The organism is Komagataeibacter nataicola (assembly GCF_003207795.1).
Classification (GTDB): Bacteria; Pseudomonadota; Alphaproteobacteria; order Acetobacterales; family Acetobacteraceae; genus Komagataeibacter; species Komagataeibacter nataicola.
The window spans coordinates 115,041-164,199 of sequence record NZ_NIRT01000005.1; the positions used below are offsets into that span (position 1 = coordinate 115,041).

Consider the following 49,159-nt stretch of genomic DNA (forward strand, 5'->3'; position numbering starts at 1 on the left):
GGGAGAGATCCTGTGAAAAAGTGGAACATAATGTGATTGGCGTTGTGTTGTTCATGCAACGCTTCTGTGGCATTATTGGTACTGACGACACTGGTCCTTGAAGGAATGCCTTTTACGGCCAGATATTGGTTTCATGACGCCGAATTCTGCCGCGCCGATACGCAATGAACATAATCTGTTCATGGTCGGTCGCTAGGGTTGGCCTATTATATGATGTGGCCGGAAGGCGGGGATTTTGAATGGAGATAGCGGGTCTGGCAGCAATCTTGATGGCGATTGCCGTGCTGCTTGTCGTGGTCAGCGCGGTCCAGCCGCTTGCCCGCCGCCTCGAGCTGTCCGAAACCGTGCTGCTTGCCATCGTGGGCATCGTGATCGGTGGCGCGGCCGATCTGGTGCTGCGCAACAGCCATCTGGAAATATTCAATGGCGCGGCGGAAACGCTGCTGGATTTTCCGCTTAACAGCGAAGCGTTCCTGCTCATCTTCCTGCCCATACTGGTGTTTCAGGGCGCACTGGGCATTGACGTGCGCAGGCTCGCGCATGAAACCGCCACCGTGCTGCTGCTGGCCGTGGTGGCCGTTGCCGTTTCCACCGCCGCCATCGGTTTCGCGCTCTATCCGCTGTCGGGCATGCCGCTTGCGGTGTGTCTGCTGCTTGGCTCCATCGTGGCCACGACCGACCCGTCGGCGGTGGCGGGCATCTTCAAGGAAATCGGAGCGGCAAGCCGCCTGACCCGCCTTGTGGAAGGCGAGGCGCTGCTCAATGACGCGGCAGCCATTTCCATCTTCACCATCCTGCTCGGCTCCATCACCTCGCACCACAAGATCATGCTGGGCGGGGCGGTGCTGGAGTTTCTGGTCTCGTTCATCGGCGCGCTCATCATTGGCGTGCTGTTCGGGCGGCTGGTGCTCATGATGATCCCGGCACTTGGCGCAGCCCCCGCGGCCGAGGTGACGCTGACGGTCGCGCTGCCCTACCTGTCCTATATCGTCTGCGATGAATTCCTTGGTTTTTCCGGCGTGGTGGCCACGGCGGCCTCGGGGCTGACCATTTCCATCTATGGCCCGTCCACCTTCCGGCCCCAGACCTGGCGGTTTCTCAACGAGTTGTGGCAGCAGCTTGTGTTCTGGGCGGGGTCGCTGGTGTTCGTGCTGGCCTCGATGCTGGTGCCGCGCCTGCTTGTGGGCATGACGAAGTGGGACTGCGTGCTGATCCTTGTCGCGGCGGGCGCGGGGCTGCTCGCGCGCGGGGCGGTGGTGTTTGGCATGCTGCCCGTCCTTGCCGCCACCAGGCTGTCGCCGCCTGTGCCCACGCCCTTCAAGGTGACGATGGTGTGGGGCGGCCTGCGCGGGGCCATCACGCTGGCGCTGGCGCTGGCAGTGACGGAAAACGAGCATGTCTCGAGCAGTATCGCGCACTTCATCGGCATTATCGCCACGGGGTTCGTGCTGATCACGCTATTCGTCAACGGGCTGTCGCTGCGCTACCTCGTGCTGTTCCTCAAGCTTGACCAGCTGCCGCTGATCGACCAGGCGCTGCGCCACCAGATCCTGGCCATCGGCCTCGGCGAAGTGCGTGACCAGACGCGCGACGTGGCGGGCGAACTCGGCTTTTCTCCCAACGTGACCAGCACCGTGGTCGATGTGCTCGACCGGCGCGTCCATTCCGAGGAGCAGGCCAACACATTCGATACCGCACTTGGCGACCGCCAGCGCGTGACACTTGCCCTGATCGTGATCGCCAACCGCGAGCGCTCCATCCTGCTTGACCTGTTCCGCATTCAGGGCCTGTCGCGCCGGGTGATGGAAACGCTGCTGCGCTCGGCCGAGGCCATGGTGGATGGCGCGCGCCTTGAGGGCCGCTTTGGCTATGTGCGCGCGCTGCGGCGCAGGCTGCGGCCCTCGCTGCGCTTTCGCGTGGCGCAGTTCATCCATCACCGCTTCAATTTTGATACGCCTCTCATGTACTGCATGATGGAGCGTTTCGAGATGCTGATGATCGGCTATTTCGTCTCGCTGTCGCTCACGCGCTTCATGCGCCAGCGCATGGAGCCTACGCTCGGTGTCCGTATCAGCGAGATTGTGGGCGAGGTGCTGGGCCGGCAGTGCAAGCTGCTTGATGAGGCGCTACAGACCCTGCGGCTGCATTATCACGGGTATTCCGAGGCGCTGGAAAACCGGATGCTGCGCCAGATTGCGCTCAGGCTGGAAGAGGAAAAATACGACACCCTGATGTCGGAATCGCTGCTGAGCGAGGAACTGCACCGCGAACTGCACCGCGATGTGGAACACAGGCGCGAGCAGCTTGATTTCCGGCTCAAGTTCAACATCCGCGCGGGTATTGAAAGCCGTATCCACAATTTCCCCCTCTTTGAGGGCGTGGCCGATGGCGTGCTGCATGACATTGCCATGAAGATGTCGATCCATTTCTCCACGCCGGGCGAGCGGCTGTACCGCAAGGGGCAGAAGGTGCGCACGGTCTATTTCATCAGCGCGGGCCTGGCCGAGACGCATTACCCCAAGCATGATGTGCGCTTCGGGGCTGGTGCTGTGCTCGGCGGCGAGGAGGCGCTGAAGGACGAGCGCGTGGCCGCGACCAGCCGGTCGTTGCAGTTCGGGCATTTCATGACCATGAGCGCGCGTGACTTCCGCAAGCTGGTCGAGGATTATCCCCATATCGGTGAAAACCTCCAGCGCCTGATACAGGCCCGCGCCAGGGGCGAACTGCCCGATGCGCAGCTTCTGCCCGGTGATGGCGCGGAAATGGCGGGTCGCACGCCCTCCTATGATGCGATCGACCTCGCCACGGCCCCGGTGACACAGGCCATACCGGTGCGCAAGAGCGGCTCAGGCAATGCCTGAAGCCGCCGGGAAACATCCCTGAAACAGAAGAAATTTTCTGGTGAAGCCTGTTTCAAAAAAGCTTCGTCAACCGCCACTATTTCTTAAAAAATAGCCGCTTCCTGTCCCCTCCCGCCTGAACGTCGTGTTCAGAACGGGCGGAGCAGGCGGTCGAGATATTCGAGTTCTTCTGGCGGGCGGGTGCGGTCGGCATCGCGGCGGCGCAGTTCCTGCTCGATCTCGCGCGCGCGTTCACGGCTGGCATTGTCAGGCAGGTGGGTGTCGTTATCCATCCCGCTATGGGTGCCGCCGCTCTTGCGGCCAAGCGGGTCACGATCGCCCTTGTCACCGGCCTGCTGCTGTTCGTCATCCTCATCATCCGGGTCGCCGGACTGGTTGCCGCCACTGCCTCGGGAGCCCTTGCCCTTGCCGTCGTCAGACACCATGGGCAGCAGCACGCTTACGGTTCCCTTGCCACTCTGGCTGTGCATGGACTGGCGCATCTGCTGGTTGCCCTGCTGCAGGTCGGCCAGCACTTTTTTCTCCGCTGCCGCAGCCTCCGGGTCCTTGCCCGCGGCAAGGGCGGCGCGCACCGCTTTCATGTCGGTCTGGGCCTTGTCGAGGGCGGGCATGTCCTTGCCCATCGCCTGCCTGAACTCGCGCTGGAGCTCATGCAGGGCGCGCGCGAGGGCGTGCTGCACGGCGCGGTCGGCATGCTGCTGGGCGGCGCGGGCCTCGGGTGTCATGCCTGGTGGCGGGGGCGGGCCTGCCTGCGGCGCGGCCGGGGCGCTGCCCTGGGGCGTGATGCCAAGCTGGCGCAGCAGGTCGGCGGTGGACATGGAGGACAGCTCGCCTTCATCCTCATCCATGTCGGTCTGGCGGCTGGCGGCATCACGTTCACGCTGGCGCTGGTCCCGGTCAAGGCGCGACTGGGCGTGATCGAGCAGCTGCGACTGGCGGGTGACCAGATCGCGCAGGTCGCGGCGCAGTTCGCGCGCCTGCTGGCGGGCCTGCATCTGCTGGGCGAGCTGCATCATGTCCTGCGGGGTTGCGTTGCGGATGCCCTCGGCCATGTCCTCCATCTGCTGGAGTTTCTGCATGGCGTCGGCATCACGGCCCGATGCGGCGTCGTCCTGCAGCTGCTGCATCATCTGGCTCAGATTCTGCTCGCCCTGCATGGTCATTTCCGGCATGGCGGGAATGGCGGAATGCTGGCCCAGCGCCTGCATCTTGCGTGCGATCGCATCCTTGAGGGCCTGCATGCGGTGCTGGAGTTCGGCCTGCTGGTCGGCATCCTGCCCCTTTGGCCCCATCTCGCGCATGTGCTCAAGCTGCTGGCGCACTGCCTCCTGCGCGGCCTTTACGCCAAAATCCGCCTGTTCGTTATCAATATCGCGGCGGTTATGCTCCACATCGAGGGCCAGAAACCACAGCCGCGCGGTGGCCTGGGCAATGGCGGCCTCATCGCTCACATCCTCGCTGCCCAGCAGGGCGGCGGTGCTGGTCAGGCCCAGCAACAGGCCGACATGGTGCGTTAGTACGGTATCGGCCTGGCCCAGCCCCACCAGCTCGCGCGCGGCCTGGGCCCGGTTTTCGTGGTGCAGGGCGACGCGCCTGCGAATGTCCAGAATGGCCTTGGCAACGGGATTATGGAACACGCGCGCGCCAAGGCGCAGCTTTATGGGGGCGGAGGTTGCGGTCGTGCCGCTGTGGCTGGTTGCCACCAGGCGGGCGGTCACGTCCTCGCCTGCCCATGGATTGTCTGACAGGTCGGGCGTCGCCACGCCATCAGCCGTGCGGGGCTGGCCGTTGAGCGGCAGGGGTACGCGCAGGATGATGTTCGGGCTGCCGGGCATGACCATCTCGGCATGCAGGCTGGCAATGCCGTAGGGCTGGGCCACATGGTAGGGCAGGCGCGTGCGCCATTCTCCCTCGCTGCTGCCCGGGTTTGGTCCCCAGGCAACATCGGGTGGCGGATTGGGGGTTACGTGCAGGTTCCATTGCGCCAGCGTGCGCCCGCGGCCACGCAGGCGTAGCGTGCCGCTGGCCAGAAGCATGGTCTGCGCGCTCCAGCTTGCCCTGCCCAGCGCGTGAAAGGCATGGGGGCCAATGGCGGGGCCGGACTGGCCGGGCTGCATGCGCAGGGCGGGTGTGCCATCCAGCCCGTTCAGCGTAACACTCAGCACGGCCCCTGCGGGAATGGTGGCGGTGGCATGGGTGGCATCAAGAAAGACCGGGGCGCCGGGCGCGTAGTCGGGCAGGGTGATTCAGGCATTGACCTGCGGGGCAGGGGCATCGGCATCATCCATGCCAGGCAGGAAAGCGGCCGTGATGCGGCTGGCTGCGTGGGGGCCGGTCCAGGCGATCCCTCCGGCCAGCAGCACCGCGAGCACGGGGGCCGCGCGCATCCATTGCGAGGCAGGCAGGCGCAGATGCGGCCAGCCGCCACGCAGGTGCTCGAGTGCCGCCATCGTGCGGTGCAGATGCAGCTGCCACAGTTCATGCAGGGCAGGCGTGCCGGTATTGGCGGGCTGGTCATGCAGGGTGCGCAGCGGCTGCCCCGTCAGGCCGGAGGCCTGTTCCACGCGGCGGTCGGTTTCGGTGGCGGTGGGGGGGCTTACGGCCTGCCACAGCCGCCAGGTGCGCCACGCGACGGCTCCGGCCAGCCCGAGCAGCGCCAGTGCATGCACGCTGTCGGGCAGGCGCTGCGGCACGCGCGCCAGCCCCAGCAGGGCCACCCCCATGGCCGTGCTGGCGGCGGGCAGCATGAGCGGCCACAGGCGCTCCGTCCAAAGGGCGCGGCGGGCCTGCCCGCGCGCGCGGGCAAGGCGTTGCGGCAGGTCGCCGCCAGTCCGGGTGATGTCCTGCCCGACGGTCATAGGCCTCCGCCAGCGGGGGTAAGGGCTTTGTCCACCCACTGTGGAACATGGTCGGCGGCCCAGAGTTCCTCAACGGGCTGGCGCGGGCGGATGACGGCCCAGCGATTGCCATCGACCATCACCTGCGCGGCCAGCGGGCGGTCGTTATAGGTGGAGCTCATCACCATGCCATAGGCCCCGCAATCCAGCAGGGCCACGCGCGCGCCTGCTTCCATGTGGGGCAGGGTGCGGTCGTGGCCGAAGGTATCGCCGCTTTCGCACACGGGGCCGACCACATGCACCGTCTCGACCGGAGCCGCCGCAGTCTGGGCCGCAAGCGGGAGGATGCCGTGCCAGGCATCATACAGGCTGGGGCGCATGAGGTCGTTCATGGCCGCATCGAGCACCAGGAAGGGGGGCATGCCGTCATAGCCGCGCTTGCGCAGGATGACGGTGCTCAGCAGCACGCCCGCAGGCCCGGCCAGCCAGCGGCCCGGCTCGATGGCCAGGCGCGTGCCCAGTCCGCCAAGTTCGGCATGAATGGCGGCGGCAAGCGCCTCGGGCGCGCCTTCGGTCTCGTCACGGTAGGAAATGCCAAGCCCGCCGCCGCAGTCCAGCGCCTCCACCACCAGCCCGCGCGCGCGGATGGCGTGCACGAGTTCGGCCAGCCGGGCATAGGCGGTGCGGTAGGGCTGCATGCGCACGATCTGGCTGCCGATATGCATGGCCAGCCCCACGGGGCGGATGCCGGGGAGTTCGGCCGCGCGGGCATAGAGTTCGACCGCGCGGTTATAGGGAATGCCGAATTTGTTGTTGGCAAGCCCGGTGGTGATCTTGGCGTGTGTTCCCGCATCGACATCGGGATTGATGCGCAGGGCAACCGCCGCCTCAAGCCCCTCGGCCTGCGCCGTGGCGGAGAGGAGTTCGAGTTCCTCCGCGCTTTCCACATTGATCTGCAAGATGCCAGCACGCAGCGCCAGCCGCATCTCCTCAGCGGTCTTGCCCACGCCCGAGAACACGATCTTGGCCGCTGGGATGCCTGCCGCCATGGCGCGGCGCAGTTCGCCCCCGCTCACCACGTCAGCGCCAGCACCTTCAGCCGCCAGCACGCGCAGCACGGCCAGGTGGTCGTTGGCCTTGACCGCGAAATGGATGGAAACCGGGCGGCCTGTTACCTTGAATGCATTGGCCAGCCTGCGGTAGCGCGCGCGCAGCGTGCCGGCGCTCATGACCCAGGTGGGCGTGCCAAGCGCGTCGGCTATGGCGTTGAGCGGCACATCCTCCAGCACGAGCCCGTCCATGGCGTGCATTGACAACGCGGGACGGACGGCCAGAAGGTCGGCGACGGAAGGGTCCTGTCCGGGACAGGGGAGGGGAGTATCAGCCATGATGCCCGCACGATACCGCCTTGCCGCATCCCTTCCAAGGTGGTTGACGCAGGAAAGAACAGGAAGGACAGGCCCATCATGAATCACGACCCCGTGGCGCGGGCGGCAATGGCCGTGCGGGCCCATGCCTATGCGCCCTATTCCCGCTTTCAGGTAGGGGCTGCGGTCGAGGCTACGGACGGCCGGATTTTTGCCGGCTGCAATGTCGAGAACGCGGCCTACCCCGAGGGCACCTGCGCCGAGGCAGGCGCCATCGCGGCCATGGTGGCGGCAGGCATGCGCCAGATCCGGCGCGTGGTGGTGTGTGGCGGCACGGGGGCCGCCTGCACGCCATGCGGGGGATGCAGGCAGAAAATAAGGGAATTCGCCCCCCCCGAGGCCAGGATCACCATGATCTCGCCCCAGGGCGCGGTGCTGGTGGTCCATACGCTGGCCGACCTGCTGCCCGACAGTTTCGGACCGGGCAGCCTGTCCTGACCGGCGTGGGCCTTAGCGGTTCTTGTCGGGGTAGGTGTTGTAGAACTCCTTGCTGGGCTGGTGCGGGTTGCCAATGCGCCCGCAGGCCCCAAGTGTGGCGCTCATGGCGGCAAGCATGGCGAGCATGAGCATCAGGCGCGGCGCGTGGCGGCGCAGGGCGGTCAGGGTGTTCATGCTTTTGCTCCCAGTGTTTCAAGCCAGCGCGTGGCCTGTGCGCGCACGTTACCGGCTGCCGTGCCGCCAGGGCTGGTGCGCGAGGCGATGGAGGAATCGACGCTCAGCACCGAGAAGATGTCCTGTGTGATGCCCGCTTCCTCTTCCTGCATTTCGGCAAGGCTCAGCTCGGCCAGTCCCACGCCTTTTGCTTCTGCCTTGCCCACGAGGCGACCCGTAACATGGTGCGCGGTGCGGAAGGGCACCTTGAGCACGCGCACCAGCCAGTCGGCCAGGTCAGTGGCGGTGGAGAAGCCGGACCCGGCATAGGCGCGCATCTGCGCTTCATTGACCGTGAGGTCACGCACCATGCCATCCATGGCGGCAAGGCACAGGGTGGCGGCATCGGTGGCGGCGAAGACGGGTTCCTTGTCTTCCTGCATGTCCTTGGCATAGGCCAGCGGCAGGCCTTTCATGACCGTAAGCAGCCCGACCAGCGCGCCGGTGATGCGCCCGCCCTTGGCGCGCACCAGCTCGGCGGCGTCCGGGTTGCGCTTTTGCGGCATGATGGACGAGCCGGTGGTGAACGCATCGGACAGGCGGATGAACGAGAAGGGGGCCGAGCACCAGATCACGATTTCTTCCGCCAGGCGCGAAAGGTGCATCGCCATGATGGACAGGGCCGAGAGATATTCCAGCGCGAAATCCCGGTCCGACACGGCATCGAGCGAATTGGCGGTGGGGCGGTCGAAGCCCAGCGCATGGGCCGTCATGTTCCGGTCGATGGGGAACGACGTGCCCGCAAGCGCCGCCGAGCCGAGCGGGGATTCGTTGAGCCTGCGCCGGGCATCGCTCAGGCGGCCCCGGTCGCGGGCCAGCATCTCGACATAGGCCATGAGGTGATGGCCAAAGGTCACGGGCTGGGCGGTCTGCAGGTGGGTGAAGCCGGGCATGGGCGTTGCCGCATGCTCGAGCGCGCGGCGGGCAAGCGCGCGCATGAGGGAGGCCGCCTGCTGGTCCAGCCCGTCAATCGCATCGCGCACCCACAGGCGGAAATCGGTCGCCACCTGGTCATTGCGCGAGCGCGCGGTATGCAGGCGCTTGCCCGCCTCGCCAATGCGGTCGGACAGGCGGGCCTCGATATTCATGTGAATATCTTCAAGGGCGGTGCTGAATTCGAACGTGCCCGCCGCGATCTCGCGGCCGATCTGGTCCAGCCCCTCGGTAATGGCCCTGGCGTCCTCGCCGGAAATGATGCCGGTTTTCGCGAGCATGGCGGCATGGGCCTTCGAGCCCGCGATGTCCTGCCGCCACAGCGCCCTGTCAAAGCCGATCGAGGCATTGATGTCCTGCATGATGGCCGCAGGCCCCCCGGCAAAGCGCCCGCCCCATTGAGCGTTCGCCTTGTGCGCGTCCTGATCCGTCAGCGTTTTTGCGTTCCCCGGCATCCTGTGTTCCAGCTACCCCAAGTGTGAAAAGGATTATGGCGCGCCTTCATGGCAAAATGCCATTGCGCGCCGCGCACCCTACCGGCGCGGCGCGGCAGATACAATCATGGCGCGCAGCAATCCTGCGCGCATGGGGCGGTGGCGCGGGGCGGGGTTGCGGCGCGAGGCCCCGGCGGGGTCTTTCACTTGGCGGGCCGGGGCTGTAATGTCGGCGCCCAACCCGCCCATGGCAGAGGACGTTACGCCACAATGCACCATGCAGCCCTTGCACAGGAGCCGTCACGTTTGCTGACCCCGGCCGACCCGGCGCCAGTCATCCAGTTCGGCCCGTCGGCGCTCGATGGCGTGCCCATGGCAGGGGGGCTGCCCTTCGTGCTGGTCAGCGACCATGCGGGCCAGGCCATTCCCGCCGCATTGGGCGACATGGGGGTGAGTGCGCAGGACCGCGCGCGCCACATCGCCTGTGACCTGGGCATGGCCGAAACCGGGCGCCTGCTGGCCGCGCAACTGGGCTGCGTGCTGATCGAGCAGGCCTATTCCCGCCTCGTGATCGACTGCAACCGCGCGCCGGGGCACCCCACCTCCATCGTGCGCGAAAGCGATGGCACGCCGGTGCCCGCCAATGCCGATCTCAGCGCCGATGCGGAAGGCTGCCGGGTGGAGGAAATCTTCCTGCCCTATCACCAGAAGATCAGCGGCGAGATTTCCACGCGGCTCGAGGCCGGCCTGCCCGTGGTGCTGGTCTCGCTGCACAGCTTTACCGATTGCATGAACGGCCAGGCGCGGCCGTGGCATACGGGCGTGCTGCATAACCGCAACCCCGCCTTCGGCCTGCGCGTGCGCGACCTTCTGGCGGCGGAAGACGGGCTGGTGGTGGGCAGTAACGAGCCCTATGCGCTGACGGATGTGAATGACTATACCGTGCCGGTCCATGCCGAAGGGCGCGGGCTGCCGTATCTGGAAATCGAGATCAGGCAGGACCTGATCGCAACCCCCGAGGGGCAGGCCCGGTGGGCGGCGCGGCTGGCGCGCATCCTGCCCCGCGCCTGGGAAGAATACCGCCACTGAGCAGGAACACGCCGTTCATGAACAACATTATGGAACGCAGCCTCCGCATTGATGGGCATACCGCGCTTGCGGGGGTGATCGGCTGGCCGGTGGCGCATTCACGCTCGCCGCTCATGCATAATTTCTGGCTGGCGCAGGGCGGCATCAATGGCGCTTACGTGCCGCTGCCCGTGCGGCCCGGCACGTTTGATACGGCGGTGAAAGGCCTGCAGGCCGCAGGCTTCAGGGGGGTGAACGTGACCATCCCGCACAAGGAATCCGCCTACCGTATCGTTGACCGCCTTGACCGCTCGGCGCAGCGCTCGGGCTCGGTCAATACGCTGGTTTTTGCCGCCGATGGCCAGATCGAGGGCTATTCCACCGATGGCGATGGCTTCGTGGCCAATGTCGAGGCGCATGGTGTGCCGGTGCGTGGCGGCTGCGCCCTGCTGCTTGGCGCGGGCGGGGCGGCGCGCGCCATCGCCGCCAGCCTGCTCGACCGGGGCGTGCAGGTGATTATTGCCAACCGTACCCGCGCCCGCGCCGAGGCCTTGGCCGCCCTGCTGGAGGGAATCGAGGTTATCGACTGGGCGCGGGCAGGTGACGTGCTGGCGGGCTGCACGCTGCTGGTCAACACCACCTCGATTGGCATGGAAGGCGCGGATGACGCCGCTTTCCCGCTCGATCTGGCACAGGCCGATGCCGGGCTTGTGGTGTGTGACATCGTTTACGTGCCGCGCCGCACCGGGCTGCTGCAACTTGCCGCCGGGCATGGCCTGCGCACGGTCGATGGGCTGGGCATGCTGATCCATCAGGCCGGGCTGGGGTTTGAAAAATGGTTTGGCGCGAAGCCTGCCATCGGCCCGGAGGTCGAAGCGCTGCTTGATGCTGACCTGCGCGCGCCCCACGCGGGGGGCTGAACGCCATGCGGGTGCTCGGCCTTACGGGCGGGATCGGCATGGGCAAGTCCACCATGGCCGCCCTGCTGCGCCGCGCGGGCCTGCGGGTGTTCGATGCCGATGCGCAGGTGCGTGCGCTTCAGGCCCCGCATGGCCGCGCGCTGCCCGCCATTGAAAAACTGGTGCCCGGCTGCGTGCGTGATGGCGTGCTGGACCGCGCGGCGCTGCGGCGCGCGGCTCTGGCTGATCCTGCCATCATGCGCGGGCTTGAGGGTATTGTGCACCCTCTGGTGCGGGTCGCGCGCACGCGCTTCCTCCAGCGTGCGCGGCGTGACGGGTGCCGGTGGGTGGTGCTCGATATTCCGCTATTGTTCGAGACCGGGGCCGAGCGGATCTGTGACAAGGTGGTGGTGGTCAGCGCGCCCGCCGCGATCCAGCGCGCCCGCGTGCTGCGGCGTGGCACCATGACACCCGCGCAGCTTGACGCCGTGCTGGCCCGCCAGATGCCCGATGCCGCGCGGCGGCGCAGGGCCGATATCGTGATTGAAACCGGGCTGTCGCGGCATGACACGCTGCGGCAGGTCAGGCGCCTGCTGCACGCCATGCACGCGGCAGGCCCCGCCGCATTGGCGGCCCGCAGGGGAAGGCCCGCATGAAACGCTCCATCCTGTTCGATACCGAAACCACGGGGCTTGACCCCCTCAAGGGTGACCGCGTGATTGAAATCGCGGCGCTGGAACTGATGGGGGACCTGCCCACGGGCAATAATTTCCATGTGCTCATCGACCCCGAGCGCGACGTGCCCGAGGAAGCCTCCCGCGTGCATGGCTTTACCTATGCCGACCTTGAGGGAAAGCCGAAATTTGCCGAAATTGCCCCCGGTTTCCTGGAATTCGTGGGCAACGACCCGCTGGTCGCCCATAATGCGCGCTTCGACTTCGGCTTCCTGAACGCGGAACTCGCCCGCGCCCGCCTGCCCGAACTCGACATGGGGCGCATGGTTGATACGCTGGACATGGCGCGCGAGCGTTTTCCCGGCATGCCCAACAGCCTCGATGCGCTGTGCCGCCGCTTTGGCATCGACCTCTCGGCCCGCACCACCCATAACGCCCTGCTCGACTGCAAGCTGCTTGCCGAGGTCTATCTGGAACTGACCGGCGGCCGCCAGCGCGGGCTGGGCCTGTCGGTGGATGAAGGGGGCGGCGGCATCGCCACCTATGCCTATGTGCGGCCGGAAGGGCATGTGACCGTGCGCGTGCGGCCCGACACGGCCGAAATCGAGGCCCACCAGGCTTTTGTGGCGGCCCTGTCCGATCCTGTGTGGCTGGCCTGAATAGGCGGTATGTAACAAAGGGAGTGGCCGTTCGGGTGGCTTTGGTCTAGTCTTGCCGCTTCACTGGCCCTGATGTGTTGAACAGGAAGAGAGCATTGTCCACGGACGAGATTGTCGATCCCACGATTGCCCCTTCCGATCAGGTCAAGCGTTTCCTGCTGCATGTGGGCGTGCCCGTGGCGTGCGTGGTGGGCATCATTGCCATCATCGCAGGCTTTGGCTGGCACTCCTACCGCACGGTGCGCACCGGCGCGCTGGCCCTGACGCATGAGCTGCTGGTCAGCCAGCAGGATTACATCGCCAAGGAAGTCAATTCCTTCCTCGCCCCGGCATCGGCTGGCAGCGTGGTGGCGCGTGACATGCTCGAACATGGCGCGCCCGCGGTGGAACAGAAGATTTTCATGGGCTACAGCAGCACCATGATGCGGAACGTGCCGCAGATCCAGTCTTTCTACATCGCTGATGGCGATGGCAATTTCAGCACGCTCGAACATGGCGAGAACGACCAGCAGGTGGCCCTGACCACTCTGGTCAGGCAGCCGGACAAGCCGCCCGTCTTCACCCATGAACTGCGTGACGCCAACGGCAAGGTGCTCAAGCAGTGGCAGACCCCGGCCGGTAGCTACGACCCGCGTGGCCATGCCTGGTTTGCCGATACGGTCAAGGCAGGCCAACTGCACTGGACCCACCCCTACATTGTGGAAGTGACCCGGCAGCTTACGCTTACGGCGGCCATTCCCTACAAGGGGCAGGATGACAAGACCTATGTCTATGCCATCAACATGTCGCTGGCGCATCTGAACAAATTCCTCAATTCCCTGCGCATTGGCGAGAGCGGAAACGCCATCCTGATGGACCGCGAGGGGCATGTGCTGGCAGGCCACGGCATGCAGGAGGCCGAGGCCGCCGCAGGTGGCGACCCCGACAGGATGAAGCTCGACCCGAAGCATTTTCCGGTCATGACCAAGGCGTTTGATGAATACCGCGTGCATGGCGATGGCGCGCGCACGGTCAGCGTAAAAGGCAAGGCTTACGTCACCATCACGGCCAACCTGCCGGTTGGCACCGATAACTGGGTGCTGCTGCTCGTGGCGCCCGAGGATGATTTCTCGCATTTCGCCATGGCGGATGGGCGGCAGAACCTGCTGTTCACCGTGCTTGTCGTGATCCTGGCCTCGGGGCTGGGGCTGCTTTTGTTCCTTCAGGCGCGCCGGGCCGACCGCATGCGCGCGCAGATTGCGCAGTCCCGCGCCGTGGCCAATTACGAGAGCCATGCCCTGCAATCGGTCGCGTCCTATCCGGACCTGTTCAACCCCGAAGATAACGCCCTGCTCCTGACCGAAACGCTGGCCGATCAGTCCCATGCCCGCCGCGCCGCCATCTGGCGTATCCTGCATGACGGGCACACGCTGATGTGCATCGATTCCTATGACCGGCAGCAAGATGTGCATTCCGGTGGCTTCGAGATGGCCACCACGGACCTCAAGACCTTCTTCGATGCCGTCTCGCATGGTGATGCGCTGACAACGGACAATGCGGCGGCCGATGAGCGGGTGGGCGCGTTCTACCGCGTCTACATGCGCTCGTTTGGCAGTCAGGCGCTGTTCTGCAGCCCCATTCTGGGCAGCAGCGGTCCGGTGGGCGTAATCACGCTTGAGGATGCGCCACGGGCGGAGGTGGTCTCCCACTTTGTGGAAATGATGGCGGGCGTTACGGCGGCACGCTTCTCCGCGCAGCATTACACGGCGGTCGCCGCCGCGCGCGAGGAGCTGGAATCCGAGCCCTCGCCCGATGAAGTGCCGCATGACCCCAGCCAGGGCTTCCTGCTCGCGCCCGGCAGCCTGGGCATGAATGCCCAGACCTCGGCGGAGGACCTGGCCGGCATGGAAGGGTTCTTCCCTGCCGTGGCCATCATGGTCATCAGCCTGTCGGACATGGTCATGACGGCCCAGAACGACCCGATGGCCAACCTCAAGCTGATCGATTCGATGGCGGGCATGCTGCAGGACATCGCCCACCAGTGCGGGCTGTTCTCCATCCGCATGCTCGGCCACCGCGTGGTGTGCGTTGCAGGCTGCTCGCACACGCCCGACAAGGGGGCGGTCTTCCGCATGGCCAACGCGGCGCTGATGATGCGTGAAAACACGCTGGCCGTGCTGTCGAAGGCGGACCTCGACCCCGTCTTCCGCATCGGCATTGATGTCGGCCCCGTTTTTGGTGGCATGCTTGGCAAGGCGCCGCAGGCCTTCAACCTGTGGGGCGACGCCATGGGCATGGCCGAGATGATGGCGCAGGGCGCGCCTGATGTGGGCACCATTCAGGTGACGGAGGATGTCTATCATCAGCTGCGCCAGAACTTCCTGTTCCGTGAGCGCGGGCGCTTCTTCATTCCCGGCGCGGGGCTGACGCGCACCTATGTGCTGGCCGGGCGGCGATGACCGATACCTCTCCCCCGCCGCCCGAGCAGCAGGCATCAGGCATGCTGGCCCAGATGGGCCCGCCAGAGGACAGCAAGGATACGGGCCGCGTCGCCACGCTGATCGGGCGTTTTGCGCCCTGGCTTGCCGCCATCGGGCGGCTGACGCGCCATCAGGTCCGCTTCACCCTGCTGCTGATCGGGGCCGGATGGGGCACGCTGCGTGAGAGCCTGCGCCCCAATTCATGGCGCAGGCCGGTCATCTATGAATTCCGCGCCACCTTGCGGCAGGTCATTGGCGGCGGTTTCCTGAGCATTGTCGTTACCGCTACGCTTGCGGGACTCATGGTGGTGTCGCAGGCGGCGTACTGGCTGGGTTATGCTGGCATGGCGCAGATGACGGGCTCGATCCTGGTATCGGTTCTGGTGCGTGAAATCGCGCCCATCCTCGTCGGCATCATCCTGATGGGCCGCAGCGGCATGCTTTCGCTGACCGAGATCGGCATGATGGTGCTTGGCGGCGAGGTGCGCGGCCTGCAGGCGCGTGGCATCGACCCCTTCCTGGCGCTGGTCATGCCACGTACCTTCGCCTTTACGGTGGGGGGCTTTACGCTGGGCATGATCTTTGCGGTCGTGTCGCTGCTCATGGGCTTTGTGGTGGCGCATGCCAGCGGGGCGATCACCTCCTCGGTCTGGACGTTCTTCTTCAACGTGCTGGTCGCCATGACCACGTGGGATTACCTCATCATCCCGCTCAAATTCGTGCTGGTCGGTTTCTTTGTCGGGCTGGGGGCGTGTATTTCGGGGCTGACCGTAAGCAGTAACGATACGATGGCCACCATCATGCCGCGCGGCTTCGCCCGCGGGATCATGCTGGTGCTGGTGGTCAATATCCTCTTCATGCTGGATTTCTGACCATGGCAGCAAACGCGCCCCTGCTGGAACTACGCGACGCCGTGCCCTCGTTCGAGGAAAGTGGCCTCATGCCCGCGCCCTACAACCTGCGCATCATGCCAGGCGAATGCGCGGTGATCGACTGCCGTGATTTCGAGCGTGCCGCCATGTTCGCCGATCTGTGCACCGGCATGATCCCGCTCACGCAGGGCAGCATCAGGTTCATGGGGCTGGACTGGAGCACGCTGTATGACCGGCAGCTCAATGCGCTGCGCGGGCGCATCGGGCGCATCTCGCGCCATGGTAGCTGGCTGAGCCTGTTCGGCACGCATCTCAACATCATGCTGCCACACCTGTACCATACGACAGACCCGTTCGATCACGTGGTCCGGCGCGCGACCGAGCTTGGGCATACATTCGGCTTTCCCGGCCTGCCCGTTACCGCGCCAGACCGGCTTTCTGGCGCGGATCTGGCGCGGGCGGCCTGCGTGCGCGCCTTCATGGGGCGGCCCGACCTGCTGATACTGGAAGATATTTCCGACATGCTGCCAGAAGAGACGGTCCTGCCGTTTTTTGAAACGATGACCGCCGCGCGCGACCGTGGCTGCGGGGTGCTGTGGTTCGTCCGCTCCTCTGCCGCGTGGCATGAATATCGCAAGGCGGTGAATATCCACATGCGCCTTCTCGACGAAGGTCTTTTTTCCCTGCGGGTGGTGTAATGGTGCAGAAACAACAGTCAGACGGAATCCGGCAGCTTGTGCGCGTCCGTTACGCCGATGAATGGGTGGGCATTCTCGTTCTGGTTGCCCTGGTCATCCTGTTCGGCGCGGTGATCGAGGCTGGCGTGCTGCGCGACTGGCTCACGCCCGCGGGCAGGCTGCGCATCGTGCTGCCTGAAAACGGGGTGAGCGGCCTTTCTGTTGGTGATGACCTCGAGGTGATGGGCATCCATGCGGGCACGGTGCGCCGCGTGCGTATCAACCCATCGGGCGGCATGTACGCCATTGCCGAGATCGACCCCGACATCGAACCCTATATCCGCCATGACAGCACGGCCATCATCCGCAAGCGCTTCGTGGTGGCGGGGGCGAGCTATATCGACATCTCGCGCGGCGTGGGCGAAAAGCTGGACTGGAGCTACGCCGTGCTCAGCGCCACCAACGCGCCCAACCCGGCCGATACCATTACCCAGACCTTCAGTGACATCCGTGACCGTGTGATCCCGGTTCTCGATAATGCCCAGCACATGATGGCAACGCTCGATGCCACCATTACCGACATGCACGCGGGCAAGGGGTCCATCGGGCGGCTCATGACCAATGATGACCTGATCCGCCAGGCGGAACAGATGATTACCAGCCTTGACGCCACGGTCAGCCAGCTGACCCCGATCGAGAAGCAGCTTGCCGTCGTGATGGACAAGGCGAGCGCCTCGATGAGCAACGTGCAGAAGGCGACGGGCGACCTGAGCAACGCCACGCCTGCCATTACCGGCAACCTGAAGGATGCCAGCCAGCAACTGCCGGTCCTTCTGGTGCAGGCCCAGACCACGGCGAGCAGCCTGCAGAAGCTGGTCGATCAGATGCGGGGCATGTGGCTGCTGGGTGGTAGCGGTAACAAGGTGAAGAAAGGCCATGCCCGTCTTCCCGCGCAGAAGGTGCAGCCATGATGATGAAAAAGGACTACGCGGCACTGGGCCTGGCACTGGCCCTTGCTGCCTGCGGCGGGGCACAGAAGCCTGCTCCCCCGACCGACAGCACCCTCTCGCAGGATATGGATACCGGACGCGATGCCGTGGGGCTTGACCGCCTTGCGGTGGCCGAGCAGCAGTACCGTGCGGCAGGCGAGCGTGCCGTGGCGCGGGATGATGTAACGGCCATAGGCGATGCAGGCTACAATCTGGCTACCGTGCAGCTTGATGAAAACAAGCCGCAGGATGCGCTGGCCACCATTACCTCGACCCGTGCGGCGCTGGCGCTGCGTGGGCAGACAACGGATGATACGGGGCTGGACCTGGTGCAGGCCGGTGCGTTGCACCGCCTGGGCCGCGAGGCGGAAGCCGCGAAACAGGCTGCCCTTGCTGCAGGCGCGCAGGATCCTGACATTGCCGAAAAAGGCCAGTTCATCCGCGGGCTGATTGCTGATGAAAGCGGGGATAGCGCAACCCTGGCCTCGGTCGCGGCATATTTCGAGACCCTGACCGGCAAGCTGCCCGATAGCTGGGGTGCCGACGCCAGGGAGATGGCGGCCCGTAACCTGCTCGCCACCGGTGGTAGCGCCCAGACCGCCTGGCAGGATGCGCTGCAGGCTGCGACCATCCGCCAGACACAGGTGCATTACCGTGACATGGCCCGCGCCCTGGGCGTAGCCGCCCGTGCGGCGACGAAAGCAGGCAATGCGCAGGCTGCGGCCCAGCTCTATGCCCGTGCCAGCCAGAGCGCGCGGCAGGCCGGGGATACGACGGCAGCCGACCAGTGGGCCAGGCTTGCCGGAACGGCGTCGGTAGCCGATCCTTTTGCCATACCCGCCGCACCCTCGGCCACAGGTACGGGCAAAAGCGCGAAATAGTGGCCCGATGCCCTGCGGCGTGCATGCGCGCCGCAGGGTGTCTTTTACGATATGGGGAAAGGGAGGGTCATGGCCGTCCGGCAGGGGCGGCATGGCGCCTGAGCCTGCCTTCCCATGCAGGCGGCATTCCGGAAAAAGATGTCTGGCGCCACCATGACCCGTCTCCATCTGCCCGGCCTGTGCGGCAGGCTCCCGGTTGCGCTTTTGCCAGATATGGCCTGCCAGTCAGGCGGACCTGCTTTTCAGGAAGTGGGGAAGGAGGCGGCCGCTTAAACTATTTTATGATTTCAGGCAGCCTTCCTGAAAAAGATCAGGAGAGGGCATGACGCCCCATCCCGCTCAGGTCAGGCTTTCCAGTCCGGTATGCCGCTCGATCAGCGTGGCGCTGGCCGTGTTCAGTCCGGTCAGGCGCACCTGCATGCCCTGCGCCTTCATCCGGCCCACGAGTTCTTCCACGGCGCCTGCCGCCGTCATGTCCCACAGATGGGCGTGGGTGAGGTCGATGGTGATGTCGCGGGCGGTGTCATGCAGGTCAAATGCATCGGTAAAACCGTCGGATGATGCAAAGAAAACCTGCCCGTTCACGATATAGGTGCGTATCTGGCCATCGGGGGAAAGCGTGCTGGTGACCGACAGCATGTTCGACACCTGAAAGGCGAAGAACAGGCCATTGAGCAGTACGCCCACGGCCACGCCCGCGGCAAGGTCATGCGTGCCCACCACAACCGCCACGGTGGCCAGCATGATGATGCTGGTCGTGCGCGGATGGTGCGCCAGATCACGCAGCGACCCCCACGAGAACGTGCTGGCCGAGACCATGATCATGATCGCAACGAGGGCCGCCACCGGCACCTGCGCCACCCACGGGCGCAATGCCACCATCAGCAGCAGCAGGAACGCGCCCGCCACAAAGGTGGAAAGCCGCCCCCGCCCGCCATAGCGCAAGTTGCCCACCGTCTGGCCAATCATGCCGCACCCCGCGATGCCACCAAACAGGCCCACCGCAATGTTGGCCACGCCAAGGCCCATGCATTCCTGCTTCTTGCTGCTGTGGGTGTCGGTCATGTCATCGACCACGCGGGCGGTCATCATGGATTCGAGCACGCCCACGCTGGCCATGGCCAGGGCGTAGGGGGCGATGATGCCCAGCGTATCAAGCGAGAACGGCACATCGGGCCAGACCAGATGCGGCAGGCTGTCAGGCAGGCGGCCAAGATCGGCCACCGTGTGCAGCGGCATGGGCCAGGCCACGGCCACCACCGTCAGCACCACGATGCAGATGAGCGGCGAGGGGATGGCAGTAAAGAAGCGCGGCACCGTGTAGATGATGACAAGCCCCAGCGCGATCATGGCATAGGTATGCCAGGTTACATGCAGCATGTGCGGCAGCTGGGCCGAAAAGATCAGGATGGCCAGCGCATTGACGAACCCGGTGCGCACCGGCCGCGAGACATAGCGCATGAGCACATCGAGCTTGAGGATGCCGAACAATACCTGCAGCAGGCCGCACAGCAAGGTGGCCGCCAGCAGGTACTGCACGCCATGGGCGCGCACCAGCGCTGCCGCCACCAGCGCCACCGAGCCTGCGGCCCCCGAGATCATGCCCGGCCGGCCGCCCGTGAACGCAATGACCACGCTGATGACGAAGGAGGCATAAAGCCCAACGGCCGGGTCCACTCCCGCCACGAAGGAAAACGCGATGACCTCGGGGATCAGCGCAAATGTTCCGACCATCCCGGCCAGAGTGTCGCGCGTGATATTGCCGAACCATTCGTGGCGGTAGCGGGCGAGTGCTGACATGTAAGAAACAGGGCCTTTCAGGGTAGGGAAATCAGGTGTCGGCTAGGGTCATGTCCGCGCGCCGCCACCAGCAATGGGGCGCCGCGCGGGGCTGGGGCAGCACCGCGAGCGGGTCGCCGGTGTAACGGACCGTGTTGGTGGGTGTTTCTTCTATTTCGATGGCCGCACAGCTCAGCGCCCCGCCATCGGCGGCGAGGAAGGCATTGAGCTTGGCCATGAGCAGGCAGGCCAGCAGTTCGGTCGTGGGGTCGCCCGGCGTGACCATGATGCGGGCCGCGCGCCCGGGTTCATGCGTGCGGAACCAGGCCAGCAGCGGGTCGCCCTCGGCAAGTTGCAGCGCATGGTCGACATGGTTGTCGATAAAGCCGTGCCACACGCCCTTGGCGCGCTCGAAGGGCATGACCATGTTGGTGCCGCCATCAAGCGGGGCGGGCGTGGTCGCGCGCAGGTGCACGCGCACATATTCATTATGCCCATGTGGCAGGGCGCAGCGCTCGCTACTGCCTGCCAGCAGCCGGTGCGCCATGGAAAAGCGGCGGCTGAAGACCAGTTCAAACATGGTGTTTTTGTGCCATGAACCGCTCCCATCCTGCCTTGCGCAGCAGGCAGGCCGGGCATGTGCCGCACCCATGCCCCCATGCATGCAGCGCGCCGCGCGTGCCAAGGTAGCAGCTATGGCTCTCGTGGTTGATCAGCCGCACCAGCGCATCGCCGCCAAGCTGCTCGGTCAGGTCCCATGTCTGGGCCTTGTCGATCCACATGAGTGGCGTGTGCAGGATGTAATGGCTGGCCATGCCCAGGTTGAGGGTGACCTGCAGGGACTTGATCGTGTCATCGCGACAGTCGGGGTAGCCGGAATAGTCCGTCTCGCACACGCCGGTCACGATGTGGCGGATATTGCGCCGCGCGGCCAGTGCTGCGGCAAAGGTAAGGAAAATTATGTTGCGGCCGGGCACAAAGGTATTGGGCAGGCCATCTTCGGTGAGGGCGATTTCCGCTTCGCGCGTCAGGGCCGTGTCCGACACGGTGCCAAGGGCGGCGAGGTCAAGCGTATGGTCGGCGCCGAGGCGCTGCGCCCATGAGGGGTTGAGGCGTGCCATGCCATCGCGCAGCGTGGCGCGGCATTCCAGTTCCACTGCATGGCGCTGCCCGTAATCGAACCCCAGCGTTTCCACCCGGCCAAACCGCGCCAGCGCCCAGGCCAGGCACGTGGCTGAATCCTGCCCGCCGGAAAACAGGACCAGGGCTGCTTCATTCTCGGACCTGGAGGGGGGAGGAGGGGAAACGCTCATGTTCAGGGGATCCCGATCAGCTTGTGGGTCTGGAGCGACAGCCGCCATTGCGGGTGGCGCATGCAGTAGTCAACCGCTGCCGCCGTATTCTGGTTGCGGCGAGCATCATCCATGGGCTGGAGCCAGAACTGCTCGAAATCCAGTCCCGCCACATCGGCGGGTTGCAGGTCGGGCTGGGGATAGACCAGCTTGAGTTCATGCCCCGATTTCTGCACCAGCTTAGCGCCCGCCTTGGGGCTGACGCATAGCCAGTCGATGCCAGCGGGCGCAGGCAGGGTGCCATTGGTTTCCACCGCCACTTCAAACCCACGCGCCTGGACTGCGGCAATCAGCGTCGCATCAAGCTGGAGCAGGGGCTCGCCGCCGGTAAACACCACAAAGGCCCGAGCGGCATCAGGGCCGGGCCATTGCGCTGCGATGGCATCGGCCAAAGCGCCGGCATCAGCAAAGCGGCCGCCACCCGTTCCATCCGTTCCGATGAAATCCGTATCACAGAACTGACAGGTCGCCTGCGCGCGGTCACGCTCCAGCCCGCTCCACAGGTTGCACCCTGCAAAGCGGCAGAACACGGCGGTGCGGCCAGTCTGTGCGCCCTCACCCTGCAGGGTGGGGAAGATTTCCTTTACGGTATAGGACATGTTCCAGATTTCGTGATGCACGTGGCCAGATTACAGGGCCAGCATGGGAAAATGCCCCTGGCCGGTCCCCGCCCGGCCGCGTCGGGTTCAGCCCTGTTTGTCAGATGTATGCATGCCCAGCCTGTCAAGCAACTGTCGGTCGCGCAGGGCTGCGGGATTGGGCGTGGTCAGCAGGCGCTCGCCATAGAAAATGGAGTTCGCACCCGCCAGAAAGCACAGGGTCTGCGCTTCATCGGTCATGTCTTCGCGGCCCGCGGCAAGGCGCACGCGGCTGGCGGGCATGGTGATGCGGGCCGCAGCGATGGTGCGCACGAACTCGATCGGGTCAACCGCCTCGGCCTTATCGGCAAGCGGGGTGCCTTCCACGCGCACGAGCATGTTGATCGGCACGCTCTCGGGGTGGCGGGGCAGGCTGGCCAGTGTCGCGATCATGCCTGCACGGTCGGTGCTGTCCTCGCCCATGCCCACGATCCCGCCGCAGCAGACATTGATGCCCGCGTCACGCACGTTCTCCAGCGTATCGAGCCGGTCCTGAAAGGTGCGGGTGGAGATGATGTCGCCGTAATATTCGGGCGAGGTATCGATATTGTGGTTGTAGTAGTCCAGCCCGGCATCCCGGAGCTTATGCGCCTGCCGGTTGTCGAGCATGCCCAGGGTCACACAGCTTTCCAGTCCCAGCGCCTTGACGCCCTCGACCATGGCGCACACGGTCTCGAGGTCATGCTCCTTGGGGCTGCGCCAGGCGGCCCCCATGCAGAAGCGCGCGGCACCCGCGGCCTTGGCGGCGCGGGCTTCCTTCAGCACTTCCTCCACTGCCATGAGGCGGCTGGCCTTGACGCCGCCATCCTCATGCACTGCGCTCTGCGGGCAGTAGGCGCAGTCCTCGGGGCAGCCGCCGGTCTTGATCGACAGCAGGGTGGAGATCTGCATCTCGGTCGGGTCGAAGCGTGCGCGATGCACGGTCTGTGCCCGGTAGATCAGGTCGGGGAAGGGCAGGGCCATGAGGGCCGCGACCTCATCGCGCGTCCAGTCCGTGCGGACGGGAGGCATGGAGGTGCCATGCAAGTGCAGGGTATCCGGGCTGCTCCCATCGGGCATCGGGCTTGGGTCCTCTGGCGGATAGTGGAAGAAACGCTTTCGGCTGTGCCATACAAAACCGGCGATGGCCACTCTTTTATTGCTATGGGGCCATCGCCGGAAACGGGGGTCAGCCCAGCACGCGGGCCAGTGTCGTGCCCAGTTCGGCGGGGCTGGGGGCGATATGGATGCCCGCCTCGCGCAGGGCCTCGATCTTGGCGCTCGCGGTCTCGTGCCCGCCGGTAATGACCGCGCCCGCATGGCCCATGCGGCGACCGGGAGGGGCGGTGGCGCCCGCAATGAAACCGACCACGGGCTTGTGCGTGCCGCTTGCGCGGATCAGTTCCGCCCCGTCAATTTCCGACGTGCCGCCGATCTCGCCAATCATGACGATGGAATGCGTGTCGGGGTCCTCGATCATGCGGGCGAGTACATCGGTGAAGTCCATGCCCTTGACCGGGTCGCCGCCAATGCCCACGCAGGTGCTCTGGCCCTGGCCGATGGCGGTGGTCTGGGCCACGGCCTCATAGGTCAGGGTGCCCGAGCGCGAGACGATGCCCACATGCCCGCGGCGGTGGATGGGGCCGGGCATGATGCCGATCTTGCATTCATCGGGCGTGATGATGCCGGGGCAGTTGGGGCCGATGAGCAGGCTGCCCGACTGCTCGAGGGCGGCGCGCACGCGCACCATGTCCTGCACGGGAATGCCCTCGGTAATGCACACGATCAGCGGAATACCGGCCGCGATGGCCTCAAGGATGGCATCGGCGGCGCCTGCGGGCGGTACGTAGATGACCGAAGCCTCGGCCCCGGTTGCGGCCCGCGCCTGCGCCACCGTGTCGAACACGGGCAGGCCCAGATGCACGCTGCCGCCCTTGCCGGGGGTTACGCCGCCCACCATGTGGGTGCCGTAAGCCAGCGCCTGCTCGGTGTGAAAGGTGCCCTGCGCGCCGGTAAAGCCCTGCGTGATCACCTTGGTGGATTTGTTGACGAGAATGGACATGGCTCAGGCTCCCGCGTTACGGACGGCGGCTACGATCTTGCGGGCGGCATCGCCCAGGTCATCGGCGGGGATGATGGTCAGGCCGGATTCAGCCAGCAGCGCCTTGCCGCGATCGACATTGGTACCCGCCAGGCGCACGACCAGCGGCACGTTCAGCCCGGTCTCGTGCGAGGCGGCGATGATGGCCTCGGCAATGACGTCGCAGCGCATGATGCCGCCAAAGATGTTGACCAGGATGCCACGCACCTTGGGGTCGCCGATGAGGATGCGGAAAGCCGCCGCCACGCGCTCCTTTGAAGCGCCGCCACCGACATCAAGGAAGTTGGCAGGCTCCTCGCCTTCCATCTTGATGATGTCCATCGTGGCCATGGCCAGGCCAGCGCCGTTGACCATGCAGCCGATATTGCCGTCCAGCCCCACATAGGCCAGGCCGTATTCGGCGGCTTCGCGCTCACGGGGGTCTTCCTCGTGCTCGTCGCGCAGCTTCGCGATCTCGGGGTGGCGGTAGAGCGCGTTCTCGTCGAACGACATCTTGGCGTCGAGTGCCAGCAGGTCGCCCGCTCCGGTCACGACCAGCGGGTTGACCTCGACAATGGCGGCGTCAAGGCTGGTGAACGCGGTATAGGCCGCGCGCACCACGGCCTGGAACGCGCGGATCTCGCGCCCCTTCAGGCCCAGGCGCACGGCAAGCTCGCGTGACTGGTAGTCGCACAGGCCCTTTGCAGGGTCGATATATTCCTTGAAGATGCGCTCGGGCGTGCGGGCGGCGACCTCCTCGATCTCCATGCCGCCATCGGGGGATGCGACAATGACCACGCGCCCGGTCACCCGGTCGACCAGCATTGAAAAATACAGCTCGCGCGCGATATCGCAGCCGGATTCGACATACAGCGTGCGCACGACGCGGCCCGCAGGCCCGGTCTGCTTGGTAACCAGCACCTGGCCAAGCATGGCGCTGGCGGCTTCCGTCACCTCGGCGGGAGTACGGGCGAGGCGCACGCCGCCCTTGCCCTCGGGCTTGCCCGCAAAATGCCCGGCCCCGCGCCCACCGGCGTGGATCTGCGCCTTGACCACGGTAACCGGCGCGCCAAGCGCCCCGGCTGCGGCGGCAGCTTCCTCGGCTGTGGTGGCGGCATGTCCTTCAGGCACGGGCATGCCGTAGGAGCGCAGGAGCGCCTTTGCCTGATATTCATGGATATTCATGTGGCGACCCAATCTGTCGTTCTTATTGGCGGTGTCGGGCTAGGCCCCTAGCATGATTTGGTCGCGCAATGACAGGGGGGATAAGGTGTCAGGATTGGCGTAAACATGAAACATGTGTCATGTCCTCTCCCTCAATGGCACGCTGCGCGCGCCTTCGTGGAGAAAAAGCACAAGAGCAGGTTGCGATGAAACACTGGCGCATTGAACAGATGAACTGGAACAGTTTCGACCCGCAACGGGTGGACCCTGACATGATACCCGTCATCAAGGCGGCTTCTGTTGTGGAACGTAATGGCCTTGATTACGCCCGCTACCTGAAGAATGTCTTTGCCGATGACCCCGCTTTTGCCCGTGCGGCGGATAACTGGGCGGTAGAGGAAGTGCAGCACGGCGATGCGCTGGGCCGCTGGGCCATGCTGGCCGACCCCGGCTGGGACTACATGACCGCCTTCGCCCGCTACCAGAAGGCCTACAGCCTTGACCTTGAGGTGGATGCCTCCATACGCGGCTCGCGCACGGGGGAGCTGATCGCGCGCTGCATGGTCGAGACGGGCACCTCCTCCTTCTACACCGCGCTGGCCGATGCAACCGACGAGCCATTGCTCAAGGCCATATGCAAGCAGATCGCGGCCGATGAATACCGGCACTTCAAGCTGTTCTATGACCACATGCACCGCTACCTGCGGCGTGAGCGCCTTGGCGTGTGGCAGCGCACCCGCATAGCGCTGGGCCGGGTGACGGAAAGCGAGGATGACGAACTCGCCTCCGCCTTCCATACCACCAACGAGCCCGCCTCCATGCCCTACGACCACCGGCGCTGCATCGCGGCCTACATGTCGCGCGCGCTGCGGCTGTACAAGCCGCGCCATGCCGTGCGGGTCACGGGCATGATTCTCAAGACCATTGGCTGGGCGCCCCACGGGCGGCTGAGCGGGCTGCTCAGCAGCGCGGTGTACCGGCTGCTCATGATGCGCCAGCGCAAATTCGCGCGGATGACCGCCGCCGCCTGACCCCGGGCTGCTGCACGAAAAGGAATGAAGACTGAATGAAGGTGCGTGACATCAGGGCGGGACAGGCTGCCATCATCGCGGCGGGCTGCATGTTCATGGCAGGAACCGCGTGGGCGGAAGACGCGCCTGCGCCGCAGGTTCCGGCGGCTGCCGTGGCCTCTGCTCCGGCCCCCGCTTCGGCCCCGGCGGCTGACACTACGCCTGCGGTGCCCGCCCCGGTTCCGGCTGCCGCTTCGGCTCCTGCCCCGGTCCCGGCTACTGCTCCGGCTCCGGCTGCCGGGACGCAAGCGCCTGCCGAGCCGCCGATCAGCGACGCCACGCGCGCCGAGCGGCTCATGGCATCGCAGGTCGGGCTGCTGCACTTCACCTCGGCGAATTTTCACCGCGGGCTTGTGCGCCATATCGTCCTGTTCCGTTTTGTGCCCACCATTACCGATGCCCAGCGCGCCGAGGTGGTGCAGCGCTTCATGGCGCTGGCCCGTACTTCGCGCCGTGAAGACGGCTCGGCCGTGGTGGTCTCGATCGAGACCGGCGCGCAGATCAGCGGCGAGGGCGTGGACGAAGGGTTGCAGCAGGCCTTCGTGGTCACCTTCCGCTCGGAGGGGGATCGCAATTATTACGTAGGCCGCCCGGTCGTGACCGACCCGGCCTATTTCGACCCCGCGCATGAAGCCTTCAAGAAATTCGCGGCGCCCTATATCGTCACCACCCTCGTATTTGATTATGCCGTTGCTGCCGCGCATCCCCAGTACAGGGCGCCGGTCCAGACCGGGCATGCGGCGCAGGTTCCCCAGCAGCAGGGCTGACGGGCCGGGCAAACTTGCCACCAAGGAGTAGAACTACATGACCACCGTGACCCTCGGGCACCTCGATGAAACCGTGCAGCAGGCCTCGGCCGCCGCTGTTGCCCGCGTGCTTGAAGCCTATGAGCTGGAAATCGAATACGTCGTTGCCCCGCGCGCGGAGATGATCGAGCACATGCGCCGTGGCGATGTGGACCTGTTCGTTTCCGCCTGGCTGCCTGATGTGGACGGCGCCTTCCTTGCCCCCGAACTGGGCATGGAAGCCTTCGGCCAGCTTTATCGCCCCGCCTTTGGCTGGAGCGTGCCCGAGGCCGCGGCTACGGGTGTGACCTCGATTGCCGGGCTTGCCGCGGCGGACTGCCCCGTAAACCGCGAGATCGTGACCCCCGCCTCGCTGCTCGACCGGGTGCGCCAGGTCGTGGCCGCCTATAACCTGACCGAGGCGGGCTACACCATCGCCGCGCGCCCTGATGCGGAAGCCTGTGACCATGCAGCCCAGGTGCTTGAGGGCAGCCTGCCCGAGATCATTCCCGCATGGCAGCCGTCCTTCGTGCATTACGGCCAGAAGCTGCTTGCGCTTGATGACCCCAAGGGCAGCTACGGCGCGGAGCAGGAAGCCCGCATCCTGCTGCGTTCGGCCGCCCGGCCGGAAATGGATACCGACCTGCTCGACGAGCTTGACGAGCTGACGCTGGGCAACAAGGTGGTCAGCGCGCTCGATCATGCCATGCGCTTCGAGGGCATGAGCGCTGAAGACGCCGCCGAGGCCTGGCAGCGTGGCAAGCTGCTGCCGCGCTGAGGCCCACCATGACCCGCGATGAAAGCGCCGCCCCCGCCCCGCATGACGGACGTGATGCCGGGCTGCTCGCCCAGTACGAGCATTACCCCTATCCCGCCCGTGACCCGCGTGAGGAAAAAAGCAGGCTGCTGATTGGCAGCCCCAGCCACCTGCGCGAGATCGATTACTGGGTATTTGGCGCCACCCGCCCGCGCGCGCAGCCGCTGCGGGTGCTGGTGGCCGGGTGCGGCACGGGCGATGGCGCGATCATGCTGGCCACCCACATGGCCCGTGCCGGGCGAGCGGGCGAGGTGCTGTGCCTCGACCGCTCGCCTGCGGCGCTTGACATTGTGAGCAGACGCGCGGCGGCGCGCGGGCTGGAGAACATGCGCTTCGTGCGCGGCGACCTGACCGATATCGCGCAGGTCGCCCCCGGCCCGTTCGACTACATCGACTGCTGCGGCGTGCTGCACCATCTGCCCGACCCCGATGCCGGGCTTGCGGCCCTTGAGCGCGTGCTTGCGCCCGGTGGCGGCATGGGGCTTATGGTCTATGCACCCTATGGCCGCACGGGCGTGTACATGCTGCAGGATGCCCTTGAGCGCCTCGCCCCGGTGGATGAAGCGCCAAAAGGGCGGCTCGACGTGGCCCGCCGCGTCATGCGCCATCTGCCCGCGACCGCGTGGCTGCGGCAGAACACCAATTTTGGCGATCATCTGACCGGGGGCGACGCGGGACTGTATGACCTGCTGCTCAACCCGCGTGACCGCGCCTATGACATCACCGCCTTTCACGCCCTGCTTGACCGCGCGGGGCTTGCGGCAAGCTGCCTGATGGAACCCGCCCGCTACGACCCCGCCCTGCTGCTGCCCGACCCGCGCCTGCGCGAGCGGATTGCGGCCCTGCCCGAACGCGCCCGCCAGGCCGTGGCGGAGGACGTGGCAGGCAACATGGCCACCCATGTCGCCTATGTGTGCCGTGGCAGCGAGCCGGTTACGCGGGCTGACCCGCTTGCACCGGCAGCGGTGCCCATCATGCGCGAGATCCCTGGTCTTGAACTTGCCCGCATGATGGGGGCGGATGACCGGCTGCCCTTCGCATTCGGCACGCTTCAGGTTTCCATTGCCCTACCGCCGCAGGCGCGCGGCATCCTGCCGCTGATAGATGGCGAGCGCACGGTGGCCGAACTTGCCACGATCATGGAAACGCGTGGTGTCTCGGCCAGCCGCTTCGCCAGGATCTGGGCGCAGATGTTCACCACGCTGGAATCACTCAACCGGGTGCTGCTGCGCGCGCCTGCCTGAGCCATGCAGATCGACAGGCAGGCGGGCTGCATGTTGCCCGTGGTCATATTCGGGGCGAAGCTGCAGCCGGACGGCTCGCCGGGGCGCACATTGTGGCTGCGGCTGGCCGCAGCCCATGCCTATGGCGAGGCCCACGCTCCGGTGCTGTATATCCCTACTGGAGGTCCCTCCCACCCTTCCGGCATGCGGGAGGGCGAGGTGATGGCCACGCTGCTCGGGGCAGCGGGCGTGCCGCCTGATGCGCTGCTGGTGGAGGGCACGGCGCCCGACACGCTGGCCTCTGTCATCGCCTGCACGCGGCTGCTGCGCCAGCGCGGGCATGTGGGGCCGGTGGCAGTGGCGAGCAGCAGCTATCACCTGCCGCGCTGCCTTGTACTCATGCGCATGATGGGGTGGCCGGTGCTGCGCGTGCCACCGCCACGCGTGCCCGCCGCGCGCCGGTGGGGCAGGCGGTGGTTCTGGCGCCTGCGCGAGGTTGCGGCCGTGCCGTGGGATGTGCTGCTGCTCTCGCTCCACCTGCTCCGCGCGGGGCGTGATGGTGATTGACACTGCCCGCCCCAGCCCGCATCACGCGGATGAACCCAAGAACCATATTAGTCTGGATGGAAGTTATGCCTGTGCAAGCCTTTGTTTTCCCCGGCCAGGGAAGTCAGTCAGTTGGAATGGGGCGCGACCTCGCCGAGGCCTTCGCCCCGGCGCGGGAAGTGTTTCAGGAAGTTGATGAGGCGCTGGGCCAGCATCTCTCCAAACTCATGTTCGAAGGCCCGATGGAGGACCTGACCCGCACCGACAATGCCCAGCCCGCGCTCATGGCCGTCTCGCTGGCCGTGCTGCGGGTGCTGGAGCGCGAAGGCGGCGTGGACATCAGGCGCGATGTGGCCCTGGTGGCAGGCCACTCGCTGGGCGAATATTCCGCCCTTGCGGCGGCCGGTGCGCTGGGTATTGCCCAGACCGCCCGCCTGCTGCGCCTGCGCGGCAACGCCATGCAGGCCGCGGTGCCGCCGGGCAAGGGCGGCATGGCGGCGCTGATTGGCGTGGGCATGGACATGGCGCGCGCCGCCAGCCTGTGCGCCGAGGCCGCGACGTTTACCGATGAAGCGGGTAAAACGCACCGACAGATCATCGAGGTGGCCAACGACAATGGCGGCGGCCAGGTGGTCGTGGCGGGCGAGATGGCGGCGATTGACCGCATCATCGATCTGGCCAAAGCGCAGGGCGTCAAGCGCGCGCTCAAGCTGCCGGTCTCCGCTCCCTTCCACTGCTCGATGATGGAACCCGCAGCCGAAGCCATGCGCAAGGCGCTGGACGAGGCCGAGATCAAGGCCCCCGTCGTGCCCGTAGTGGCCAACGTAACGGCAGCCAAGGTTACCGATCCGGCCACGATCCGCGACCTGCTGGTGCGCCAGATTACCGGCACCGTGCGCTGGCGCGAAAGCGTGGATGCCATGGCGGCCATGGGCGTGGACAGCTTTGTCGAGATCGGCTCGGGCAAGGTGCTGGCAGGGCTGGTCAGGCGCATCAATGGCGATGTCGCGACCCGCTCGGTCGGCACGCCCGCCGATATCGAAGCCTATCTGGCTGCGCGCTGAAACAACGCTCCCGGTCATGGCAGCCGGGGGCATTCTGATTGATGGATACCGAAGGGAACGGACGGCTCATGTTCAGGCTGGATGGAAAAGTAGCGCTGGTGACCGGCGCATCGGGGGGAATCGGGCGCGAGATCGTGCGCGCGCTGCATGCGCAGGGGGCCACGGTGGTGCTGTCAGGCACGCGCCAGGCCGTGCTGGAGGAGGTTGCGGCCAGCATCGGGGCCGAAGGGGGCGCCGAGCGCCTGCATGTCTGCCCTGCTGACCTGTCGGATGCCACGGCGGCCGACGCGCTGGTCGCCGCCGCCGAGGAAAAGGCAGGCGCGCCCCTGGCCATTCTGGTCAACAACGCGGGGCTGACGCGCGACACGCTTGCGATTCGGATGAAGGATGAGGACTGGAGCCGCGTGCTCGACGTGGACCTTGCCGCTCCCTTCCGCCTGTGCCGGTCCGCGCTCAAGGGCATGCTGCGCCGCAGGGCGGGGCGCATCATCAACATCGCCTCGGTGGTGGGGGTGACGGGCAATGCAGGCCAGGCCAACTACGCCGCCGCCAAGGCGGGCATGATCGGCATGGGCAAGTCGCTGGCGCAGGAAGCCGGCAGCCGTGGCGTGACCGTGAACACGCTGGCGCCGGGTTTTATCCAGACCGCCATGACCGATGTGCTGCCCGAGGCGCAGAAGGAAAAGCTGGTCGGCTCCATCCCGCTTGGCCGCATGGGCCAGCCCGGCGATATCGCGCCGGCGGTGGTCTATCTGGCATCGGACGAGGCCGGATGGGTCACGGGGGCGACGCTTCATGTCAATGGCGGCATGGCGATGATCTGAGCAATGTGATATTTTGCTGGACAGCGGGCCTGAAGTGACAAAAAAGATAGTCCTGACAGCCCAGCTGTCCCCTTAATTGCGGGGCGTGCGGACAGGAAATGCAAACGCCGCCTTGGCTATTGCATCAAAACCGTGCTAATCGCCCGCAGCTTCGTCCGAAGCGGGCCGGTGTACGTCATCGGTTTGCAGGGACGTTACAGGACGAACACGTTTCGAACCGCCCGTTTCTTCAGGGGCAGACAGGAAGCAGAGACAGATGAGCGAAATCGCCGATAAGGTTAAGAAGATCGTAGTCGAGCACCTTGGTGTTGACGAAAGCAAGGTCACCCCGGATGCCTCTTTCATCGACGATCTGGGCGCCGACAGCCTCGACACGGTCGAGCTGGTCATGGCGTTCGAGGAAGCGTTCAGCGTCGAGATCCCCGAGGATGCGGCTGAAAAGATCACGACCGTGAAGGACGCGATCGACTACATCGAAAAGCAGAAAGCTGCCTGATCGACCCGTTTGTCGATCAATAGTTATTACGAATTCAGTCAGGTATCGTTACTTTCAGGAAGCAGGGCGGGTTGATGCAGTCTACCGGATCAATGTCTGGACAGCGGCGCGTTGTCGTAACCGGTATGGGCATGGTCAGCCCACTCGGACTGGGTGTTGAGCGCAACTGGTCGCGTATCGTGGCCGGGGAGAACGGTTTTGGCCGTATCTCATCGTTCGACGCCTCTGACCTGCCCGCGCAGGTTGCGGGTGAAGTGCCCGCAGGGCCTACGGAAAGTGGCGGCCTGACCCTTTCGGACTGGGTGCCCGTCAAGGACCAGAAAAAGATGGACCGCTTCATCCATCTCGGTCTTGTCGCGGCCACCGAGGCGGTCGAGGATTCGGGCTGGAAGCCTGAATCGGAAGAGGATCGCTGCCGCACCGGCGTCATGATTGGTGCTGGCATCGGCGGTCTTCAGACCATTTACGAGGCATCCGTGACGGTAAAGGAAGGCCGGGCCCGCAGGCTTTCGCCCTTCTTCATCCCGTCCGCCCTGATCAATCTGGTCTCCGGGCATGTCTCGATCAAATACGGATTCAAGGGGCCGAACCATTCGGTCGTCACCGCCTGCGCTACCGGCGTGCATGCCATTGGCGACGCCGCCCGCATGATTATGCTTGGCGATGCCGACGTGATGGTGGCCGGTGGGGCCGAGGCCGCCGTGTGCCCGCTGGGCATTGCGGGGTTCTGTTCCGCCAAGGCACTGTCCACCCACTTCAACGAAACTCCCGAGAAGGCCTCCCGCCCGTGGGACCGCGACCGCGATGGCTTCGTGATGGGTGAGGGCGCCGGTATCGTGGTGCTGGAGGAATACGAGCACGCCAAGGCACGTGGCGCCAAGATCTATGCCGAGGTGATCGGTTACGGCATGTCGGGCGATGCGCACCACATCACGGCCCCTGCCGCAGGGCATGAGGGTGCGTTCCGCGCCATGCAGAACGCGGTGCGCAGTGCGGGCCTGACCACGGCTGACATTCAGTATGTCAACGCGCATGGCACCTCCACCATGGCCGACGACCTCGAGCTTGACGCCGTCGAGCGCCTGTTTGGCGATGATGCGCGCAAGCTGGCCATGTCTTCCACCAAATCGGCCACGGGTCACCTGCTGGGTGCAGCGGGCGCGGTGGAGGCGATCTATTCCATTCTCGCCATCCGCGACAATGTCGCTCCGCCCACGCTCAACCTCGACAATCCCTCACGCGAGAGCGTGATCGACCGGGTGGCGCATACGGCGCAGGAGCGCAAGATCGACACGATCCTGTCCAACAGCTTCGGCTTTGGCGGCACCAACGCCAGCATCATCCTGCGCGGCGTGTAGGATCGGGGCGCTCACGGGCGCCCCTTTTTCTATTTCAGGCATAGAGTGAAGGAGCAGGTGTGCGCAGGGTTCTGGCGGTATGTGGCCTGGCATTTCTTGTGCTGGTGCTGTCAGGTCTTGGCGTTCTGTTCATGGGGGTGCGGCAGTACGATGCCCCCGGCCCACTGGAAGAACAGCGCACGCTGGTCGTCGGGCATGGCGGAACCGGGCAGGTACTGACCGGCCTGCAGGCTGCGGGCATCGTCGCGCCGGGCTGGTTTGCGCAAAAGGTATTCGAGGCCGCCACCGTGCTGACACGGGTGGACGGCGCGTTTCATGCCGCGGAGCTGGTGTTTCCCGCCCATGCCTCCATCCATCAGGTGCTGCTGGTGCTGCGGCATGGCAAGCCGGTCGTGCACAGGCTGACCGTGCCGGAGGGGCTATCCGCCATCCAGATCGCCAACCTGCTGGAGCATGCCCCCTTTATGGATGGCAGCTTTCCCTTCCCTGATGAGGGATCGGTCATGCCACTGACCTATGATTATGAATGGGGCATGCCACGCGCGCAGATGCTCGCGCGCATGCAGCATGCCATGGACCGTGCCATCGATCAGGCCTGGGAAAGCCGTGTGATTGATCCGGCCATCGTGAACCGCCATGACCTGCTGGTACTGGCCTCCATGATCGAGCGTGAAACGGCCATCGCCTCCGAACGCCCCATGGTGGCGCGTGTGTTTCTCAACCGCCTGCATCAGGGTATGCGGCTCCAGTCAGATCCCACAGTCGTCTATGGGCTGAACAGGGGGGCGGGGCCGCTGGGGCATGCGCTCTCCCATGCTGATCTGCTGCAGCCTACGGCTTATAATACCTATGTGATTGCTGGCCTGCCGCCGGGGCCAATCTGTTCACCCGGCATGGCGTCCCTTTATGCCGCTGCTCACCCGGCAGAGGGGGAACAGCTTTATTTCGTGGCCAATGGTCTGGGCGGGCATGATTTTACCAGCACGCTTGAGGACCATAACCACCATGTGGCGGCCTTCCGGGCCAGCAGGCGCGCAGCACAGGCAAGCCCTCGCACAAATGACTGAGAAGCTGTTTGGAAAGTCAGGCCAGTAACATCCTGAAATTATAAAAGTTTTTGGTGGCGCTTTTCCCAAAAAGTTTCAGAAGATGCCGCCTTTTTTCAAAAAGGCGGCACCCAAAAACTTTTCTTATTTTTTATCAATGATTTGTTTTCAAGCGATCTCTAAACTTTTTACGTGTTCTCTTACTGGGCAGGCAGGCTCTGGCTGCTTACCGAGCCGGAAGGTGCGGTTTCCATCGGCTGCTGGGGTTGTTGCGTGGTGGGGGTGGTGGTCTGGCCGTTCTTGTCCGGGCGGCTCTGGGCGGTGGCCAGCACTTCGGTCAGGGCGGAGCGCAGCGGGTCGGCGCCGGAATTGTTCACCCGCATGGACACCACGATATCCTCCGGCCCGACAATCTGGTTGTAATAGGCGCGGTTGGCCGCACTGTTGACCCGCATCTTGGAGCCACCAAGAGCGGCGCCTGCAAACAGGCCCTTGGATTTCTGCACGCCCTTGATGGAGGTATTGTGCTCACCCGCCGTGCCCGCTTCAAGCCCGGAACCAGATGAGGCGAATGAGGTGCCGACATCCGCGCTCAGCTTCATCTGGCTGTCGAGCAGCGACTGCACGCCCTGATCCGTCATGACGAACAGCATCACCTGCACATCCTGCATGCCGAGCTGGAGGCCAAAATTGGCCGATGACATGCGGTAGAAGGCCGGGTCGGACCAGGAGCCATGGGCATCACGCGTGAGGAACACGCAACCGCCGCCACCGCCGCCAAAGGCGATCGACATGCGGAACACCGAGGGGCAGACAATCACGCCACGCGATTCGGCCAGGTAACGGGTAACCTTGCTGCCTGCCGTGGCGCCCGAGAACATGTCGCGCACGGTCAGCGTGGCGCGGTCCACCAGGCTCTGTTCTTCTTCCATGCTGGCGGCCATCGCGGCGTGCAGCGGCATCATCAGGGCCAGCGTGGCGAGTGACGTCCTGATGAGATGAAACTTGTGCAAACCCATGCTCCCTTTCCGATTCGTCACGGCAGATCCACCAAAACGGTCCGTGCACTGGAGTGGTCTGTGTTCATGGCTGAATCATGGCTCTCTAGGCAAGCCTGCGTGGCATGATCCAGCTCTATATTGCCGTTATTTAAGGGAGACGCCCACCGCCTGTGACAGGGCATCGGCAATGCCAGGAGCGGCGGCGAGGATATGGATGCCATCCTCAAGCCCACCATCGCGCAGGAAGGGAGAAACTTTAGCTCCGGCTTCCTCCAGAAGCACAAGGGCGGCGGCCACGTCCCACAGGTTGATGCGGATTTCCAGATAGCCGTCCTGCCGCCCGCAGGCGACTTCGGCCAGAGCGATGGCGCCCGACCCGCCTGAGCGCGGCATGGCGCCAAGGTTGAGGATGGCGTCGATCTTTTCCTGGAAGACGCCGGGCGGCACGCGGTTGCTCCAGCCCATCTCGATCAGGGAGGTGGCGGGGTCGGTCACGGGGGAGGCATGGATGCGCTCGCCGTTGAGGAACGCGCCATGCCCCTTTACCGCCGTATAGGTTTCGCCCAGCATCGGGGCCTCGATGATTCCGGCCACAGGGGTGTCGCCATCCATCAGGCCCAGTGAGATGCACCAGCGATTGCGCCCGCGCGCGTAGTTGGAGGTGCCATCAATCGGGTCCACCACCCAGCGCAGGGTGCCGGTGCGGGTGCGGCCTTCTTCCTCGCCCTGAAAGCCATCTTCGGGGAACAGCGTGCCGATTCGTTCGGAGATGAAGGCCTCCACCGCGCCATCGGTTTCGGTCAGCCAGTCCTGCGCGCTTTTCTGGGTGCCCTTGGGGCCGCCAGGGGCGGGGCGCATCTTCATGGCAAGGGCGGCGGCATCACGCACGACGGAGCGGGCGGCTTCAAAACGGGTCAGGATGGCCTGTGACATGGGTAACCTTTCTTGTGGAACATTCTATTCTACACGTAACGCCGTTTTCACCGCATGTTCCACCTGCGGCATGTCCACCCGGCCCAGCCGTTCGGCGGCCTGCATGGCAAACTGCAGCGTGAGCCTGCGCCTGCGTGCTGCCGCAAGCGGGCTGCGCTGCGGGTGGCGGATGATGGCGCAGTCCATGCAGGTGGCCGCCTGTGCTGCGGCAGGGCGGGTGGCGGCAATCACGAGCCCGGCTGTTTTGGGCAGGATGTGGCGGGGAAAGTCCTGGTTGACCGCGAAATAGAGCTGGTCACACCATTGCAGGTAATCGGGCCACTTATGGTCGGCGCGAAAATCCGGCAGCCCGGACTTGATCTCTATGCACAGCAGGTCGCCCTGTGGTGTCAGGGCCATGATATCGGCCCGCCTGCGGTCGGGCAGAACGAATTCATGCAGAACCGCCCACCCATGCATCCGGCACATCTGGCTGACACCCGTGCGGATGGCGGACTGAAGCTGGGGCGCGGATGGGCGGTGCATGGCGTAGGGGCGTGGACCTCAGGTCGCGGGCAGGGGGCTTGATGCGAGCAGGTGCGTGACAAGCTCAAGGTCGGCGGGCTTGTCCACATCCACGGCGGCGCGCCCGTCGGGCAGTGGAATCATGGCCACCCGCGCGTGCGAAAGCTGGCCGATGCGGCGGCATACATCTGCGCGGGTCAGGCGTCGCAGCACAAAGCGCAGCAGGATGCCAAAGCCCAGCGTGCGCGCCATTCTGAGCGGGTTCTTGCGGTCGGCCTCGAGCTGCTGCCAAAGCCGGATCACGCCTGCGGCGGCCGGGGTGCGGAACAGGAACATGTTGCACCCCGAAAAAGCGCCATCGGCCAGACGGATCATGGTGCGCCTGGTGCCCGGCACATCGCGCAGGATATCACGTTCCATCGCAATGCCCGCGGCCACGTCGGCCCCGCTCTCCTGCGCCTTGTGCACGAAACTGCGCACCCAGGCGGGTTCCAGCAGGGCATGGTCGGCGGTGGTAACCAGCAGCGGCGTGCCCAGCGTGTCCAGCGCCTTCATCACGCTGGCGCTTGGGCCGGACGCGGGGGGAATGAAGGTAACGTTGTCCGGCACGATGCCGTCGAGCACCTCGGGGCGCTCGATGCAGATGGCGATCCGGCCAATGGCCTCGACTGACTGGAGCGCCGTGATGACCCGGCTGATCATGGGGCTGCCGCCAACCGGCAGCAGGGCCTTGTGCGAAATGCCTGCCGCCTGCGCCATGGGGTCGGGCCGCCCCGGCCTGCTGCCCGCCAGGATGAGAACGTTCAGTGCCATGTCCGTGCTCACGCCGCGTTCCGGGTGGTGTTGGCGCCATCGGGGCGGTCACGCGGGGGGGAGCCGGTCTCTTCCATCACCCAGGGGTAGCGATGGGCTTCCTCAATGTCATAGCCAAGGTTGAACACGGTGGGGCTGCGCGGGCAGCCACGGGCATCGGGGTAATAGCTGTGGAAGATGCGGTCGGCCACGAAGCTGGTGATGCCATAATTGCCGTTCTCGTTATGGAAGTGATGCAGCACGTGACGCTGCTTCATCAGCTGGATCCAGCGCATGCGCGGCTTGTAGTTCAGATGCTGGATGCAGTGGAAGAATTCATAGATGCACGTAATGGTCAGCCCCGCGCCAAAGGCTGCGCCCGAACCCGCCAGCCCGCCAATGGCGTAGCCGATGGGAATGGTGACGATGGCAATGGTGGGGATGGTGTTGAGCGGCGAGCCGAACAGCACGTCAAGCAGGTGGGGATCCTGGTGGTGATCGAAGTGGATGCGCTTCCACAGGGTCGCGCTCCATTTCATGCGGTAGAGGAACCGGCCGTGGAGGATGAAGCGATGGATGCCATACCATACCAGCGGATAGACCAGCACCACGGCCGCGATGCTGATGGCCACCGGCACGAACGCTGTGTAGGCGTACACCATGACCGCATAGCTGGCGATGGCCAGCACGAAATACAGGATGATGGTGGGGTAGGTGAGGTAGGCAATCCAGAGCTGGGACAGGTTCATCTTGCCCAGGTCGAAGCTGCGACCCGTGCGGATGGCACTGTTCTTCAGGGTATTTGTAATCATCGCTCTTCGATCCTCAGTAGCACGGTGATGACGCCAAGGATGAAAATCAGGATCCCGACGAATATCGCCATAAGCGAGGGCAATGTTCCCGCATTGCCAAGCGCGCGGAGCAGCCCCTGGAACACGACGAACAGCAGGCCCGCGCCGAGGCACCATATGGGTAACCAGCTGCGCGTGCCAGCCCGGGGGGGGATATAGACCACCGGCACCGCGAGTAACAGCATTACCGCGAATGTGACCGGTAACATGATGCGTCCCAGTATTTCGGTAATGAAAAACGAGGGCGACTGGCTGGAGGGCAGGGCGTCGTTCTGCTCGGCCAGCATGGTGCTGATGGACTGGGTGAAACTGACGGTAATCTGCATCAGGTAGCCCGGCGTGAGCGTATCGGGCCAGTCAAGGCGCACGGGCTGGTCGGTCGTGTCGAGCAGATCGACGCGGGTCGGGCTGATCACGCTCAGCACCCGCGTGGGCGTGCCATACCAGTGGCCATGCGTGTAATGCACGTCGTGCAGGGTCGTGACCTTCTGCAGCAGGCTCTGGCGGTCGCGGTGATAGACCGTGACCCCGTCAAGCACCTCCCCCCCGTGGGAAAGGGAGTTGATGTTGATCAGCTCATCACGCGTGCGCAGCCAGTAATTGTGCGATGCGGTCGCGGCGTCGGGCGTTGTGGCGTTCCACCACTGGGCAAGGCGTTGCTCCGAGCGCGGTGTGATCTGGTCATTGATGAGCCCGCACAGCACGCCGAGGCCGATGATGGTGGGCAGGAACAGCTTGATCAGCCCCGGCGTGGACAGGCCGGCCGCGCGCATGATCGAGATCTCGTTCGATGTCGTCAGCTGCAGCAGCGTCAGCAGCGCGCCGATCAGCACCGCGATGGGCATGGCGTTGCCGAACAGGAGCGGCAGATGCATGACCGCGTAGTACAATACCCCGGACAGGCCGAGATGGCGGTGCATGATTTCCGTCACCTGCTCCAGCAGGGCCAGGATTTCCATCAGCGCCACGACGATGATGGCCGTGGTGAATACCTTGGTCAGCAGTTCACGTGAAAGATATCCGAGCAGAACCGTGCCGCTGGCCAGGCGCAGGCGGCGCTTCATGCTTCTTTTTCCTGCATGCGGCGCGGCAGGCCATCTGCCGAGAGCTGCCGTGGCGGCAGTTTCGGCCCCGGCGAGAGCAGGATGCGCAGCCCGCCCGCCTGCCGGATGAGCATGCTCACGCACACTACGGCAAAGAGGACCGTGGGCAGCCAGATGACCAGCAGCGGAGACATGTGCATGTTGGCGACGAAGCTCATGCCCATCTGCAGCGTGTGGTCAAAGCTGACCAGCGTAATGGCAGCGATGGCCAGGCCGGGATTGCCCTTCTGGCGCTTGCGCACGCCCGCAAGCGCGCAGGCCAGGATGGGAATGAACGGAATGGCCGCCGTGCGCGCAAGGCGGAAGTGCAGTTCCGCCCGCATGTAGGAAGTGCTGATGCCGGGGTAGCCGTTACGTATGCCGTAATACAGCTCGGGCAGGGTCAGCTCGCGTTCCGTCTCGCCGCGTTTGCGATAGGCCTTGTCATCAAGCTTGCTCTCGCCAGAAATGAGGCGGGTGGTGCGGGTAAAGCCGGTGATGGTGGGGGGCTTGTCCTGCGTGTCGGTCACGATGGTGCCGTCGACAAGATCAAGCCGCATGCGCGAGCCGTCGGCGGGGTTGTACAGGTAGCCTTTCTGGGCGGTAATGTAGCGCACGCGTGTCTTGTCCGAATTGTCCCGGATGAAGACATGGAACAGCCGCGACCCCGCATGGTCCACGTTCTCGGCCGTGAGCATGACATCATCGGATATGGCGAACATTTTGGACTGCAGGTGCGGCGTCCAGCCCGCATGGCTGGCGAAATAGAAGGCCGAGCGGTAGTCATAGCGCGCGTAGGGCTGGATGAAGCCATAAAGCGAGAAGGCCAGCACGCCAAAGACCGCCCCCGTCAGCACGAAGGGCTGGCAGATGCGGAAGATCGAGACCCCGCTGGCCGTCAGGGCATCGATTTCATGGTTGGCGCTCATGCGCCGGATAATGGAAAACACGCTCACGCACATGGCCGCCGGCAGCGCGAGCCCGAGGTAATGGGGGATCAGGTCGCTGAGCAGGCCGAAGAATATCTTCATGGAGCTGCCATTGGCAGCCAGCATGTTGAACAGCACCAGAAGCCGCTCCAGCAGCAGGGCGGACATGACCACGCCGAGTGCGATGGAAAACGGCGGCGCCACCTGCCGCAGAAGGTAGCGGTCCATGGTATTGGGACGCAGCTTGGCCAGAATCCCGTGCTGTAAAGACATGCGGCTCATCTGGGCGTGCTTATATCCGAAAAACGATACGGGGGAGGACTCATGCAAAAAATAGTTTCCTGCGTTGTACCCACTGCGCAGCCCGTCGGAAAGAAACGCCTTGTAACACCAAGCATGTATCCTCCGTCGCATGGCGTGACGGCAATCCGATTCCACGCCGCCGCGCGCAGCGGGTCACGCGACCGCGCCGATGCCGATGAGACGCCAATGACCGGCACGGAGCCACCAGGGCCGGGCAGGGAAGACAGGGTGGAGGTGTGGATATGCCCGTGGAGTACCATCTCCGCCCCTTCGCGTGCAATGCAACGGGCGAAATGATGGGGGTCCTTGAGCGCCTTGCGGGCGATGGCGAAACCCTGCACGGGCGCATGGTGGATCATGACAATGCGGCACAGCCCCTGCCTGCCTGTTTCATGCAGTATTTCGGTCAGGCGCGCGGCCTGACGCGCGCCCATGCGGCCTGTCGCCCTGAACCAGGGCGTTGGCACCGCCGAACTCACCCCGATCAGCGCAACCGGCCCCACCCGGCGCACGAACGGGAAGGGGAGCGCGCCCATCCACGGTTGCCACAGGCCTATGGTCTGGTGCCAGTTATCATGCACAAGGGTGTCATGATTTCCCGGTATGACTGTGCACGGGGCGGGGAGCTGTTCAAGCCAGCGCAGGGCGTGGCGGCATTCTCCCGGGAGGCCCATGTTGGTCAGGTCCCCGGTCAGCGCGATTATGTTCACATGGGCGCTGTCGATATCGGCCATCACACGGGCCAGAATTTCGGGGCGATGCTGGAAACGGCGGTGCCGCTTCCATGAAAGATGGCTGAACAGGCGCTTGTTCAGTTCCTCGCGCAGGCGCGGGGGTGACATTTCCGTCGGCAGATGCGGGTCAGAAAGATGGGCTATGGTGATGGTATTCAAGCTGGTGTCTTTCCCTGCATCAGACCGGTCGGTCACCGGGCCGGACAGTGTTATGCCTGCCCGTGTGGCGATGCGTTCCATCGTTTCGTGCCTTGCAATAGAAGGCAGATGGTTGCTTATGGCCTGTGAGTCAAATTTCAGACAGGGATGGAATCATCAGTGACCGGACGTTTTGCGCTTGTTTATAACCCGCGCAGCCGGCGGAACATGGGCGACAAGAGTTCGTATGCCCCGATGGCCCGTAGCCTTCTGGGAGAGAATTTCATTGATCCGGCTGACCGTTCCCTTCTTGATGCCGCAATCGCGCAGCTGGCCGCGCGCGGCATGGACTGTATCGTGGTCGATGGGGGAGATGGCACGGTCAGCGATGTGCTGACCGCCATCCATCGTCATTACGCGCCCGAGCGCTTTCCTGCGCTTGCCATCCTGCCTTCGGGCAATACCAACCTGATCGCGGGTGACGTGGGCTTTGGCCTGCGCGGGCAGAAAGCGCTTGACCGGCTGCTCGGCCTCGCTGCGGCCGGGACGCTGCGGGGGAAGGTGCGCAGGCGCTGCGGGCTTGTGGTTGAATGGCCTGAGCCCGAGGGCAGGCCCGCGGTCGTGGGCATGTTTCATGGGGCGGCGGCCTTTACGCGCGGCATCGAACTGGCCCACCAGCCCGCCATCTTGAACAATTATTCCCATGAAATGGCAGTTGTCGTTTCGTTCCTGTCTTCGGTCGCGCATCTGTTCACGCGCCGCTCGCGTCAGGAATGGATGCAGGGCAACCCGATTACGCTCAAGGCGGGCGACAGGTCGGTGCGGCACGGAAACTGCTTCCTGTTCCTGTCCAGCACGCTCCAGCGCCTGCCACATGGCATATGGCCGTTCTGGAATGTGGCGGGCGGGCGCAGCGATGTGATCAATTACCTGCATGTGGCGGGCCAGCCCTCGCGTCTGGCCGCCGCCGCCTGGGCGCTGCTGCGGGGGCGGCACCCGGCCTGGCTGCGGCACAACCCGGATTACTGCAGCGGGTGCGAAGAGCGGATTGAAATGGCGCTTGAATCCGATTTCGTGCTGGATGGGGAGGTGTTTTCCCCCGGCGCGTCTGGCCGGATCGTGCTGTCCGCTACGGCCCCCATCGACTTCATCCACGCCTGAGGAATGCTGACCATGGCTGATCCTTCCAGCCGCCTTGCCGCGGCAGGGCGCATTGCCCATACGCTGGCCAATGAACTGGTCCAGCCCGTTCCTGCCTTTGTCACGCAGTTCGTATGCGACCTGCTGGGGGCGGCACAGCCCCTGGGCGTGCTCTTTTATGGCTCCGTGCTGCGCGAACCCGACCCCGATGGCGTGCTGGATTTTTATGTCATTGTAGAACGGCTGGAGGACTGGGCCTCAGGCTACCTTGCGCGTGAGGCCAATCGCCTGCTGCCACCCAATGTCGAATATCATGAGATTTCCGTAGGCGGGCGCATTATCCGCGCCAAGGTGGCCATCCTGTCGATTGCCCAGTTCCGGCGCATGACGGGGCGGGCCACGCTCGATACCACCATCTGGGCGCGGTTCTGCCAGCCGGTCAGGCTGGTCTGGGTGCGCGGGCCGGAGGCGGCTGACGCCATACTTGGCTGCCTGGTGCGCGCCATGGCGCAGGCCGGGCGCTGGGCGGCGGCTCTTGGCCCAGCAGAGGGCACGGCGGATGAATTCTGGCTGGCCCTGTTCGCGCATACCTATGGCGCGGAATTACGGGTGGAGAACGGGCGCAGGCCGTCTGCCCTGCTTGAGGGGCGCGAGGATCGCTATCGTGCCCTGCTGCCCGATATATGGCTGGCTGATGGCCTGCCGTTCTCGCGTGATGGTGCGCAACTCGTACCACGCCTGACACCGCAACTGCGGCGCAGCATGCGTGAAGGCTGGTGGCTGCGCGGGCGGCTGGGGCGGGTGCTCAATGTCAGCCGCCTGTTCAAGGGCGCCTTCACGTTTGAAGGGGGGGCGCGCTACATCGCGTGGAAGATCAGGCGGCATTCCGGCATTGAACTGCCGCTCGGGCCGTTTTCCGAGAGGCACCCGCTGATCTGCCTGCCGTATCTGCTGTGGAAGTTACGGCAGGCAGGGTTCTTCAGGCGGCGCGGCTGATCCCCATCTCGCGCGCTACCGTGGCGAAGATGTCCACGGCCCTGTCAATTTCCGCAGGCGTATGCGTAGCCATGACGGAGGTGCGCAGCAGCGGGTGCTGGTCCGGCGTTGCAGGCGGCAGGCTGAGGTTGACATAAACCCCAAGGTCGAGCAGCCGGTTCCAGAACGCCACGGCAACCGCCACGTCATCCAGAATGACCGATACGACCGGGCTCGCCTGGGGGCCGGTGCGCAGGCCCGCCGCCTGAAGGCCCGTATGCAGCCTGCGGGCGTTGTCCATCAGGCGGATGCGCAGCTCGGGATGGTTTTCCAGTTCCGTCAGGGCCGCCATGGTCGCGGCAATGACTTCCGGCGGCAGCGAGGCCGTGAACATGTAAGGCCGCGAACACAGGCGGATCAGGTCCAGCCCCGCATGGTTGGAGACACAGTAGCCCCCCACCGTGCCCAGGCTTTTGGAGAAGGTGCCGACCACGAAGTCCACATCATCTTCCACGCCATCGGCTTCGGCCACGCCGCGCCCGTGCTTGCCCATTACGCCAACGGAGTGGGCCTCATCGGCCAGAAGCCAGGCCCCGGTCTCGCGCTTGACGGCAGCGAATTCCGCCATGGGCACCACATCGCCCATCATGGAATAAATGCCTTCAACCACAACCAGCTTCGAGCCCGGCGTGCCCTCAAGGCGGCGCAGGCGCTTGTGCAGGTCATCGGCATCGTTATGGCGGAAGCGGATCACCTGCGCATGGCCAAGGCGGCTGCCATCATAGATGCTGGCATGGCTGTCGGCATCGAGCAGCAGATAGTCATCCTTGCCCGCAAGGGCGGAAATGGTGCCAAGGTTGGCCTGGTAACCCGTGGAGAACACCATGCAGTGCCTGCGCCGGAAAAAGGCGGAAAGCCGTTCCTCCAGCTGGCGGTGCAGGCCCTGCGTGCCGTTGGCAATGCGTGAGCCGGTCGTGCCCACGCCATAGGCCTTTGCCGCCTCGACCGCGGCATTGATCGCGGCGGGCGACTGGCTCAGCCCAAGATAGTTGTTGGTGCCGAACAGCAGCGTCTCGCGTCCTTCGATCAGCCCCACCGTTGAGGAAATGGGCTTTTCGATCACGACATCGAAGGGGTTGCGGCCGCCGCCAGCGGTTACGGATGCAAGGGCGGAGGCCAGACCTTCATATTTGGAAAAAATCGACATGACGCGTCAGGAAGCCTGCTTGAGGGAAACGATGCAGGCCGCCAGGTCATCGATGGTGCGGATATCGGCCAGCCGGTCAAGCGGCACGGAAACATCAAGGGTATCCTCGATTTCCATGACGAAATTCATGACGGCCAGCGAATCAAAGGCCAGATCTTCAACGATCTTGCTGCTGCCATTGATATCACGGGGAACCTTGGGGTTCGCCAGCAGCGTCTTCACGATCAGCGCGGAGACGCTCGCTACCGTTTCACTCATTCCTACATCCTTATGGCATGTCCGGACTGCCAGGGGCAGCGGATCAGCATGAATGGTCGCCCCGCGCATGCGGCGGGGACGGGGACTGCAATCCGTCCCCTTATTGCAAAGTGTTATGCGCGAAAAACAGGTTTTTGGCCAGTCCTGCTTTCCACCCTGAACTGACGTGGCAACGGCGATGGGCGGTTTGCCAGACTGTCAGACCACGGAAACGGAAGATGATGTTTCCAGCGGCTGGAACGCCCCCGAAAGCAGCATGGCCCGCGCCCGCGCCCGTGTCAGCTTGCCCGACGAGGTCTGCGGCAGGGTATGGGGCGGAACCAGGATGATGGACACATCCACCCCGTGCTGCCGACGGAACAGGCTGGCCGTTTCGGTTTTCAGCGTTTCACGGGCTTCGGGGGAGGTGGCGCGACACTGCACGAGAGCCACGATCTTTTCGCCTTCATCCTCATCAACCGAGAATACGGCTACGTCACGGCTGCGCAGGGTGCTGATTTCGGTCTCGGCCGACCATTCCAGATCCTGCGGCCAGATGTTGCGGCCGTTGATGATGATCAGATCCTTGGCGCGCCCGGTAATGACAACCTGCCCGTTGAGCATGTAGCCAAGGTCGCCGGTGTTGAGCCAGCCCTCGGCATCGACCACGCGGGCGGTTTCCTGCGGGCGGCGGAAGTAGCCCTGCATCAGGCTCGGGCCGCGCACATATACGGTGCCGATCTCACGATCACTGAGCACATGGCCCTGCGCGTCACGTACCTCAAGTTCGTGCTGCGGCAGGACTTCACCACACAGCACGAAGGTGCGCAGCGCGCGGGTCGGATCGTTGGAGGGCACGGCCTTGCCCTGCGTCTCGAGTGCGCGCAGGTCGATGGTATCGGTGCAGATGCCTGCCCCAAGCGGGGCGAAGCTGATGGCCAGTGTCGCCTCCGCCATGCCGTAGCTGGCGGTAAAGGCCCCGCTATCAAATCCGGCGGAAGCGAAGCGCTGCGCAAAATCCTCAAGGATATGGTAGCGGATCATGTCGCCGCCGATACCCGCCACGCGCCATGATGAGAGGTCAAGCTCGATCGAGGTGGCACGACGCGCGCACAGCTCATAGCCAAAGGAGGGACTGTAGGAGATCGTGCCGCGATTGCGGCTTATCAGGTCAAGCCACACATGGGGGCGGCGGGCGAACTCGCGCGTGGGCAGCATGTCGACGCTGAGTTGGCAGGTCATGGGTGTCAGGAAAAAACCGACCAGTCCCATGTCATGATAGAGCGGCAGCCACGATACACAGCGATCGCCGGTTTCGCGCACCTTGAGTCCGTTGAGCGCAATGGCATGCGCATTGGCCATGCCGGAGCGCTGGGTCACGGCAATGCCCATGGGGAAACGCGTGCTGCCCGATGAAAACTGCAGGTAGGACAGGTCATCCGGCCCCACGGGGGGAAGGGTTTCGACCGTGATGGGCGCCTGCAGCAGTTCGGCTGGCGTGCCGGAGAATTTCAGGTCCAGCCCGGTGGTGATCTCGTCCGTCCATGATGCGATGATCGAGGCAATGACCACGGCCGATGCCGCGGCTCCCTCGATCATGCCGCGCAGGGTGCCGACATACCCTTCGCGCCCGCCAAAGGCGACTGGCAGCGGCAGGGGCGCGGGCACCAGCCCGGCATACTGGCAGCCAAAGAAGATGCGGGCGAAGTCACCGTCGCTTTCCGCCACGATGGCCACCCGGTCGCCCGGTTCCAGCCCAAGTGACAGCAGGCGCCTGCCGGTCTCGATCGCCTGTTCGCGCAACGTGCTGTAAGGCAGCGTTTCGAGCAGGACGCCCTTGCCGGAATAGATGTTGAAGCCGCTCTTGCCCTGGGCGGCATAGTCCAGCGCAGCCGGGAACGACGAAAAATCGCCGTAACGACGGGGCAGACCAGAATCGGAGGGGGTCGGGAGGCTTATCATTTCCGGTAATTTGACTTCCACAGACGTATCTTGAAACGGCGAATGGGCGGTGTTCAACCAATTACCCTCAAAAAGTCAATAATCGATTTCGCGCCTTTGGCCGCCGTATCTGCCGGCGGCTCAAACCCGAATGTGTCGCGTATATACTCTTTTTGCCGATCAAGGAAATTTGCATGTGACAGGAAAGCATTGTCAAGGTCATTGCCTGCTGTCTCCACGTTTTCCACCACGGGACCAAGGGTCCAACTCTCATAATTGGGGTCGCCGCGCCATGAAGTCTGGTGCGCATTGAGAAACAGGCACGGGCGCGGTTTGATAAGGAATTCACTGACCTGGCTACTGACATCACCCAAGTAGAGGTCGGCTGCCATGGTGTAGGTCATATCCACGCTTTTATCGCTGCCTGGGTCAATTATCATGTGAGGGAGTTGGGTAAAGGGCGCCAGAATTTCCATGCTTTTCTCACGATTTGTATCGAAAAGCCGGTAATGCGGGGCAAAGATGAGATTGTATTTTTCCTGCCGTGCGAAATATTCCAGCAACTTCATGCCAAATTGCGGCCATGAAGAAAGGCTGCGACTGAAATGCGGATTATAGAGAACCGTGGGGCGTCCATTATCAAAAAGCGGGCGCGCCTGAACATGGAGCCGGCGCACCATGTCAAATTTAGCATAGATTCCAGTAGTATAGTGCCCTTTGCGTAGCGTGCCCGCATCAAGCAGCCGCTCTTCAACCTTACGGCCCGCCATCAGGATATAATCGAATTTCCGTACGTCATTGGCAAAGCCGATGGCCCGGTCTCCGGCGCCATGCCGGGTCCAGATGAGGCGGGGATTATGCACCCCCATCTTGCGTAAGTAGAGCGATGTGCGCTCAGGAATCACAACAGCCTGAAACCTGTTGAAATAATTTCTGTTCAGAAAAAGCACGGCCAGTTTGCTCAGGGGGGTCGGTCCATGCTGTTTTATATGGCTGCGGATCCACCGGGGCATGGCCAGTGTATCAAAGGAGACGGAAGACTCCGGATAGAGACGTGACAGTTCGCGGAGGCGTGCTGCGCGTTCTTCTGTCAGGCTGGCAATATGAACCCGGACATCTTTGTACAGGCGTGCCATTTCCAGCGCGATCGGGAGTGAGTGGAACTCCTGATGCGGCTGGGCAATATACGGGAAAAGGATATGATACACTTAAAGTAAGCCTGCCAGCGCACTTGAAAACAAGATGACCTGATTCTGTCCCAGTCTGCCTGTCCTGCAAGGAAAGGCTTTGCAGGGTAGCACGATGGGGCGTCTGTAAGGGTGTAACATTTAATGAAATCTGCCTTGCGATAAATCAAGTCGAAGCGGGGTCAAGCGGCGGGCGCTCCCAGTCATATATATAAGCATGTTTCCATGCCTGATGATTGCGGAGTGACGGCACGACCCGATCTGTCCTGTTGAGGTTGGTGCCCCGGGTGTCGCTTGGATGATGGAAGTTGATGTCTGTTGCGGCCCGCATGATGGAAAGCTGCTCTCATGGCAGAGGCGCCGGATTTAAGGAAAGGAGGGGCCTGCCCCTCCTTTTTTCATATAATTTTCACTTTAGCGCATTTTTTTTGGTGCGGTTTGTGACTGTTATGTGTGTTTTATGGCTGAATTCCGTGTGTTTTCAGGGTTTTTGGCATGGCGTTGACAGGGGGGGCTAATATCCGTAAAAGCCCCTTCACCGGACGGCGATGCTGCTCCGGCGGGTCTTTGACAAGAGAATAGAGAGAGTATCTGGAAGGGATATGCTGGCGGCGCGGTTGTTGCTCTTTATGGGGCGATGATTGGCGGTCTGGACTGGGTGAG

47 protein-coding genes and 1 pseudogene (1 of these 48 running past the window's edge) are annotated in these 49,159 nt (G+C 64.4%); 24 read left to right on the forward strand and 24 right to left on the reverse strand.

Annotated elements, in window-relative coordinates; all coding sequences use genetic code 11:
- Both CDI09_RS04540 and CDI09_RS04545 read left to right on the forward strand, forming a co-directional pair.
- A protein-coding gene (locus CDI09_RS04540; protein WP_078527058.1) for a thiamine phosphate synthase crosses the window boundary here: on the forward strand, positions 1-16 show its 3' end. Its footprint begins 608 nt before the window's first position; the window shows 16 of its 624 coding nt (coding positions 609-624); its start codon lies beyond the left edge, outside the window; it ends in the stop codon at positions 14-16.
- A 223-nt stretch (positions 17-239) separates the two neighbouring features.
- The gene (locus tag CDI09_RS04545; RefSeq protein WP_110571195.1) at positions 240-2,861 is read left to right on the forward strand and encodes a cation:proton antiporter; all 2,622 of its coding nucleotides are present in this window, start codon (positions 240-242) and stop codon (positions 2,859-2,861) included.
- Positions 2,862-2,989: 128 nt separating this feature from the next.
- Here CDI09_RS04545 and CDI09_RS04550 read toward each other — a convergent pair.
- Positions 2,990-5,719, reverse strand: a pseudogene (locus CDI09_RS04550) (DUF4175 domain-containing protein).
- The gene (lysA, locus tag CDI09_RS04555; protein ID WP_078527062.1) at positions 5,716-7,086 is read right to left on the reverse strand and encodes a diaminopimelate decarboxylase; all 1,371 of its coding nucleotides are present in this window, start codon (positions 7,084-7,086) and stop codon (positions 5,716-5,718) included. Before lysA ends, CDI09_RS04550 begins: the two are co-directional and overlap by 4 nt.
- 78 nt (positions 7,087-7,164) lie before the next feature.
- On the opposite strand from lysA, the gene CDI09_RS04560 reads away from it, so the two are divergent.
- A complete protein-coding gene (locus CDI09_RS04560) occupies positions 7,165-7,563 on the forward strand; it encodes a cytidine deaminase (protein WP_078527064.1) in 399 nt (132 codons plus the stop codon).
- A gap of 12 nt (positions 7,564-7,575) precedes the next feature.
- On the opposite strand, the gene CDI09_RS18050 is transcribed toward CDI09_RS04560, so the two are convergent.
- A complete protein-coding gene (locus tag CDI09_RS18050; protein ID WP_167370228.1) occupies positions 7,576-7,737 on the reverse strand; it encodes a hypothetical protein in 162 nt (53 codons plus the stop codon).
- The gene (argH, locus tag CDI09_RS04565; RefSeq protein WP_078527066.1) at positions 7,734-9,164 is read right to left on the reverse strand and encodes an argininosuccinate lyase; all 1,431 of its coding nucleotides are present in this window, start codon (positions 9,162-9,164) and stop codon (positions 7,734-7,736) included. Before argH ends, CDI09_RS18050 begins: the two co-directional genes overlap by 4 nt.
- A gap of 249 nt (positions 9,165-9,413) precedes the next feature.
- Here argH and CDI09_RS04570 point away from each other — a divergent pair, with 249 nt between their 5' ends.
- The 9 genes from CDI09_RS04570 to CDI09_RS04610 all read left to right on the forward strand — a co-directional run bounded on the left by CDI09_RS04570 (position 9,414) and on the right by CDI09_RS04610 (position 18,321).
- On the forward strand, positions 9,414-10,232 hold the full coding sequence (locus CDI09_RS04570; protein WP_078527067.1) for an N-formylglutamate amidohydrolase: 819 nt from the start codon (positions 9,414-9,416) through the stop codon (positions 10,230-10,232).
- Between the two features lie 29 nt (positions 10,233-10,261).
- Entirely contained in the window at positions 10,262-11,131 is an 870-nt protein-coding gene (locus tag CDI09_RS04575) for a shikimate dehydrogenase (RefSeq protein ID WP_078528134.1), read from the forward strand.
- A 5-nt stretch (positions 11,132-11,136) separates the two neighbouring features.
- Positions 11,137-11,766: a dephospho-CoA kinase gene (gene coaE / locus CDI09_RS04580; protein ID WP_078527068.1), complete on the forward strand. Its 630-nt coding sequence runs from the start codon at positions 11,137-11,139 to the stop codon at positions 11,764-11,766.
- Positions 11,763-12,443 carry a DNA polymerase III subunit epsilon gene (gene dnaQ, locus CDI09_RS04585; RefSeq protein ID WP_078527069.1) on the forward strand — a complete coding sequence of 227 codons (681 nt, stop codon included), beginning with the start codon at positions 11,763-11,765 and terminating at the stop codon, positions 12,441-12,443. The genes coaE and dnaQ overlap by 4 nt, the downstream gene beginning before the upstream one ends.
- 95 nt (positions 12,444-12,538) lie before the next feature.
- Entirely contained in the window at positions 12,539-14,881 is a 2,343-nt protein-coding gene (locus CDI09_RS04590) for an adenylate/guanylate cyclase domain-containing protein (protein WP_078527070.1), read from the forward strand.
- Complete coding sequence (locus CDI09_RS04595; RefSeq protein ID WP_078527071.1) at positions 14,878-15,774, forward strand: MlaE family ABC transporter permease; 897 nt, start codon at positions 14,878-14,880, stop codon at positions 15,772-15,774. The genes CDI09_RS04590 and CDI09_RS04595 overlap by 4 nt, the downstream gene beginning before the upstream one ends.
- A gap of 2 nt (positions 15,775-15,776) precedes the next feature.
- A complete protein-coding gene (locus CDI09_RS04600) occupies positions 15,777-16,472 on the forward strand; it encodes a P-loop NTPase family protein (RefSeq protein WP_078527072.1) in 696 nt (231 codons plus the stop codon).
- Positions 16,472-17,422 carry an MlaD family protein gene (locus CDI09_RS04605; RefSeq protein ID WP_078527073.1) on the forward strand — a complete coding sequence of 317 codons (951 nt, stop codon included), beginning with the start codon at positions 16,472-16,474 and terminating at the stop codon, positions 17,420-17,422. Before CDI09_RS04600 ends, CDI09_RS04605 begins: the two co-directional genes overlap by 1 nt.
- A complete protein-coding gene (locus CDI09_RS04610; RefSeq protein WP_078527074.1) occupies positions 17,419-18,321 on the forward strand; it encodes a hypothetical protein in 903 nt (300 codons plus the stop codon). Before CDI09_RS04605 ends, CDI09_RS04610 begins: the two co-directional genes overlap by 4 nt.
- A gap of 339 nt (positions 18,322-18,660) precedes the next feature.
- On the opposite strand, the gene CDI09_RS04615 is transcribed toward CDI09_RS04610, so the two are convergent.
- The 7 genes from CDI09_RS04615 to sucC all read right to left on the reverse strand — a co-directional run bounded on the left by CDI09_RS04615 (position 18,661) and on the right by sucC (position 25,334).
- Positions 18,661-20,121: a SulP family inorganic anion transporter gene (locus CDI09_RS04615; RefSeq protein WP_078527075.1), complete on the reverse strand. Its 1,461-nt coding sequence runs from the start codon at positions 20,119-20,121 to the stop codon at positions 18,661-18,663.
- 31 nt (positions 20,122-20,152) lie between these two features.
- A complete protein-coding gene (locus CDI09_RS04620) occupies positions 20,153-20,680 on the reverse strand; it encodes a 6-pyruvoyl trahydropterin synthase family protein (RefSeq protein ID WP_078527076.1) in 528 nt (175 codons plus the stop codon).
- A complete protein-coding gene (gene queC / locus CDI09_RS04625; protein WP_078527077.1) occupies positions 20,673-21,413 on the reverse strand; it encodes a 7-cyano-7-deazaguanine synthase QueC in 741 nt (246 codons plus the stop codon). The genes CDI09_RS04620 and queC overlap by 8 nt, the downstream gene beginning before the upstream one ends.
- A 2-nt stretch (positions 21,414-21,415) precedes the next feature.
- Entirely contained in the window at positions 21,416-22,051 is a 636-nt protein-coding gene (queE, locus tag CDI09_RS04630; RefSeq protein WP_078527079.1) for a 7-carboxy-7-deazaguanine synthase, read from the reverse strand.
- Positions 22,052-22,138: 87 nt separating this feature from the next.
- Positions 22,139-23,149 carry a biotin synthase BioB gene (bioB, locus tag CDI09_RS04635; RefSeq protein ID WP_078527081.1) on the reverse strand — a complete coding sequence of 337 codons (1,011 nt, stop codon included), beginning with the start codon at positions 23,147-23,149 and terminating at the stop codon, positions 22,139-22,141.
- Between the two features lie 109 nt (positions 23,150-23,258).
- The gene (sucD, locus tag CDI09_RS04640) at positions 23,259-24,131 is read right to left on the reverse strand and encodes a succinate--CoA ligase subunit alpha (protein ID WP_078527083.1); all 873 of its coding nucleotides are present in this window, start codon (positions 24,129-24,131) and stop codon (positions 23,259-23,261) included.
- A gap of 3 nt (positions 24,132-24,134) precedes the next feature.
- Positions 24,135-25,334 (reverse strand): ADP-forming succinate--CoA ligase subunit beta, encoded by a 1,200-nt coding sequence (gene sucC / locus CDI09_RS04645; RefSeq protein ID WP_110571196.1) that lies wholly within the window; start codon positions 25,332-25,334, stop codon positions 24,135-24,137.
- A gap of 185 nt (positions 25,335-25,519) precedes the next feature.
- Here sucC and CDI09_RS04650 point away from each other — a divergent pair, with 185 nt between their 5' ends.
- The 10 genes from CDI09_RS04650 to mltG all read left to right on the forward strand — a co-directional run bounded on the left by CDI09_RS04650 (position 25,520) and on the right by mltG (position 34,563).
- Positions 25,520-26,344: an acyl-ACP desaturase gene (locus CDI09_RS04650; RefSeq protein ID WP_078527087.1), complete on the forward strand. Its 825-nt coding sequence runs from the start codon at positions 25,520-25,522 to the stop codon at positions 26,342-26,344.
- Between the two features lie 35 nt (positions 26,345-26,379).
- Positions 26,380-27,150, forward strand: a complete 771-nt coding sequence (locus CDI09_RS04655) for a Dabb family protein (RefSeq protein WP_236944510.1) — start codon at positions 26,380-26,382, stop codon at positions 27,148-27,150.
- Between the two features lie 37 nt (positions 27,151-27,187).
- Positions 27,188-27,946 (forward strand): glycine betaine ABC transporter substrate-binding protein, encoded by a 759-nt coding sequence (locus CDI09_RS04660; protein ID WP_078527089.1) that lies wholly within the window; start codon positions 27,188-27,190, stop codon positions 27,944-27,946.
- Between the two features lie 8 nt (positions 27,947-27,954).
- The gene (locus tag CDI09_RS04665) at positions 27,955-29,229 is read left to right on the forward strand and encodes a class I SAM-dependent methyltransferase (RefSeq protein ID WP_078527091.1); all 1,275 of its coding nucleotides are present in this window, start codon (positions 27,955-27,957) and stop codon (positions 29,227-29,229) included.
- A 3-nt stretch (positions 29,230-29,232) separates the two neighbouring features.
- Complete coding sequence (locus CDI09_RS04670) at positions 29,233-29,775, forward strand: YdcF family protein (protein ID WP_236944511.1); 543 nt, start codon at positions 29,233-29,235, stop codon at positions 29,773-29,775.
- Between the two features lie 65 nt (positions 29,776-29,840).
- Positions 29,841-30,818: an ACP S-malonyltransferase gene (gene fabD, locus CDI09_RS04675; RefSeq protein WP_078527093.1), complete on the forward strand. Its 978-nt coding sequence runs from the start codon at positions 29,841-29,843 to the stop codon at positions 30,816-30,818.
- A 68-nt stretch (positions 30,819-30,886) separates the two neighbouring features.
- Positions 30,887-31,642 (forward strand): 3-oxoacyl-[acyl-carrier-protein] reductase, encoded by a 756-nt coding sequence (gene fabG / locus CDI09_RS04680; protein ID WP_078528140.1) that lies wholly within the window; start codon positions 30,887-30,889, stop codon positions 31,640-31,642.
- Between the two features lie 256 nt (positions 31,643-31,898).
- A complete protein-coding gene (locus tag CDI09_RS04685; RefSeq protein ID WP_003618476.1) occupies positions 31,899-32,138 on the forward strand; it encodes an acyl carrier protein in 240 nt (79 codons plus the stop codon).
- A gap of 92 nt (positions 32,139-32,230) precedes the next feature.
- A complete protein-coding gene (fabF, locus tag CDI09_RS04690) occupies positions 32,231-33,496 on the forward strand; it encodes a beta-ketoacyl-ACP synthase II (RefSeq protein WP_236944513.1) in 1,266 nt (421 codons plus the stop codon).
- A gap of 59 nt (positions 33,497-33,555) precedes the next feature.
- A complete protein-coding gene (mltG, locus tag CDI09_RS04695; RefSeq protein ID WP_078527097.1) occupies positions 33,556-34,563 on the forward strand; it encodes an endolytic transglycosylase MltG in 1,008 nt (335 codons plus the stop codon).
- A 179-nt stretch (positions 34,564-34,742) separates the two neighbouring features.
- Here mltG and CDI09_RS04700 read toward each other — a convergent pair whose 3' ends face one another.
- The 8 genes from CDI09_RS04700 to CDI09_RS04735 all read right to left on the reverse strand — a co-directional run bounded on the left by CDI09_RS04700 (position 34,743) and on the right by CDI09_RS04735 (position 41,830).
- Positions 34,743-35,561, reverse strand: a complete 819-nt coding sequence (locus CDI09_RS04700; RefSeq protein WP_205836615.1) for a lipid-binding SYLF domain-containing protein — start codon at positions 35,559-35,561, stop codon at positions 34,743-34,745.
- A gap of 126 nt (positions 35,562-35,687) precedes the next feature.
- Complete coding sequence (locus CDI09_RS04705; protein WP_078527099.1) at positions 35,688-36,476, reverse strand: inositol monophosphatase family protein; 789 nt, start codon at positions 36,474-36,476, stop codon at positions 35,688-35,690.
- Between the two features lie 24 nt (positions 36,477-36,500).
- Positions 36,501-37,001 carry an MmcB family DNA repair protein gene (locus CDI09_RS04710; protein ID WP_078527101.1) on the reverse strand — a complete coding sequence of 167 codons (501 nt, stop codon included), beginning with the start codon at positions 36,999-37,001 and terminating at the stop codon, positions 36,501-36,503.
- Positions 37,002-37,019: 18 nt separating this feature from the next.
- Positions 37,020-37,793, reverse strand: a complete 774-nt coding sequence (locus CDI09_RS04715; protein WP_078528144.1) for a nucleotidyltransferase family protein — start codon at positions 37,791-37,793, stop codon at positions 37,020-37,022.
- Positions 37,794-37,801: 8 nt separating this feature from the next.
- Positions 37,802-38,584, reverse strand: coding sequence for a sterol desaturase family protein (locus CDI09_RS04720; RefSeq protein WP_078527103.1), 783 nt, complete (start codon positions 38,582-38,584; stop codon positions 37,802-37,804).
- Entirely contained in the window at positions 38,581-39,687 is a 1,107-nt protein-coding gene (locus CDI09_RS04725) for an LptF/LptG family permease (protein ID WP_078527105.1), read from the reverse strand. The genes CDI09_RS04720 and CDI09_RS04725 overlap by 4 nt, the downstream gene beginning before the upstream one ends.
- Positions 39,684-40,916: an LptF/LptG family permease gene (locus CDI09_RS04730; RefSeq protein WP_275881560.1), complete on the reverse strand. Its 1,233-nt coding sequence runs from the start codon at positions 40,914-40,916 to the stop codon at positions 39,684-39,686. The genes CDI09_RS04725 and CDI09_RS04730 overlap by 4 nt, the downstream gene beginning before the upstream one ends.
- A complete protein-coding gene (locus CDI09_RS04735; protein ID WP_110571203.1) occupies positions 40,913-41,830 on the reverse strand; it encodes a metallophosphoesterase family protein in 918 nt (305 codons plus the stop codon). Before CDI09_RS04735 ends, CDI09_RS04730 begins: the two co-directional genes overlap by 4 nt.
- Before the next feature lie 159 nt (positions 41,831-41,989).
- On the opposite strand from CDI09_RS04735, the gene CDI09_RS04740 reads away from it, so the two are divergent.
- Together CDI09_RS04740 and CDI09_RS04745 are read left to right on the forward strand one after the other, a co-directional pair.
- On the forward strand, positions 41,990-42,970 hold the full coding sequence (locus CDI09_RS04740) for a diacylglycerol/lipid kinase family protein (protein WP_078528151.1): 981 nt from the start codon (positions 41,990-41,992) through the stop codon (positions 42,968-42,970).
- Positions 42,971-42,982: 12 nt separating this feature from the next.
- Positions 42,983-43,945: a hypothetical protein gene (locus tag CDI09_RS04745; protein WP_078528154.1), complete on the forward strand. Its 963-nt coding sequence runs from the start codon at positions 42,983-42,985 to the stop codon at positions 43,943-43,945.
- Here the strand turns inward: CDI09_RS04745 and spt are convergent.
- The 5 genes from spt to CDI09_RS18410 form a co-directional block, all read right to left on the reverse strand.
- Positions 43,929-45,131 carry a serine palmitoyltransferase gene (gene spt, locus CDI09_RS04750; protein ID WP_078527107.1) on the reverse strand — a complete coding sequence of 401 codons (1,203 nt, stop codon included), beginning with the start codon at positions 45,129-45,131 and terminating at the stop codon, positions 43,929-43,931. The two genes, CDI09_RS04745 and spt, sit on opposite strands and share 17 nt — an antisense overlap.
- A 6-nt stretch (positions 45,132-45,137) precedes the next feature.
- Entirely contained in the window at positions 45,138-45,389 is a 252-nt protein-coding gene (locus CDI09_RS04755) for an acyl carrier protein (RefSeq protein ID WP_007400085.1), read from the reverse strand.
- A gap of 198 nt (positions 45,390-45,587) precedes the next feature.
- Positions 45,588-47,330: a fatty acyl-AMP ligase gene (locus tag CDI09_RS04760; protein WP_205836616.1), complete on the reverse strand. Its 1,743-nt coding sequence runs from the start codon at positions 47,328-47,330 to the stop codon at positions 45,588-45,590.
- Between the two features lie 53 nt (positions 47,331-47,383).
- Complete coding sequence (locus CDI09_RS04765) at positions 47,384-48,517, reverse strand: hypothetical protein (RefSeq protein WP_078527111.1); 1,134 nt, start codon at positions 48,515-48,517, stop codon at positions 47,384-47,386.
- Positions 48,518-48,954: 437 nt separating this feature from the next.
- On the reverse strand, positions 48,955-49,159 hold a 205-nt coding region (locus CDI09_RS18410), incomplete at its 5' end, for a hypothetical protein (protein ID WP_211308932.1).

Coding starts and splice junctions, on each gene's coding strand:
- CDI09_RS04545 (WP_110571195.1), top strand. CDS start 240: ATGGAGATAGCGGGTCTGGCAGCAATCTTGATGGCGATTGCCGTGCTG.
- lysA (WP_078527062.1), bottom strand. CDS start 7,086: ATGGCTGATACTCCCCTCCCCTGTCCCGGACAGGACCCTTCCGTCGCC.
- CDI09_RS04560 (WP_078527064.1), top strand. CDS start 7,165: ATGAATCACGACCCCGTGGCGCGGGCGGCAATGGCCGTGCGGGCCCAT.
- CDI09_RS18050 (WP_167370228.1), bottom strand. CDS start 7,737: ATGAACACCCTGACCGCCCTGCGCCGCCACGCGCCGCGCCTGATGCTC.
- argH (WP_078527066.1), bottom strand. CDS start 9,164: ATGCCGGGGAACGCAAAAACGCTGACGGATCAGGACGCGCACAAGGCG.
- CDI09_RS04570 (WP_078527067.1), top strand. CDS start 9,414: ATGCACCATGCAGCCCTTGCACAGGAGCCGTCACGTTTGCTGACCCCG.
- CDI09_RS04575 (WP_078528134.1), top strand. CDS start 10,262: ATGGAACGCAGCCTCCGCATTGATGGGCATACCGCGCTTGCGGGGGTG.
- coaE (WP_078527068.1), top strand. CDS start 11,137: ATGCGGGTGCTCGGCCTTACGGGCGGGATCGGCATGGGCAAGTCCACC.
- dnaQ (WP_078527069.1), top strand. CDS start 11,763: ATGAAACGCTCCATCCTGTTCGATACCGAAACCACGGGGCTTGACCCC.
- CDI09_RS04595 (WP_078527071.1), top strand. CDS start 14,878: ATGACCGATACCTCTCCCCCGCCGCCCGAGCAGCAGGCATCAGGCATG.
- CDI09_RS04600 (WP_078527072.1), top strand. CDS start 15,777: ATGGCAGCAAACGCGCCCCTGCTGGAACTACGCGACGCCGTGCCCTCG.
- CDI09_RS04605 (WP_078527073.1), top strand. CDS start 16,472: ATGGTGCAGAAACAACAGTCAGACGGAATCCGGCAGCTTGTGCGCGTC.
- CDI09_RS04610 (WP_078527074.1), top strand. CDS start 17,419: ATGATGATGAAAAAGGACTACGCGGCACTGGGCCTGGCACTGGCCCTT.
- CDI09_RS04615 (WP_078527075.1), bottom strand. CDS start 20,121: ATGTCAGCACTCGCCCGCTACCGCCACGAATGGTTCGGCAATATCACG.
- CDI09_RS04620 (WP_078527076.1), bottom strand. CDS start 20,680: ATGTTTGAACTGGTCTTCAGCCGCCGCTTTTCCATGGCGCACCGGCTG.
- queC (WP_078527077.1), bottom strand. CDS start 21,413: ATGAGCGTTTCCCCTCCTCCCCCCTCCAGGTCCGAGAATGAAGCAGCC.
- queE (WP_078527079.1), bottom strand. CDS start 22,051: ATGTCCTATACCGTAAAGGAAATCTTCCCCACCCTGCAGGGTGAGGGC.
- bioB (WP_078527081.1), bottom strand. CDS start 23,149: ATGCCCGATGGGAGCAGCCCGGATACCCTGCACTTGCATGGCACCTCC.
- sucD (WP_078527083.1), bottom strand. CDS start 24,131: ATGTCCATTCTCGTCAACAAATCCACCAAGGTGATCACGCAGGGCTTT.
- sucC (WP_110571196.1), bottom strand. CDS start 25,334: ATGAATATCCATGAATATCAGGCAAAGGCGCTCCTGCGCTCCTACGGC.
- CDI09_RS04650 (WP_078527087.1), top strand. CDS start 25,520: ATGAAACACTGGCGCATTGAACAGATGAACTGGAACAGTTTCGACCCG.
- CDI09_RS04655 (WP_236944510.1), top strand. CDS start 26,380: ATGAAGGTGCGTGACATCAGGGCGGGACAGGCTGCCATCATCGCGGCG.
- CDI09_RS04660 (WP_078527089.1), top strand. CDS start 27,188: ATGACCACCGTGACCCTCGGGCACCTCGATGAAACCGTGCAGCAGGCC.
- CDI09_RS04665 (WP_078527091.1), top strand. CDS start 27,955: ATGACCCGCGATGAAAGCGCCGCCCCCGCCCCGCATGACGGACGTGAT.
- CDI09_RS04670 (WP_236944511.1), top strand. CDS start 29,233: ATGCAGATCGACAGGCAGGCGGGCTGCATGTTGCCCGTGGTCATATTC.
- fabD (WP_078527093.1), top strand. CDS start 29,841: ATGCCTGTGCAAGCCTTTGTTTTCCCCGGCCAGGGAAGTCAGTCAGTT.
- fabG (WP_078528140.1), top strand. CDS start 30,887: ATGTTCAGGCTGGATGGAAAAGTAGCGCTGGTGACCGGCGCATCGGGG.
- CDI09_RS04685 (WP_003618476.1), top strand. CDS start 31,899: ATGAGCGAAATCGCCGATAAGGTTAAGAAGATCGTAGTCGAGCACCTT.
- fabF (WP_236944513.1), top strand. CDS start 32,231: ATGTCTGGACAGCGGCGCGTTGTCGTAACCGGTATGGGCATGGTCAGC.
- CDI09_RS04700 (WP_205836615.1), bottom strand. CDS start 35,561: ATGGGTTTGCACAAGTTTCATCTCATCAGGACGTCACTCGCCACGCTG.
- CDI09_RS04705 (WP_078527099.1), bottom strand. CDS start 36,476: ATGTCACAGGCCATCCTGACCCGTTTTGAAGCCGCCCGCTCCGTCGTG.
- CDI09_RS04710 (WP_078527101.1), bottom strand. CDS start 37,001: ATGCACCGCCCATCCGCGCCCCAGCTTCAGTCCGCCATCCGCACGGGT.
- CDI09_RS04715 (WP_078528144.1), bottom strand. CDS start 37,793: ATGGCACTGAACGTTCTCATCCTGGCGGGCAGCAGGCCGGGGCGGCCC.
- CDI09_RS04720 (WP_078527103.1), bottom strand. CDS start 38,584: ATGATTACAAATACCCTGAAGAACAGTGCCATCCGCACGGGTCGCAGC.
- CDI09_RS04725 (WP_078527105.1), bottom strand. CDS start 39,687: ATGAAGCGCCGCCTGCGCCTGGCCAGCGGCACGGTTCTGCTCGGATAT.
- CDI09_RS04730 (WP_275881560.1), bottom strand. CDS start 40,916: ATGAGCCGCATGTCTTTACAGCACGGGATTCTGGCCAAGCTGCGTCCC.
- CDI09_RS04745 (WP_078528154.1), top strand. CDS start 42,983: ATGGCTGATCCTTCCAGCCGCCTTGCCGCGGCAGGGCGCATTGCCCAT.
- spt (WP_078527107.1), bottom strand. CDS start 45,131: ATGTCGATTTTTTCCAAATATGAAGGTCTGGCCTCCGCCCTTGCATCC.
- CDI09_RS04755 (WP_007400085.1), bottom strand. CDS start 45,389: ATGAGTGAAACGGTAGCGAGCGTCTCCGCGCTGATCGTGAAGACGCTG.
- CDI09_RS04760 (WP_205836616.1), bottom strand. CDS start 47,330: ATGATAAGCCTCCCGACCCCCTCCGATTCTGGTCTGCCCCGTCGTTAC.